The following is a 57,671-nucleotide window of genomic DNA, read 5'->3' as shown; positions in this document are numbered from 1 at the left end:
AATGGTTAACTCCATGTTGGCAGTTGTGCTATGTAAGTCAATGATGAAATCAACGTTGGAGTTTCCTTCTGGTCTCAATATTTTCTCAATAGCTTGAGCAAGATTTTCTTCTAAGGCAGTTGGATTAGGATTACTCAACTTCTCTTTATTGAAACAACGATTCAAATCACAATCTATATATCGTCGTCCGAGTGCAAATGCTTTGGGATTGGCTAACAGAGTCAAGGTTTCAAAGCTCGACCGTTTAATTAAATTTGGGAATTGTTCAAACTTTTTCACCAAATAGGCGCCTGTAAATTCGTTTCCATGCGTACCACCAACGATTGCAACCTGCTGAATTGGGTTTACGGTCATAGAGGATATTTCTCCCTTTACAAAATATTCATTGTTTATTTAGCTGGATAGAAAGTAAATACTTTGCTTTGTTAGTTTAAATATAAATAAGCTATGACTATATGTAAAATACTTATTTCAACGACCAACTATACTTAAAAGGTATAGTTGACTAACCTTGACATGGAACTAAGGCATCTGCGTTATTTTATTGCTGTTGCTGAAGAATTAAACTTTAGCCGCGCCGCTACACGCTTGCATATGGCTCAACCTCCTTTAAGCAAACAGATTCAAGATTTAGAAGAAGAGTTAGGCGTACAAATGTTTGTTGACCGTAGAAGGCGCCCTCTTGAACTAACATCCGCAGGGCAAACATTTTTAGAAGAAGCCCGTTTAGCCATAGCTCAAGCTGAACAAGCCGTAAAATTAGCACAACGGGTTCATCAAGGTAAACTAGGTCGCTTGACTGTTGGGTTTACAAGCTCGATTGCCAATAGTGTGTTACCCGACATCCTACGCTTACAACGTACACACATGAGAGAAGTTCAATTAGTTTGGCGTGAACTTGCAACTTATTTACAAATACAAGCGTTGCGCTCTAATTTACTCGATATTGGCTTTTTTCATCTACCACCCGAAATTGTTGATTATAGTGACTTGAGTTTTACAACAATTTTAGTTGAACCATTAATTCTTGTTCTTCCTGAAACTCACCCACTAGCAGTTTTATCAGAAATACCACTAAAAGCGCTAGCAGAAGAAGAATTTGTTCTGCCAATTCGCCAGCTTGTTCCAAGTTTAGCCGATAAGATGTATTACCTTTGTAGCCAAGCTGGGTTTATCCCAAAAGTTACTCAAGAAGCCATGCTGATGACAACAATTTTAGGGTTAGTAGCAGGTGGCGTTGGAGTTGCATTACTTCCCGCAAATGCCCAAAATCTTCAACGCAAAGGGGTTATTTATAGAAATATTCAAGGAAAAACCGAGACTGTTGAATTGGTTGCTGTTTGGCGCCGTCATAACTCGTCAAATATATTACATCGGTTCCTTGAACTAATTAAAAAATGATATTAACTCACACAGAGGCGCCATGATTGAAAAGTTGATAGTTTAGTTTTGGTCGCCTGTAATGATTTGAATTAATCTAAGGTTGATTGCTTCTAAGCTGTTTAATGCTGCGTTAGTGGTGCGTTTATGCTCTTCATAATTTTCTATATGGCGCTCGAAATTCTGTAAATGACGCTCAAAATTCGCTTGCATAGCTTGGTTAGTATCACGCATTTCTAATAGTACATCATCTAAAATAGCGCTTCTACCAAGTACACGGCTAACATCATTTGTAAGAGATTCTACTTCATATTGAGTAGCGCTTAACTGTTGAGTAGTCGCGTCTATTTGCATTTGTGTACGCTCTATTTGTTCTTGAGTACGTTGTAAATTATTTTCTGTTTGTAATTGTTTTCTAGCTAGTTCGGCAAGAATAGCGTAAACTTCTTGACTGTTACTGTTACCATTGTTAGCGTTAGTCATTGTTAAATACTTTCCTTGATTACAAACATCTCACCGACATTTACTTGAAAATAATCACATATTTTAATTGCTACTTGGCAATCAACACGACTAAAAGTATTTTTAACATAACCGCGTATAGCATTTTCGGTAACTCCTATCTCTCTAGATAACTGAGCTATATTTAACCCTTGCGCGTCCATATATTGTCTTAATTTACAAAACATTACCTTATTCATATCCAATAGGTTTGACATATTAAATAATAGCAGACTACTCGACTATTCGAGTATTAGCATTTATGATTTAATTATACCGCTTACATCAAATACTCTGATAATCGAGTAATAGCATAGTCGAGTAGACATTTACCTATACTCAGTATTGTACTAAAAAGCGACAGGCGCCAGCACCTAAAAACACGGCGCCGCTTACCAAACGTCTAAATCTCAGAAAGTAGTCCGTGAGCGTTATCTCTCAAATCTTGTATATAAGCTCCTAATGCCATCAAGACATTATCCTGTGTACACCTTTCCCCAGAACCAAAAATAGCTTTTAAAGCCTTATCATATTCCCTTGCTGGTAAAACTTTAATTAAAGTTACTTCAAAACCTTCAACGTTTATAATTTTTAAAATTAGTTGTTCCAAGCAAACTAGCTTACCAGCCAATCTCTCTCTAATTGCTACCAAACTGGGTTCAGTACTATTAGCCAAGGCAGTAATACATCGTTTATCACCTGTAGTTAAATAAAATGATTCTTCTTGTTTTGTTGCTGAAATTAGAATCATCTCACGCCTTGTCTAAACCTTCAATTTGTAAATTTCTAAGTTCTTCACTTAGCTGAGGTTGTATATTTTGACATCTTTCTACAATTAAAATTGCGTTTTCACGGACTTCTAACGGATACTTTCTGGATATCCGGCGACTGTTCCGAAATACATACTTAGCATCGGATAAAACTCGTAAGTCTGATTCAACTAAATTTAGGCTGCGTAAAGCCTCTGAGAACAGATTACAAGCAACTAACTTCAGGATAATATCATTATCCAAAAAACAAACTCGCCGCAAACATTACTCCATAATAGCTAACTCTAGGTAATCTTGACTATCCACATCCAGTTTATCTAAATCTAGGTACTGTTGAGCATAAATATTTATATATGAAGGAGCATCAGCATCACCCTCAAGAATTTTGAGAGATTTATTCGCCGTAGCCCAAATAATTCGCTCCTCTTTTGAGGTTGCTACCCGGAAAGCCTTATTCCATGCATTATTTAACACTATGGCCCCAGAGTCAACCCTATCCCTAACAGAAATCCTGCGAGCATAATCAGCCATTTCCTCCCCTGTTAGATAAGCAGGAAAATTATACCCAATATCAGGCTTACCCAATAATAGCTCTACAGCAAATTGATTCGCTTCTACCTCTTCAATATCTGGATTCTCAAGCAAAACCTTTTCGTCTATAAATATAGTGTTACTTGCATGACCTTTGATAATATGCCCTAACTCATGTGCCAATATAAACGCTAACCAAGACCTTGAACATCGATTGAGACTAATTACAATAACTGGACGATGGTCAAAACTTGCCACCATCCCATCAAATTTATCTTGAGACTTAGGATATCTATCGAAATGAACAACAGGAATCCCACAACTCCAACAAAAATGTAGCAATCCTTCCAAATCAACAAATTCTCGGTCTGATAAAATTTTATTACGTACAATAGAAGCTGAATCAGATACTAAGTTAAACTCCGTAGTACAAGCGTAAGCAGCCATTTCAGCAATACGCGCGGCAATGCAGTGTGCAATCAAAAGCTCATTAACTACAACACCTTGCTTTGTTTTGAATCTCGCGATACACGACCGCTTGAAAGTAGGCGCTGCTTGTGGTTCTAATAAAGAATTAATATCAAGATTTAATCGACGTGAAATATAAGCAGCAGCTTCAATTACGGCGCCTTCTGTATCCTCAAATTCCTCATCCCACCAACTAGGAAGCGCTTGTTCTCTAATAAACTTCTCAGGAAGACCAATTGCCTCTAAGCGTTCATACAGTGTTTCCATTTTTATTTGAGTTTGAGAAAGTATCATGGAACACCTCCTTGCTCCCGCTTGCAGGACTTAAAAAGCGCGACTGTAATTGTAACGCCTGCATGGCAATTAACCAATAATAAAGCGTTTATACTATTGTACTATATTTAATCAATTACATTCACGCTCTTTTGCTAAAATCACTTTTTATATAAGGAGTTTAAATAGAATGACTAGCTCAAACAATCAAGACAACAATGATATTTACGCTATATTAACTGAATTGGCACAGAGGCAACTTCAAGCACAAACACAACTCAAGCAAACACAAGCTGAAATACTTGAAACTAATTTAACTGTTCGTGAATTAACTAACGATGTTAACAGGTTTTTAGCTCGTGGCGCCGTGCTTGACAATGTTGTTATGGAATTGCGTGATGCACAAGCAGTAATGCAGATAAATAAAAAGGTGATGCAGCGGAACTTTGAGCAACATCAACGTAATGAAGGAAATGCACTCCTGCACTACTAGTGCTGCCGTTGCTAGTCTAAAAGCTATATTAATTCAATTTATCATGCGGGACGAACAAGGTTAAGTGCAGTTGGGAGTACAAATAGTACAAATGCTAGTGCCAAATTTATTTGTGAGTTAGGATAAGTCCTGAAGTTAATTTATAACAATTTGTAACTCGCCAATCGCGTGCAGTTTATCTGATGATATGGTGTTATCATGTGCTAGCACTTGGTCACACTTGCTGAGAAATACGCTTTTTTGCTACGAGCGTTTAAGATGATTGAGTAGTAGCCAAATTACTATAAATGCCATCTAATAACCCACAAGTGTCAATTCGGTTAACCCCTGATGAATACAGTTATCTTCAGGGGTTAGCAGAGAGGAACTTTGTAACATTGCCTCAGTTTGTCAAGATTTTGGTCAAACGGGCAATTGCAGAGGATAAAAACAAACAAGGTCAGCAAGCATCGTAAAGGAGTACAACTGAAAAATAGGTTTGTATAAATAATGACCGCAGGGCGCAACGAAAGTAGTAGATATGACCCAAGAGAAAATGTTTCTCGACATGCAGTAAGCCATCCTAACTTATGTCGTCAAATGGCATCTAGATATGATTGGACGTTACTACGGGTAGAACCAACAGATACCAGAATACTGGAATTTGATTGTGTTTTTGAGGGTAAAACTGAATTCCCAAGTTATTTTCAGGAGAATGATGACGATGAGTAAGTATATTATCTTTAAAGCCGAAAACGCATCGACTGAACAATGGAAAAAAATGATATTAGCCCATACTGGGGCATGTACTGACATTCTTGCAGAGCATTATGACTCATCAAAACGTCCATTGCCTCAACCAGGTTATCGGTTGAAAGAATATCATCGCATAGAGCAGTTTGTTGACCCCAAATTTCCTGGCGCCAGTACTCACAGCAGGGTAGGGGACTGGGAAGTTAGCAGGGTTGAAGAATACGTTCCAGATTTACCAGTTGCTGAATTTGAAACTATTGTTATTTGTTACTGCCGATACGCCCCTATTACCAGCCCATTAGAACCGCTACCAGAAATTCAGGTTTCTCAACAGTTGCAAGAAGCATAACTAAAACCAAGGTTGGTGTAGCGTTCGTGTTAACGGTGCCGCTACACCCAAAATAGGCAACAATAATTTGGCTTTATTGACCAAATACACCAATACCGTAGTAACAAGCACTCGTATTGCAACTAGCCATATCTACCCGAACTCGATATGTTCCGCTACGGGTAGGATTTATACTTATGGTTGGAATATCATCATTTTGTAAATCAGAAGCAATGAGATTTCCACGGCTATCATAAAGTGCAATATCTAAATCTCGACAATCTCTATCGCATACTCCAACTATGCCGTATGATGTGCCCGCGCGGAGATTTACAGTAATATAATCGGAACGACCGTGAGTGAGTAAATCGATAGAAGGTTCGTGAGTTAAAGTATAACCGCCTAAACCAGAAGCAATTGCTGCTTTTGCTAGCTGTTCACCAACTTCATAAATATATTGGCTATTATCAGCACGAACTGGAGTGGGTGTAAGGAAACAGGTCGCAGAAATAGCAGCCAGTACTCCGAATAGTTTAGTTTTCTGTGTTTTATTTAACATGGGTGTTTGTTGAATTCGATAATTTCATCAAACACTGCTGCTATTTGAGTACAAGCTGGAGATAGGATTGAGTTAATTTAGTTACATTCAGGACTTACGCAAAGAAACCTGGTTTCTACGACAAATCGTCATTTTTATTAGATGCTATCAACGAAGAAACCAGGTTTCTAGGTTTTCATGCGTAAGTCCTGATTGACTTTTGTGGAAGTACGATGACAATGGTAAATTGCGATATCTGGTAGTTCTTGAGCTAATTTTTGTGCAGCTGCCAAATCACGTTGTGCTTTTTTCAGCCAAAATTGCACTAGTGTACGTTTTGCCTTGTCCATAAAGTAATTTACCCTGTTCTATAATTTTTTTGGTTAAAGAAGCTGGGACTGTTTTGAATGTTTCTACATCGCTTCTGGTTTTAACCTTTTTCTGAAGTAAACTATTTTTAGCAGCATTATTGGATACGTATATTGTAGATGCACCCTGATAATGACGGCGCCAACTATCCAAAATTAATGACACAAACCGCTCTAAGAGGATGTTTAAAAAGTCAGATAGGGTATAAATTGTCATTCTGAGTGGAGTTTTACGGAACGTAAACGGAGTTTTCCCGGAGGGTAGAATCTAGGGTTTGAAACTATACACTGGGATGCTTCGTGCCTCAGCATGACATTCACAGACACTTTTCAAACAACCTCTAATTGGCTTTTGTAGAATTACGAAAATATTGACGGTATAACTCACATCTTGGTGTAACTTCATCATTTCGTAATTTAACCAATCCTAGACTATATAATTTAAATCTAACTTCCGTTGTTAAATTTACAGGATTACCATTTGCAACAATCTGTTGCATTGCTTTTCCTAATTCTGGCTGTTGCTGCAAAATATATTCTTGCCGTTGCAGATGCTTACTATAAATACCTGCTGCTGTCGGCGCCGTTTGCAAAAAGTCAGTTAAACTTATCTCTCGGTTAGCGATTTGATACAGAGCTAAACGTACTAAAAAAGGGTGTCCTCCCACCAGTCCTGTCAAATCCAGTACTTCTGCATCACTCCAATTGAGTTGATGACGTTGGGCTAAATCTTTAACTTGCTCGTGGGTAAATTCTGGTAATTCCAATGCTAAACCAACATTAAATGGTGATTGATTAATATCAACTGGTACATAGGCATCGGTGGAATATGCGAGTGCTAATCTTAATTGCTTCCAAATATCGCGACGTTTGGCTTCTTCGTGAACCGCGCGCAATAATCCAAAAAAATCTTTGTAGATTTTGGGATATTCAAATAATCTATCAACTTTTTCTAATCCTAAAACCAACGGTTGGTTGATTTCTGGGAATAAATAGCGCTCAAAGTAGTTTTTACAAGACTTCATATAGCCAAAGCGTTGTCCAGTTTCCCAATGCTTATCAAGTTGTTGGGACAATTTTTCTAGTAATTCTCGATTATCGAGAGCTACGGCTTCAGTGACAGTATCGCAAAACCAGTGCAGAAATGTATTTAAGTCGCAGAATAATTCCTCCTCTGCTAGCTGAAAATCTATGGTAACAACTTTATTCCCTTGGTTTTGGGCTTCTTGGAGAATCCGCGCGAGAAGTGAAGACTTACCCATGTGTTGCGGCGCCTTGATACGAATTAGGGCGCCAGGTTTTTTGATTTCTGCATAACAACGCTGCTCAATGGGCGGACGTTCTACATAAAAAAGAGAATCTAATGGCACTTCCCCTTCTGGATATTCGAGGTCGAAATTTGGAAGTGGAGAGTTAGGAGTAGCAAGGGGGGAAGAATTATTTACTTTTTGTGCTTTGTCCGTATAGGTACTTGCCAGCGCTTCAAAATCAGCAATATCTTGGACTTCAAAACCTAATACCTCACAAAGTTCGTAGAAATTGAGGTATTCAACAGTCCGACCATTGAGAAAAAAATTAATGACAGATTGACTACGACCTATTCTCTCAGCTAAATCGACTTGACGAGCAAAACCTTTTTGTAACATCCTTTGCTTGACAAGGGGAATGCAATCTGTATTTACTCGGATTCCACGTGGCATAGCTGAGTGATAAGTAAACTACAAAACTTAGCTTACAGGATAAGTATTTATTTGGTAAAGTAAATAACAACTCAATACCAACTCAATAAGAACTCAATATTTCAACAATTAAACTCAAGATAGGTATCGATGTAGTTTTTTCTTTATTCAAAACAAAATTATGACGGGAGACTACGAGTATAAAGTTGGTGGCAGTTTAGAAGAAAATGCACCCAGCTATGTGACACGGCAAGCGGATTCTGACCTTTACCACGGATTAAAGGCAGGAGAGCTATGTTATGTTTTTAACTCCCGGCAGATGGGTAAAACGAGTCTGTTAGTACGAACAATGAAACAGTTACAAGCTGATGGTTTCGCTTGTGCTGTAATTGATATTTCTGGATTGGGTAGTCAAGATATTACCATTGAGCAGTGGTACGGAAGTATTGTTGATAGTTTATTAACCGAACTAAATTTTGTTGAAGAAGAAGAATTGGGTATATGGTGGGACAAATCTATCGAAATTTCTCCAGTGCGACGTTTGGGTAAACTCTTTGATGAGTTATTACTGCCAAATATTAATACAAATATAGTAATTTTTCTCGATGAGATTGATAGTATTCTCCGCTTAGACTTTCCTGCTGATGACTTCTTTGCTTTAATTAGAAGCTGCTATCAAAAGCGCGCGTTTAAAGCTGAATATAAGCGGTTAACTTTTGCGTTGTTTGGTGTAGCGGCACCCTCGGATTTAATTAAAGATGAAGAGAGAACACCGTTTAATATTGGGAGTGCGATTCAACTGTATGGGTTTGAACTGGGTGAAGTGGCGCCTTTGGCAAAAGGGTTTGAGGGAAAGGTGGAGAATCCGCAAGCTTTGATGCAAGAGGTTTTAGCTTGGACTGGGGGACAACCTTTATTGACCCAGAAGGTTTGTAATTTGTTAAAGGTGACTTTAAAAAAACCTCTCTCCAAACCTCTCTCCTACGAGGAGAGAGGCTTTGAACTTATCGCTAATACTATACAACAAAGGAATGAAGACATTCATAATTCCCCTCTCCGATGCGGAGAGGGGTTAGGGGAGAGGTTCCAAATTGCACAGTTAGTAGAGCGAGTAGTAAGAAGCGGAATTATTGATAATTGGGAAGCTCAAGATAAAGAAGAACATCTAAAAACTATTCGAGATAGAATATTAGTTAGCGAGCGAATTTCTGTAGCATTATTGGGTTTATATCAGCAAATTTTACAGCATAGCGAAATTACTATTGATGGTACTCCAGAGCAAATGAGATTACGTTTAACTGGTGTCGTGGTAGAAAACCAAGCTAAATTGAGGATTTACAACAAAATTTATGGGAACGTTTTTGATTTAAACTGGGTTGAGAGCGAACTAGGTAAATTACGTCCCTATGCTGACAATTTAAAAGCTTGGATAGACAGTAAATATCAGGACAAGTCATGTTTGCTACAAGGAGAAGATTTACAAAAAGCTCGTCTTTGGTCTTCGGAGAAACGTTTGAGCGATGATGATTATCGATTTTTATCTACAAGTTTGGAAGCAGAGTTAAATCACAAGGCCACAAAAGCGAATCAGCGTTTAACGGATATAGCAGGGAAGACAAAGAAACAGATTCGCATTGGTATTTTTGTTTTAGTAATATCTATAATCGGCGCCTTAGCTGCATTGATGACAGCAAGTAAAGCAACTAGAGAAGCAAGTAAAGCAAATGAAGAACAGCGTCTTGCATACTTACAGCGAGATGAGGCAAAAAAAGACTTACAATCTGTTACTTCCCAAAAGCAGAAAGCTGAGGCTGAATTAACAAAAGCACAAGCTAATGAAAAAACTGCCGACGCAAATCTTAAAAAAGCATCGGAAAATTTAAAGCAGAAACAGCAGGAGTTGCAGCAGAAAGACCAAGAATTAAAAATTGCAATTGCAAAAGAAAAGTCCGCAAACGAAGCAGTAGCTACAGCACAAGGTGACAGACAACAAGCACAGCAACAAGCGCTGTTAGCTCAACAAGAACGCCAAAAAGCTGAAACGGGGCGCCAAATTGCTGAAGAGCGATGGACTGTAGCAAAGCAAAAGCAAGAGGAAGCATTAAAACAGATACAACAAGCGAAGAAAGAGCTTAAATTTGCTATTAAACAAAAAGAAGATGTGCAAAAGCAAAAACAGCATCTTGAAGCAGAAGGTCAAAGAGTTATAGCTGAATTAAAGAAAACTAAAGCTCAACAGAAGCAAACAGAACAACAAGTTGCTAGTGCAAAATCAGAGTTAATAACATCTTTAAAAAAATCTACAGATACATTTATGTTCCTTGGCGATTATGCTAAAGCTTTAGAAGCTTATAACCTGTTATTGAAGCTAGCAAGAGAAAATAATGACAAAAACAATGAAGGTTATATTATTAACAATATTGGCGATGCTTACCTTGCTTTAGGTAAATATAGTGAAGCAATAGATTATTTACAACAAAGCTTAAAAATTGCTCAAATAAATCAAGATATTAAATTAGAAGGATATTCTATTGCTAGCTTGGGTAATGTTTATCTAGCTATTGGAGATAATCAGAAAGCAATAAATTATTTGCAGCAAAGCTTAAAAATTGCTTATGATATTCAAGAGCCTAAAATTCAGAGTAAATCTTTGATAAGTTTAGGTAGCCTTCATATTAATTTAAAAGAATATCTAAAAGCCATTGAGTATTTACAGAGAGGTTTAGTAATAGCACGACAAATCCAAGAGCGTGGTCTAGAAGCAAAGACACTAGGATATATAGGTGTTGCTTACAATTCTCTAGGAGAATACACAAAAGCCAAAAAATATCACGATGACAGCCTCAAAATTTCGCAGATAATAGGAGACCGTCCTGGAGTTGCAAATTCATTAATTAATTTAGGAATAACCTACAATTTTTTGTCAGATCATAACCAAGCAGTTGAATGTTTAGAACAAAGTTTGAGAATTTCACAAGAAATAAATAGCTCTTTAGGAGTAGGTCAAGCCAAAACTATTTTAGGTAAAATGCTTTGGGAAAGTAATAATTTTATAGAAGCAGAAAAAACTTTAAAAGAAGCAATAAGTGTGTGGGAATCTATGCGTAGAGGTTTTTCTGACAACTATGCGAATCAAATGTCAATTATGGAAACTCAAATTAATACATATCATACTTATAGAGATGTTTTAGTTTCCCAAAATAAATTTGATTCAGCTTTAGAAATTATCGAGCAAAGCCGCGCCCGTATATTAGTAGAGCTATTAGCAAGACGATTATCAGATAATCCCTACGCTGCTCCTGCTACTCCTTCGCCGAGTATTCAAAAAATTCAAGAAATTGCCAAACAACAAAATTCTACTTTAGTTACATATTCAATTGCTAAGAGAGATTTTCAAGTAAAAGGCAAAATAACGACTCAGGAATCAGAACTTTTAATTTGGGTAATTCAGCCTACAGGGAAAATCAACTTTAGGCGAGTTGACCTGAAACATTTATCGCAAAAAGAAAATACAGATTTAGCAGACCTGATTGGTGATTATCGTAATTCTATAAATTCTAGGGGTTTAAGGGTTCATCCAGTTAATAACAAACTACCTCAACTTAATAGACTTCATAAATTATTAATTGAACCAATCGCTGATTTATTACCCACTAATCCCAATGCTCATGTTGTCTTTATGCCCGAACAGTCACTGTGGCTAGTTTCTTTCCTGACTCTTAAAGATAATGCAGGTAAATTTTTAGTTGAAAAGCATACAATTCGTATATCTCCCTCTATTCAATCACTCGATTTAACTCGCCGACAAGCAGAAAGAGTGCGGAAATTAGCAAAATTAGCAAAGGATATCCTGGTAGTTGGTAATCCTACAATGCCATTAGTACGACTAAAAATTGGCGATGCTCCCCAACAGTTGGCGCGACTTCCTAGTGCAGAACAAGAAGCTGTGGAAATTGCTTCTTTATTAAACACAAAAGCTATTACGGGCAAAAATGCTACAAAAGTTGCTATTGTAGAAAAAATGCAATCATCGCGAATCATTCATTTAGCAACTCATGGTTTATTTGATTACGAACAAGGGCTAAATGGTTCTATTGTACTTGCATCATCTGGAAAGGATGATGGTTTGCTTACAACTAACGAAATTGCTGATATGAATCTAAAAGCAGAGTTAGTTGTTCTCAGCGCTTGTGATACAGGTCGTGGAAAAATTACAAGTGATGGTGTTGTTGGTTTATCTCGCTCCTTTTTTACTGCAGGAGTTCCTAGCGTTGTCGCGTCTATATGGGCTGTACCAGATGATAGTACTGCTTATTTGATGATAGAGTTTTATAAAAATCTTCGACACACAAATGATAAAGCTCAAGCGTTGCGACAAGCAACTCTTACCACGATGAAAAAGCGTCCTAACCCTAGAAATTGGGGAGCATTTATGCTGATTGGTGAAGCTAACTAAGGGCACAGAGAGTAGCACAACTTCAGAAGCTTCTAACGGCAAGCAAGCACAAATCACACATCAATCTGTATCCTACTTTATAGTATAATAGTTTGCAGTACTTCTTCACTTTAAGCTTAGGAATTTATAAAAATTAAATTCTTCCGGAATGTGGAACAGGCAAGGATGCCTGTTCAAAACCTGGGTGGACGAGGACGCCCACTCCAGAAGAAAAGTTTGGAGTTTTTTATATGTAAGTCCCTTACACAAATTTTTAGGATTGGTAAGCAACTGTGCTGAGGGAGCAGTTGGCGCCTTGATAACGTTACTTCAAGATGAGGATGATTATGTAAAAATACCTACTGTTGATTCACTTTTTGAACTAAATTATCCTGGGTTGCGTCAAGTTTGGATTGATGCTTTAGATTCGGAAAATTGCTATGTGTTAGAAATAGCAACAAAAGCGTTAGTAAATTTAGATATTTTTATTAAATTTATTTCAAATTAACTCAATCAAAATTACAATTTACTCAAATACATACTCAAATGCAGGTGCAGTTTGATAGAAATTATCAACCTAACAAATAGCCCTATGTTTATCAAAATTACAAAATCTATTGCGATTTTTTTACTATGTATTATGCTGTTAAATGCTTTTAGCACAACTTCAGAAGCTTCTAACGGTAAGCAAGCACAAATCACGAATAAATCTGTATCATCTATTTTAAATAGACTACACAAATTGATAATAAATTCAGGTCGGCAAAAAAGACCTGCGATTAGTAGATAAAGGTTGCTCAGACATCTTCTAATCCTTCCCAAACTTGATTAATAGGAATAGCTTGTCCTGTTCGAGCTTCATGCCACGCAGTACGAAAATCCTCTAAAATTACTTCATCAGGAGTATCATCCTCCGAGGCTTCTACTTCTTCTGGGATAAGGACAATTACTTCAACGCGACTGTTCTTGTCTGTTATTATTGGGCTATCTAACCTCAGTTGTCCATGTTCATCAATGCTTGCCATCACTTTGATTGCTTTCATTGGTGCTTAAATTCCTATAGTATAATGGTTTGCAATGCCTCTTCATTTTAAGCCAATAGCTATAATTCGTGCCAAATTTCGGTAAGGTAATAATTACTCATCAAAATTCTTGATTTATGTTTCAAATGTTCATTACGACTTGATTGGTATCTAGAAAGTATCCTTGAATCGGCGCCTCTGACATATTTTATTACATATGATTTTCTCTAAAGATTAACTAATATTATAAAATTATTGATGCTTGGAAAAAATAAAATTTTTGTAGATTTATGTGAAATGGTTCTATCTTGAGCATTGAGGCGCCTACTAATTGGGATAGTAAGAGTAAGTAGGGGGATGCACTCTGTGTTTACTTATGATTCCGCGCGGCATAGCTGAATGATAAACAAACTACAAAATTTAGCTTACAGGATAAGTATTTATCTGGTAAAGTAAATTACAACTCAATAAGAACTCAATATTTCAACAATTAAACTCAAGATAGGTATCGATGTAGTTTTTTCTTTATTCAAAACAAAATTATGACGGGAGACTACGAGTATAAAGTTGGTGGCAGTTTAGAAGAAGATGCACCCAGCTATGTAACACGGCAAGCGGATTCTGACCTTTACCACAGCTTAAAGGCAGGAGAGCTATGTTATGTTTTTAACTCCCGGCAGATGGGTAAAACGAGTCTGTTAGTACGGACAATGAAACAGCTACAAGCTGATGGTTTCGCTTGTGCTGTAATTGATATTTCTGGGTTGGGTAGTCAAGATATTACCCTTGAACAGTGGTATGGAAGTATTGTTGATAGTCTATTAACGGAGTTGAATTTTGTTGAAGAAGAAGAATTGGGTGTATGGTGGGACAAATCTATAGAAATTTCTCCAGTGCGACGTTTGGGCAAGCTTTTTGATGAGTTATTACTGCCAAATATTAAGACAAATATAGTAATTTTTCTCGATGAAATTGACAGTATTCTTCGCTTAGACTTTCCTGCCGATGACTTTTTCGCTTTAATTAGAAGCTGCTATCAAAAACGCTCTTTTAAAGTTGAGTATAAACGCTTGACTTTTGCCTTGTTTGGTGTAGCAACACCTTCAGATTTAATTAAGGATGAAGAGAGAACACCGTTTAATATTGGGAGTGCGATTCAACTTTATGGGTTTAAAATAGATGAAGTGGCGCCTTTAATCAAAGGGTTTGAGGGTAAGGTAGAGAATCCGCAAGCTGTGATGGAAGAGGTTTTAGCTTGGACTGGGGGACAACCTTTATTGACACAGAAGGTTTGTAATTTGTTAAAGCTAAACCTTAAAAAAACTCTCTCCAAACCTCTCCACGTCGGAGATGAGTTAGGGGAGAGGTTCCAAATTACGAATTTAGTAGAGGGGATAGTAAAAAGTGGGATTATTGATAATTGGGAAGCTCAAGATAAAGAAGAACATTTAAAAACTATTCGAGATAGGATATTAGTTAACGAGCGAATTTCCGTAGCATTATTAGGTTTATATCAGCAAATTTTACATCACAGCGAAATTGCTATTGATGGTAGTTTAGAGCAGATGAGGTTACGCTTGACGGGATTGGTGGTAGAACAGCAGATGATATTAAAGGTTTATAACCAGATTTATGGTAATGTCTTTGATATTAATTGGGTTAAGAATGAATTAGGTAAATTACGTCCCTATACCGAGAAATTAAAGGCTTGGCAATATAGTGGATACCAGGATGAGTCCTATTTGTTGCGGGGAGAAGATTTAAAAGTTGCTCGTGTTTGGGCTGGTGGAAAAAGCTTGAGTGATATTGATTATAGATTTTTATCTACGAGTCAAGAAGCAGAGTTAAATTACAAGGTTGCAGAAGCAGAAGAAAGACAAAATCAGGCTTTTGAGAAAGAGAGAAAAGCTAATCAGCGTTTAACGGAAGCAGAAGGAAAAACAGAAAAACAGGTTCGTATTAGCATTGTTGCTTTGGTTTTTTTGGCGCTGTCTATAATTGGCACCTTAGCTGGATTGATAACAGCAGATGAAGCTCTTAAAAAGCAAGGTTTAGCTAATTCAAAACTAAATAATGCAAATAACGAACTGCAATCTGTTACTGACCAAAAACAAAAAGTTGAAGCTGCATTAGTAGAAGTACAAGCCAAAGAAAAAAATGCAACTCTAAAAGCTCAAGAAGAGGAAAATAAATATAAAACGGCGAACAAAAATTTAGAAAAAGCGACTGAGGATGTAAAAAATAAAGAGCAAGATTTGCTGCAAAAAGACCAAAAATTAAACATAGCAAATGAAAAAGAGAAGTCTGCAAAGGAAGCAGCGAAACAAGCACAGGGAGACAGACAACAAGCACAACAGCAAGCGCAGTTAGCTCTACAACAGCGTCAACAAGCAGAAAACGCACGCAAAATTGCTGAAAATGGATTAACTGTAGCAAAGCAACGACAAGAAGAAGCACTAAAACAGATACAACAAGCGAAGAAAGACCTTAATATTGCTTTAAGAGACAAAGAAATCGCTCTCAAACAAAAAGAAGAAGCACAAAAGCAGCAACAAGAAGCACAAAAACTAGCACAAGCTGTCGAAAATCAGCGAAAAAATGCAGAAGAAGAACTCAAAAATGCCCTGACGGCTACGCGATTAGAACAAGTGGGAATTAGAACATTGCGTCAGTTCTATGTAGGAGGGCAAATTAAGAATTTGGTTGAAATAATACGGGCTGGAAGGGAGTTGAAAAGTTTAGTTAAAGCTAAACAATCTTTGGCTGATTACCCGGCTTACAGTCCATTATTTACCTTACAGGAAATCTTGTTAAACATCCGCGAACGCAATCAGTTAGAAGGACATCAAGATAGGGTCAGCAGCGTCGTGTTTAGTCCCGATGGCAAAACTTTAGCTTCTGCTAGTGCGGACAATACCATAAAATTGTGGGATGTGGGGATGGGAAAAGAAATTACCTCCCTAACTGGACATCAAAGTTATATTAGTAGCGTCGTGTTTAGTCCCGACGGCAAAACCTTAGCTTCTGTTAGTGGTGACAAGACTATCAAATTGTGGAATCTTGCCACGGGAAAAGAAATTGCCTCCCTAGCTGGACATCAAGATAGCGTCAACAGCGTCGTATTTAGTCCCGATGGTAAAACCTTAGCTTCTGCCAGTGGTGATAAGATTATCAAATTGTGGAATGTTGCTACGGGAAAAGAAATTTCCTCCCTAGTTGGGCATCAAGATAGCGTCAACAGCGTCGTATTTAGTCCCGATGGCAAAACCTTAGCTTCTGCCAGTGGTGATAAGACTATCAAATTGTGGAATTTCGCCACTCGTAAAGAAATTGCCTCCCTGACTGGGCATCAAGATATGATTATTAGCGTTGTGTTTAGTCCTGACGGCAAAACTTTAGCTTCTTCTAGTTTGGACAAGGTTATTAAGTTGTGGGATCTCGCCACTCGTAAAGAGACTGCCTTTCTAACTGGGCATCAAGATAGTGTCAACAGCGTCGTATTTAGTCCCGACGGCAAAACCTTAGCTTCTGCCAGTAATGATAACACCATCAAATTGTGGAATTTCGCCACTCGTAAAGAAATTGGCTCTCTGACTGGGCATCAATATAGCGTCAACAGCGTCGTATTTAGTCCTGATGGCAAAACCTTAGCTTCTGCTAGTAGTGACAAGACTATCAAATTGTGGAATCTCGTCACAGAAAAAGAAATTGCCTCCCTGACTGGGCATCAAGATATGATTATTAACGTTGTGTTTAGTCCTGACGGTAAAATCTTAGTTTCTGCTAGTGGTGACAAGACCATCAAATTGTGGAATCTCGCCACTGGTAAAGAAATTATCTCCTTAACTGGGCATCAATCTAGTGTCACCAGTGTAGTGTTTAGTCCTGATGGCAAAACTTTAGCTTCTGCTGGTGGTGACAAGACCATCAAATTATGGAATGTGGCTACAGGAAAAGAAATTGCCTCCCTGATTGGGCATCAAGATATGGTTATTAGCGTCGTGTTTAATCCCGACGGTAAAACCTTAGCGTCTGCTGGCGGTGACAAGACCATCAAATTGTGGAATGTGGCTACGGGAAAAGAAATTGCCTCCCTAACTGGGCATCAATCTTGGGTAAACAGTGTTGCGTTTAGTCCCGACGGCAAAACCTTAGCATCCGCAAGTAGGGACAGAACCATTAAATTGTGGAATGTGGCTACGGGAAAAGAAATTGCCTCCCTGGCTAGACATCAAAGTAACGTTAGGAGCGTTGTGTTTAGTCCCGACAGCAAAACCTTAGCTTCTGCGACTTCAGATAATACTATCAAATTATGGAATATCAACACTCGTAAAGAAATGGCTGTCTTGATAGGGCATCAAAATAGTGTCTACAGCGTCGTCTTTAGTCCCGACAGCAGAATCTTAGCTTCTGCTAGTTCGGATAATACTATCAAATTGTGGAATGTTGCTACGGGAAAAGAAATTGCCTCCCTAATTGGGCATCAAGCAGGGGTTAACAGCGTTGTGTTTAGTCCCGACGGCAAAACCTTAGCTTCTGCTAGTTCGGACAATACCATCAAATTATGGAGTTTAGATTTAGATGATTTACTCGCGCGGGGCTGCAACTATTTAAAAGATTATCTTGCTAACCGCGATAAATTGCGTCAAAAGATTTGTCCGAATCAATGAGGGAAGGAAAAAATGGGAAGAGGAAAGGTTAAAGGAGAATGCCAATGCAATTTTTAAAACTTCAACACAATAAAAGTCAATAACTACACAAATATCTCCAAACCAAACTCAAATAGCAGCAGTGTCTAATGAAATCATCGAGTTAAACAAGACAATACTATGCTGCCCCAAACAAATAAACTGCAAGTTTTACTTCTTTCCTCTGCTCTACTCACTACTTTAGTTCCTATTACTCCTGCAAATTCTCAAGTACCAAGAGTACAGCAGTTGCAAATAAACTCCACTCAATCACAAAAAATGTCAGCAGGCAACTTGCTGGCTGAAAACACCAAATCATCTGTGGTTCGAGTTGTTATTGGCTGCAAGGCTAAAGTATACTTGCCCAAAAATGGCAAAATATATGATTTAGATAAAATGCTTGGTCATGGTTCAGGCTTTTTTGTCAACTCCAATGGCTACATTGTTACTAATGCTCATGTTACAAATATCACTACAGAACAATGCAAGCAATACTTAGCAACAGAACTGGGTGTTAAGCTAGAAGGTGATGGTGAAGATTTAGATGCTGTTGAGCAGCAGTTAAAATGGATTGAAGCAAAACCTACTTACTTAGTAAATTTACCAAATGGAGAATCGCTTCCTTTCCAAATTCTAAAGTCAGGCGCCACTTTTGATGAAGGTAAGGATGTTTCGATAATCAAGGTTAATGTTCGTAACGCTCCTGTGCTAAAGCTTGCAGATTCATCGAAAGTGCAGCTTTTGGATAAAGTAACAGCAGTTGGATATCCTGGGTTAGTTGAAACATCAACCGCATTTGATGAAAAATCACTTTTAGAAGCAACCTTTACCAGTGGTGAAGTATCTGCAATTAAAACCCTCAAAGATAATGTGCCTGTTATCCAGATTACCGCACCTGCTGCCCCTGGTAACTCAGGTGGGCCTGTACTCAATGAGCAAGGTGAAGTTATTGGTATAGTTACTTTCGGTTTTAGCAATAATCACGTTTTCCTGTTTACCAGCAATACTGTACAAGAGTTTCTGACTTCGCTGGGTATTACAAATGAAGAAGGATTAATTGACCAAAAGTATCGCGAGGGACTGCAATTGTATAACCAAGGAAAATACACGCAAGCATTGCGGGTATTTCAATTGGTCAAACGTCTGTTCCCTTACCATTCTGAGGTTGATAAATTTATTCAGCAAAGCGAACAAGTAATAGCTGCTAATTACCGGTGATGAATGTCGGCAAATATTGGGTGATAACAATTGGCGCCAATTAGGCACCCTCAAGGTAGGGTGTTTACTTTGTATATAAGGCTTGTAAAAAAGTTCATACAGTTTTTGTGTCACTTGGAGCCAGCGTAAAAGGCTTGTATAATCAGGGTTTTGAGCTTTACGACAAAACACAGTACTGTAATGAGCTATTTATGTCTAAATTATAACATAATCAACACCCTACCCTCAAGGGTGTCTCTATATTTACAAATCCCACGCAGGTGGGCTAGGAATAACAAGAATGATATTCTCTTAAATTTGTATCACTTTTGACATAGTTATTGGCTAGGGAATAAATAGGTTTGAGGCGCCAGTTGTCCAGCAAATAACTTGATTATTTGACTACGTAAACCCTACCGCACGTATGCAGCATAATTGCTCAAAGGCACCGTGTTTTGATATGGAGCAAGCAGTGGTGACATCCGTATTTTTGGTTCTCACTAAAAATGTTAAGTTGTGAGTTACACCGTCAGTACTTCCAAAATTTTTAAAAGTCAATTACTACAAAAATTTCTTCAACCTGAAACTATAATCAAATATTTTGTTGCATCATACCCGCAATCTTGTAGAGACGCGATTTAATCACGTCTCTACATGCATTGTATAAACACGTCATCTACAGCATCTAATAATAAAATATTTCTCTTAAATGTATCTCAACTTAACTCAATTTAAATTACAATTTATTCAAATATATACTCAATTACAGGTGCAGTTTGATAGGAATTATCAACTTAACAAACAGCCCTATGTTTATCAAAATTACAAAATCTATTGCGATTTTATTACTGTGCATTATGCTGTTAAATGCTTATAGCACAACTTCAGAAGCTTCCAACGGCAAGCAGGCACAAATCACGAATAAATCTGTATCATCTACTTTAAATAGGCTGCACAAATTGATAATAAATTCAGGTCGGTAAAGAAGACCTGCGATTAGTAGATAAAAAGTAAGGTGGGCTTTCCTGTCCACCTTATTTTATAAATTTGTTTAAGCATTTGGATAAAACGTGGTCTGCCCTTGTCAAAACCTGCTAAGGTTCCACGTCTATAGCGATATCGTGGCACATTACTTTTGGAAGTAGACAATATACACAAAAACTTGCCAAGCTTGTCAAATATTTAATTTATCAACTAAGATGCCAGTCAAACCTAAGCAATATATAGTCCGGTTTGAAATGCTGCTTACGAAAGAAATTTTGGAGCATTGGCAAGCTCTTGCCGATAAAGTAGGCATTAGCAAAGCCGAGTTAGTCAGACGTTCTATGGCTGGATGCCGCATTAAAACTATTCCGGAGGCTAACTGGCAGTGTTGTTGGGAGTTGTTAAAAATAAGTACAAGCATTAGTCAAATTGCCCAAGCTCAAGAAAGTGCCATTAACCAAGGTTTAACGCCACCACCTATTAACCCCATTCCTTTTCAAGAATTAGCAACAGAGATTTCGAGACTGCGAGCGCAATTAATTTTGGGAACAGACGGCGCCAACAACGAGGCAGAAAATACCGATGATTGGGAAAATTAAGAAAGGTAAAGGCTTTGCAGGGCTTACCAAGTACATTCTAGAAAAAGAAGAAGCACAGCTTGTTTGTACCAACCTCGTGGGAGAAACTCCCCAAGATTTTTATAAACAGCTTGCAGCAACTTGCTGTCTCAACCCTAGAGTACAATCTCCTGTTAGCCATATCAGTATTAGCTTTGCACCGTCTGAAAAACCCGAACCTAAAAAGCTAGAGCAAATTGTAAAAGGTACCATGAAGGGCATGGGCTTTGACAAAAACCTATATTTTGCAGCCAGTCATGATGACCGCGACCACTTTCACCTACATATTGCTGCAAGCCGCATAAATATAGATGGAGAATGTGTATCTGATTGGTGGGATAAGCGGAGACTAGAAAAAGTCCTAAGAAATTTAGAATCCGAATTTGGCTTAACGCCCGTGCCATGTTCTTGGGAGATAGAACGCGCGGCGCCTTCATGTGGTCAAAAAAGACGCATGATGCGTGAGAGGCAAGATTTTGAAGCAGGACTGCGTGATAAGCCAGCAAGTAAAAGCGCAGTTGAGCAAATTCAGGATGTAATCGATGCGACCATTCAGCCAGGGATAACAATGACCAAATTTGTAGAGAAGCTGGCTTCAAGAGGTATACAAACAAAAATCAAAGTTACAACAGAGGGTGAAATACAGGGAATTTCTTACTCAGTAGACTCTGTAGCATTTCAAGGTCGAAAATTGGGTAGGAATAGTGGGGCTTGTACCTTAAAAGGACTTGTAGCGCGCGGTATAGACTTCAACTTAAAGCGTGATGTTCTGGCATTGGCGCCGTGTATTGAAAACGATAACCAAGATAATAATCAAACAGCAATAGCCGCTTTGATTAGCAAAATTAAAAACAATCCTTACAATTTATACTTGAATACGCTAGATAAACAGCAAAAATCAATCCCTCAACCACGAGGAAAAGAGAATCGAGTAGAGCTTGAATAATTTATCTAGTAAATTTTTATGTTTGGACAGCAAATTCTTCTGGATTAATTCCCCAATTTATCCACTCAATTGCTTCGCGCGCAGATTGCATCTCAGGGGGTACGCGCAAAACATGGATGTGTCCTGTACTTGGACAAGTCATTTTTAACAAATAAATAATTTCATCATCAACGTCAACTTCATCCACATCAAAATCAATATCCTCATCATTAACATCAATGTTATTAGTATCAACGCCATTATTTTGCTTAATATTAATTTTTAATAAAGTGTATTCTTTATAGGAATCTAACTCGATAACTTGTAAATCTGACAAAATGCGGGAGTAGCCAATTATTTGAATCAAGAAGCGACGTAGTTCTGCATTTTTCTCTTCTAAAATCCATTGAGATTGCCATTTTAATGAGTGATGTTTTCCATACTTTTGCGGTAACGCTACGCCGTGATGAACATAAATACCACTCTCATCAGCAAATTCTATTGCTGGCTCTCCTTCTGCGTGAAGAAGATTGTCATTATCAAAGCTCAATTTGATGGGGCGGTCGCAAAAGATTACAAAGCGTTCTTCCGGAATGAAATAACCACAATTTTTGACAACCTTTTGAAAGATATGCCATTGCACCATATAATCAGAGATATTTAAATCAAATACAGAAACACAAAAGTCTACAAAATTACAATAGGTAGCGTCATTAGAAATAGAAATTTTAGAATTCCAACTATATAAGTCTTGAGATAAATTTGCAATTATATCTACAATTGAAAGCTTACGCCATAAATTATCGTAAATATAATAACTTGAAAAACAGTCACGAATTTTGTAATGTAATTTGCCTATTAGCTCACTCCATAACCTATAAGGCATGTTATGCATGATTTCATCAACACCAGGATAATGCTTTTCTATCAAACTCAACCAAACTTTATTAGTATTATTATAATTATCAGTAAAAACTATTTCTGGGTTAGATAAACCTAGAAATTTGTAAGCTTGATTAATTGCCTCTATTGCTTTTTGTCTATCAATTCTATCTGTTGAGAATGCAACTTTCCTCCACTTATCGCAATACTGTAGAATCAAAGCTTCTTGCTGTAAAGTTAGTTGATTAATTTTTTCTTGTATCATAGACCTGTAATACTATTTTGATTATACAGATTTTCGCGTCTAATAATTAATTTAGTATACTCACCAAATTTTTACTAGATTTATCGTATAAAATAGCACTTCATAGTAAGAGGGTTTTAATAACATCTAGCAACTTCATTCATAAATCTGACTTTTCACGTTATGTGGAAAACGCCATTTTGAGCGTTTCTTTAACCCTGATTATTACGTTAGATTTTCTCATTAATTCAAAGCTATTGCGAATGAGCCTGTGGAAAAAGTCACGTGTTTTCGTGGTTTGAGGACTTACCGTGAAAAGTCAGATTCATAAATCGCTCACAATACGCAAAATTAGACAGTACATTTGTATTTTATTCAATGACCACACAGTGTGGTGAGAAAGCCCATAGTCATCGAACGGCAAAAATTGCCGTTCGATAATTTCTGCTAATTATCTGCGCGTGCAGCAAGTCAGACATTGCCATTTATGCCAATAGCGATAAACAATTACATGTCTTGTGGACTAGGTGCCAACAAGAATATTTAGAGGAAAATAAGCACAGAACAAGTTGATAGCTTAACCTCATGGCAGAGGCAGTTAATCGCTCATCTATTACTGACCCTAACGATTTAGATTATATTTCCGGTGTTGTAAGCCAAGTATTGGAGGATAAACATGAATTAGGCTCCATTAAAGATGTGCAGTCTGCTTTAAGTGCAGTTAGCTCAGAACAAGGTCGAGAGGTTCAAATAAATTTAGTCTTTGAAGAAAGTCAACTGGCTGGATTTAATTTTTCGTTTAAAAGCGAACCAAATAAAACTACCCCGACTGTACCTTTTAAGCAACAGCAGCTTAATGTAGACACACGAAGCGGTGACATAATACCGCACAAACAAGAGACAACGATTGATGTGGCAACATCCAAGCCAAGCCAGCATCTCTCAATTCCTGCAAAATCGAGTAGTGAAATAGTTGTTGCACCTGCACTACAAGTTGAAGGTCAGCGCATCATTACTCCAGATGCCGAAGTTGAAGAAACTCTCAAATCACCATCCTCAAACTTTAATCAGATAAATCCTGCCTTAAAGGGTGTTGCACATCAATTAGCGTCTCGCCATGAAATTGATGGTTTATTGTTGACAGGTTTAACTCTCAAAGCTGGAGTACAGATTGCATCTACTCTACAGACTGAAGATAAGCCAGATGTTCATACTGCTGGATTGGCTGTAATTAAACGGTTTCAACAAGTATTACCTCACGAGTTTGAAGAACTAAAATCAGGCGCCACTATAAAACCGTTAATTTGGAAAGACCCTGAAGGAGGTAAACAATATCGCTTTGAGTTTGAGCCACCCATACTATCACCATCAGGTGAAATTGTAAAACCTATATCTTTAAAAGGATTTGAGAAAAACAAAAATCTAGAAATGCAACAATTGTTTGCTGCTAGCTTGATTGATGCTAAGTACGACCGTTGGCATGTTGAGCAGTGCGATTTTAGCGCAAACCAAATTCGTTTCCTAAACAAAGTTAGCTTACCCACGCGAAAAGAGCTTTCTCCAGTAACTGCGATTACTGGAGAGGGTTTTTCCTATTCGATGTGACTATCTATGCGTTGCCCCACAAAAATATTACCTGCGGCTTAATCATGCGTGAAAATTATAACCACTTCTACGTCAGAAAAGTTAAACCATATCTGCATACCTTTACGAATTTCCTGTTAATGATTACAGGCGCCTGGGCAAGGAGTGATATAGGAGTAACAGCAGCTTTAGGATTGACAATATTTTACCTAGCAATCAAAGAACCTTTATTAATCACGGTTATTTTACTGCTGGGTTTATTATTCTACTGCCTCCAAAAAGTAGTTGTTTTCACTCCTTTTTTGAACCGCTTGGTTGGTAGAAAAATTCGCTTTTGGCAAGTTGCAGGCGTAATTATGGGGTGTGCTGTCACCCTATCAATATATGAAATGCCCGCACAAGCAATTTTTCTAAGCGGTTTAGAACAATTCCTTACTGACATTGCCCAACAAAGTTCTACAGGTGGTGCAGGTGGCGCCATTGACCCGCAGGCAATAAAACTTGTGTTCAACGCAATTCGTGGTGTATTTCTACTTTTAGTTGGCGTAGCAGCATTATTTGCTTATAACCAAGCCCAACAAGGTAATGACTGGCGCCCAATTGCCACTCAAGCAGGTTTAGCGATTGGCATCATTCTAATTATTGACGTAATTACGTTTCTATTTATCGGCAATGGTACTGGTGGAGGAACTGGAGGAACGGGTGGCGCCGGAACTTAAAGAATTTTGAGATTAGAGAAACCTTATGTCACAAGACCCAGATAAAGAAGTAGTCAAAGTTAATAAAATTTTAGGTAAGCAAGCAGGATTTGGACCAGTGCCAGCAAATCAAATACTGCCTTGGTTTGCGATTATTATAATTTCCTACTTTATCTTTGATGGATTGTTAGGTTGGGGAATTCCTAAAGTTGCAGCTATCAGTTTCTGGTTAATTCTGAGTTGGTGGTTTGTCACAGGTAAAGACCCGGATAAATTCATCAATCGCTTTCGCAAACCAAAAGGACGTAATTGGGCAACTGGTGGCGCTTTATATGTATCTCCACTACTAAACGTAACCAAACGAAAGCAATTAAAAAGGAATAAAAGTAATTATCAATGAAAACCCTAATTCCACCAATTAATGCAGTAGAACCCCACGGGAAAGTGACATATCTTCCTTTTGAGAACGAACTTGACCTTTGCTGTATGGTTCGCATTGAGCGCGATAACCGTAGTATTGGCGCCTTTCTGCTCAATAAAGGAGATATCTCAGATGAAACATTGTTTCAGGTAGTTTTCGCTTTTAACTTAAAAGGGACTCACGACCAGCTTTATCCTGAAGAAGTTATAGCAGTTGCTTCTGGAATTTCTGAAGCAATGAAATCTATCCTCTCAAACGAAAAATGCACTTTCCTTTTAGGTCGTTACTCGAATGACTGTGAACGTCAAGAACATTTGAACCAACTTGCTAATTCTTGCAGTTTAAAATTACCTACAATTTTGATGCGGAACGAACAAGCTAGGGTGCAGCAACTAACCAGCATTGGCGCCAGGTCGATTTGGCGTTCTATGGTATTTTGTACTTGGACTGCGGATGAGTTTGGAGAGCGTAAAACCGACCCATTATCTAAAATTATTTACAACTTGGGAAAAGGAGGGAGATTCTTTTTAGATGGGGTAACAGGTCGAACCTCGCAGCGCGCGGAACAACTTCTTAGTCGTGTGTTGATGAAAGCGTATACTGAGGGTTTTATTCAGTGGGAAATGCTATTCAACACAAAAGCAGGGTTAGAAATTAGCCCAGTAAGTGATGTTGAGCTTTGGTCATGGCTTTGGGGCAGATTCAATAAATCCCCATCTCCAGCTATTCCCCAACTACTAGTTTTAACAGAAGACAAAGATAGCGGTGTAAAAGTCACAGAAATACAAAATTCTCGCAAACACGCCACAACAATTTTAATTACTGGAGAACGTGGGCGAAGTACTTGTCCTGAACACCGTCAATCTGCAAATCGCGTCTACGTTAAAGATAAAGTTTGCGGTGTCCTGACAATGGCGAATACCGTAACAGCTTGGATAAGCATCAGGGAACAAATATTGTGGATGTGGAAAGTTTTGAGCGAAAGTCACATCCGCGACACCGAAGCAATTGTAGAAATATCTAAAGCTAACCGCTATCTCACAGAAGACAACCTGCATCGCCAAGCAAAACAAACTAAAGTTGCTAGAGAACGTGCATTGCTCAAAGGCAGTGGTCGAGATGTCGGCGCCGAAATCAAACAAGAAGAAAGTTTTGATGCACAAAAGAAACTTTATAAAGGCGCCGTTCCTCTTAACTGTGCTGTTGTTTTTCTCGTTTACCGTGAGAATGCAGAAAGTTTAGATTTAGCATGTGATTTACTGTGTAACAGCTTTGGCACTGCTTTAGTTGTACGTGAGAGAAACATTGCTTCCCAAATCTGGTTGGAAACTCTGCCTATTACATGGCGCCGCATATTACATTCAAGTTCAATTTTGAGCGAGAGGCGCCTGGTGTTGGAGAGCGAAACGGTTGCGGGTATATTACCTCTAACGCTTCCCAGAGAACTTGATACCAAAGGAGTTGAATTTCTCACAAACCGAGGTGGTAAACCTGTTTGTGTAGACTTATTTACCCATACCCAACACGCATTAGTCACGGGTAAAACAGGTTCAGGTAAATCAGTTTTACTATGGCGATTTATGCTCGATGCTTTATCGCAGGGTATTCCAGTAGTTGGTATGGATATTCCCGCAGCAGATGGAGAGAGTTCTTTTAAAACAGCCATTGAGTTACTAGGAGATGCGGGTGCTTATTTTGATTTATCGCGCGCTTCTAATAACTTAATGGAACCACCAGACTTAAGGAGGTTTGATAGCGAAGAACGAGCTTCACGGATGAAATCTTGGCGTTCGTTTATACGTAATGCTTTGAGTGTGATAGTTATGGGGCGCCTTAATGCTCCTCACCTAGCACAGAGAGTAGATGCGATTTTGATGCAAGCGCTCGATGTGTTTTTAAGTGACTCAGACATTATCGAGCGTTACAATTTAGCATTTAATCAAGGTTGGAAATCTAGCCAATGGCAAGAAATACCAACATTGAAAGATTTTGCTCGCTTCTGCTCCGGAGCGCGGTTGAATATTCTCAAACCCGAAGCAATTGACCACCAAGCCATCAATCAAATAACCAGCCAAATTGCAGCACTATTAGTAAGTCCCTTGGGAGCAGCAATCGGTAAACCAAGCAGCTTTTCCCCTGAGCCAATGGTCAAATTTTATGCTTTGACAGGATTAAGCAACGACCAAGATTCATACACAATGGCGGTTGCAGCCAAAGCTGCTTGTTTGCGAGTTGCTCTGTCCCACCCTAAAAGCTTATTTATCGGTGACGAGCTTTCAGTACTATTTCGCAAAGATGGTTTTAGTGCAATGGTTGGTGAACTTTGCGCTACGGCTCGTAAAGACGGTTTAAGTATTGTTCTATCAAGTCAAGACCCCGATACTATTTGCCAATCAGCAGCCGCTGCCATGATTATGCAAAACATAACCTATCGCTTAACAGGTTGCATCACCTCAAATGCCGTTGCATCATTCCAACAATATTTATCCTACCCAAGCGAAATTATTGCCCCAAATGCATCTGAATCATTTTTTCCCCGTCGCTCAGACTTATACTCGTGCTGGTTAATTGAAAAAGGTGGACGCTTTTGGTCGTGTAGATTTTATCCTAGCGAAATGACATTAGCAGCAGTTGCGACGAATCAGGAAGAAAGACACGCGCGTCGCACAATTTTAGCCCGTTACCCCAATACTCTTAAAGGTCAACTTCAGGGATTGCAAGCCTTTACAAAAGTTTACGTTACAGCGTTGAAGGAGAACAAACAACTAGTAGATGTCTAAAAAAACTATTCCCTCTTCCCTCTTCCCTCTTCCTTTGTGCCCTTTGTGTTCTTTGTGGTTCGTTTCATAAAGCTACTAATTCATATCATTGATTATTACCACAGAGACGCAGAGAACACAGAGTTAGGAGGGATAAACCACGCTCGTCACGTAATCCGGAGGATTTCCCGCAGGGTAGGACACAAAGGAAGGAGTAGGAAGAGAGAATTTACCAAACTTAATTAGATTGTTACAAAGGCGCCATATCAATGAAGGAATTTATTATGTACACAAAAACAATAAAAAAGAAACGTTTACTTATACGTAGAATTAAAAGCGTTTCTGTAATTGGCATAGCTATTTTCAGTTTGAGCTTTACACTTATCAACTCAGCCACCGCAGCAACTGTAGATACAACGGAGAACCGTAACATTACACAAACTGAAGAAGCATCGTTCGACAAAAACTCATCAAACCAAATTCAAGGATTTATCAATGATGTACATTCTTTTCTTCGAGGTGATTTTTTCGGTGGTATCACACAACTCGTCAAAAATGCAATTGGTTCAGTCCAAGTGCCTGATTTGGGTCAAGTCGTTGGAGAAATAATGACAGGCGCCTTGCCCGAAGATGGACAAAATAACAATAAACTTGAAAATAATCTACCCAACTCATACGCAATACGTGAAGATTTAGCCAAGCAGAGCGAAAGAATAGGAGCAATTGACGTTGCACAATTTAAGACTCTTTCTAAAACTGCTCAAAATAAATCAAAAGAAACACTTGAGCAAAGTGCTAACTCTGAACTTGAATCTGGTCAAATGTCAGATGACTCCCAAAATACAGATACCTCACAACACATTCTACAAAATATCTCTCGACAGCTAAAAAACAACGCTACTATTGCCAACTTGCAGTTACAGGAAGCATCGCAAGCGCGACAAGACCGAGCGCTTGGGCTAACTTTAAATGCTCAAACAGCACAAGAACTTAACGCTGCAAATACTAGAGAACGCCAAAGTGTGATTGCAAGTGGTAACTGCGCCATATCCCAAGGAGCGTTGTTAGTAATGCCAGGAGGCACCGTGCTTGGCAATTCATCTAATTAAAACATTCTCTCTGCGTACTCTGCGTCTCTGTGGTAAAACTCTTAATCTCCCATGCTATTTCCCACCTTAATTGCTCAATCTACACCTGATAATTCTGCCGATGCAGCAGTAGGTATTACTTTGGTAACAAGTAGTATCGAACTAAGCAAGCAAACAGTTGAATCGTGGAATAAGGCATGGGGAGATGCAATTAACCCATCTGGCGCCTTATGGGCAGGATTATGTAATCTTGGCACTACCCTTGCGGCTTTAAGTATCATTCTCCTTGCCGTTAAAATGGCTTCTGATTATCAAGAAAAGCGGTTTTTGTGGTCAGAATTAGCAGCATCACTTATTTATCCTCTAGTTATTGCTTTATTCTTGGGCAATAATGGCTATTTACTTTCTCAATCTGTTCTCCTAATACGGAATATTGGTCATCAGCAAGTTGTTGGCGTTCTTAACATTCAATTAGCTGATACAACTTTCAAAAGTGCAATATCCAACGTTACCCTGACTCAAAGCGTCAAAACTCAAATATCTACTGTTTATGCTGAGTGTCAGGGTAAAACAGGTAAACCTCTTACAGATTGTCTCCAAGAAAAAAGACCAGTAGTCGAGCAAATTCTTGCGTCGGCAGAAAAACAAAATAACGGGCCATTAGAAGAAGCGCGCAAAGCCGTTGCGGAGTTAACCAATTTTGTACAAAATCCAGGCGCCGTTTTTAGTGCTTCAATTTCTCTAATTTTAATTACCTTTCTCTATGCACTTCAGTGGGCTTTTGTCAACATTTTAGAAGCTGCATTAATTATGACTGCAACTTTTGCGCCTATCGCTTTGGGACTAAGTTTATTGCCACTTGGCTCAAAACCAATATGGGCTTGGGCTAGTGGTTTTATTGCTCTGTTCGGCGTACAACTTGGTTACAACATTGTAGTCGGTTTGGCTGCAACGGTAATTGTCGCTGCTGGCGCCCAAAGTGCTTCTGACTTAGCGTTTTTAACGTTTATAAGTATCTTTGCTCCAGCTTTGGCATTACTAATTGCAGGCGGTGGAGGAGTTGCGCTTTATACAGGTATTAACAGTAGAGTCCCTGCTTTAGTCAATGCAGCTTTTGATGGTGTAGTTGCTGTCACAACAGGATTAGTTGGAAAAATTTAGTTAGTATTGTGTTTTTTATGTTGAAATCTTTACAACGAGTTAAGCGACCATCAATATTACTTGATTCTAAAGATATCTTACCCCTATGTTTTATTGGGCTGACTGTTTTTAGTTTATTAAGCTTTTTCTTTGTGTTATTTCTGAGTTTCAGGGTCAATCAACTAGCTGCACGAAAAACTACTTTCGTCCAGTTAGTAAATGGTCATGCTTTGGTAATGTCTGAGCAAGATTATTTATACCGTCAACCGGAAGTTATCAAAAATACTGTTAGACAATGGGCTGAGTTAACTTTTAACTGGGACGGTATTATCCCTGGAACTAAAGAACTAGATAAAGGACGAGATGTTGGTAAGGGTAAGCGTATTACTACTAACGCTTACTTTGGTTCGTTTTTAATTCAAGCGGGAAAAGATGGGTTTCGTCAAGCTGCGTTACAAGCTTTGGCTGATATTACACCAACGCGCGTATTTGCTGGTCAAGTCCGCTCTAAGATTATTATTTCCTACCTTTCGGCGCCGAGACAAATTAAAACTGGTGAGTGGGAAGTTGATATGGTCGCAACGCGCGTCATCGTAAATCTTTCCGGCGGTGCAGATGAAGAAATTCCAATTAACCGCACTTTTACCCTGCAAGCAGTAGACATTCCCTCCCCACTTGCTGCCAATGCTTCAACTCTTGAACAACAACTGTATGCAATTAGAAGCGCAGGTTTAGAAATTACCAAAATTACTGAATTTACACCCAATAAATAAAAATATTTTATGAATCATCAAGAAAGCTTACAAGAAAATTCTGACAACCAATTGTTAGAAGAAGAATTAACAGCAGAGGAAGAATTAGAAATATCTGGATATAACCCTGAACAAGTTGCTTTAATTGACACTGAGTATTTAATCCAACGTGATGGAGAACTAGCAGAAGCCCTAGATAGCAGCGAAAACCCGCTTGTGAGAGGCGCCATAGTAGCTTTGTTGGTAGGTGGTGTAATGGGTTTTGGTTGGATGGCATGGTCAATATTTTTCGCACCCAAACAAATTGCAAAACATATAGTCACTCCAAAACCTACACCATCTGTTTTTGCAGAAGGTTCTAGTGATGAAGCCGCGCGTTTGAAAGCAGAACTAGCATTGCTCAATCAAGCTAGCCGTGTAGAAAAGGCGCCGCAGCAAAAACCAATTACTCCTAAATCCTCTACTTCCACAACTGTTAGAAGACCATCACCAGTTTTACGAGCTAGTACTATCAACCCTCCACCACCTAGAATTATTAGAGAACGAGTATCAGTACCAACGCCCTTACCACAGCCAAAAACAATACAACCCAAAATTATTGCTACTTCAACACAAACAAAACCAAAACCAATCGACCCATTCGAGCGATGGAAAGAACTTGCGACTTTAGGACAACAAACCGTAGCAAATGGAACGATAGAAGCAAGTCAACCTGCTGAGTCAGCACAAGCTTTACCCCAAAATCCTATTGCCACCAACGTTAGTCAAGTAAATACCACTAAAGAAATTGTGTCAGATGCAACTACTAAACAAGCAACAATTCCTGTTGTTTATGTTAGTGACTCAAAAGAGCCTACTACCAACACTCAGCAAACAACTCAAACACCAGGAGAATGGGGAATTGTAAATCGCACTCCTCTTACGGGCAATCAAAACTTGACTTTAACTGCTAATGAATCTATTACACAACCTATGCAAGTTCAAATTGGTACAACAGCACAAGGCTCTGTGTTAGTTCCAATGATTTGGGCGCCTGAAAATAAAAATCAAGGTCGGTTTGCAGTGCGATTACAGCAAGATGTTTTATCAACTGATAACCGTGTCGCAATTCCAAGAGGAGCAATTTTAATTACAGAAGTGGATTCAGTATCTAAGGCTAACAAGCTGGTTCAACAAAGCGTTATTGCAATTGTTTATACTGATAGTTACGGTCAAGTTAAACAACAAGCTATTCCCAAGGATGCGATTTTAATCCGAGGCGAAGACAATAAACCTCTGATTGCACAATCAATCGAGGATAGAGGCGCCTCATATGCACAACAAGATATTTTGATTGGCTTACTCGGTGCTGCGAGTCGTGCAGGTGAAGTTTTTAACCAAAACCAAACTCAATCTTCTACCACTGTTAATAATGGTGGGTTTAGCAGTCAAACTATAATAACTGGCGCCCGTAAACCGGATGTTTTGGCAGCAGCGGTAGAAGGATTTTTCAAACCAATGCAGGAACGCTTGAGCAAGCGCGCGGATAAAACTTCTAACGAACTAGAGAATCGTCCTAACGTCGCGATTGTACCTGCGGGAACAAAAGTTTCGATATTTTTCAATAGTTTCTTTGAAATTTCACGTTGAGACATAAAGCAATGAAGACAGGAATTTTTTGCGTTATTACATTTAGCTTAATTACAGTTTCTTTTTCTGTAGATGCACAACAACCAGGCGCCTCAACAATTAGTCCGAGTCAAAGCGTTACCGAAAAAGCAATAAATCTTCAAGTTTGGACAGGTAGAGCAACTGCGATCGATTTCTCTAGTGTTAATGAACAGATTACCCAAATTTTTCTGGCAGACCCCAGCCGCTTTACTTATGCCACAGACACACCATTAGAAACTGGTCGAGCAACAACTATATTTTTACGCCGCATCAAGCCATTACAATTTCCTAACTTAACGACAGCAAGCGTTACTAACTTATTCGTCAAAACAAAAACAGCCAATGGTAACGCGCGGTTATATACCTTCAACCTTCAAGCTGGAGAAAATTTACCTAAGTACAGCACTATAGATATAGCAGCAGTATCTGGAGTTGAGCAGCAAAGGCAAACCTTGGAAGTTGGTTCATTTCGTCGAGCCACACTTAGCGACATCGAACGTGGTTTGGTTGCTGCGGTACGACTTGGCTATGCTCCGACGCGCGACCCAATAGTATTTAAAGTCAGAGAATTTTTAGCAATAGCTCGAAATACATCTTCCCAAACTTTGGTTGAAATTGCACAAAAAGTCAATCTTCCTTTACCAGTCCTCACAGAAATAGGATTATTGGGAATCGAAGACAACATCAAAAACCCGGCGCCGAAACCTAATTCATATCCCATGCCAACAAGTGAGTAAATGTTATCCCGTAGTAATTTACCCTTCTTTAATACTTAAATTTATAGTCAAAAATAATACATACAACGTTAAAAGTTCTCACTCAATACTAAATTTATCGCAAACAATACCCTTAACTTCAAAATCTCCCTCATCTATATATATTCAAGTATTGTTTTTACTGGTTGGTTTTCTCATCCCTTTATCTTTCAGGCTTTTATCTCCGCTATGGTTAGTTGCACTTGTTTGGTTGTCAATTAGTTTAGGTGTGATTTGTGTTATGTCTCCTAATTACCCCAAACCAGCAGTAGTAAAGAACATTTCTCACTGCCAACCAACTACCGTAATAAACAAAAAACGAAACGAAATTGAACTTAGTCAGTTGCTCTCAGGTAAAGTTTTACAACCAACTGGTCAGAGTGATGCGACTGCGGGTGTTTCCGAACAATCGTTTTATCAGGTTATTAACCGTATATTCCCTTCGGTAATTCAAGGTGTAGCATTCCAAAATCCAGAATTTTCTTATCCTTATTCTGCGGATTTTGTGTTGTTGCATAGCAGCGGTTTAAGCATAGATATTGAAATTGATGAACCCTATGTTGGAAATACTTTGGCGCCTCATCACTGTACCGACCAAGGAAAAGACGATACCAGAAATGCATTTTTCACCAATGGGAACTGGATAGTAATTCGTTTCAGTGAGAAGCAAGCTGTTAAATATCCGCTTCGATGCTGCAAGGTAATAGCTTCTGTTTTGGCACAAGTAGCAGGTGACTGCACTTATCTTACAAAGTTGCAAAAAATACCCGATTTACCAACTGACCCAATGTGGACTACCAAACAAGCGAAAAAATGGGCGTGCGCTGATTATCGCAAAACTTATTTACCTAATTATTGGAAATAGTCATGAAATTCAAAGATTTACCACTGCTATTTGACCAGGGGCAAACAGCTATTGCTATAGAAGCACCACTCACCGAACGGATGAAAGTGCTGGAGTTTCTCTATGAAATCGCTCAGAGTCGCAATTTACCTTTATATTTTTGGAATCAAGGATATACTCGTTTGCAGCAAGTAGTGGAATTAACGCGACTTATACCTACTAATGCCGAATGTACATCAGGTTTAGTTTGGCTACTAGAACATGATGACGCGCCTGGAGTATTTGCTTTTGAAGGTGTAATTTCACAGGTAGATGCTACGGGTAAATCTTCACAACAAACAACAGCGGTGTTAAGTAACTTAATTTACAGCCTGAGAGCGAATAATAATCAGCAATTTATAGTTTGTATGGAAAGTTATGCTGAATTTTCTCCATATATGGCGCCGCTACTTCCAACAATCAGTTACACACTCCCAAGTATTACAGAACTTCGGCAAGCAATCAAAAAGCTTATAGAAACACGATTCGAGTTAGATGCAAAGTTTGAAGCTTTAATTCGTACCTGTTTAGGGATACCAATGGGGGAGCTAGAAGTGCTGCTAGCTCGGTCTTTAGGGTTTGCTCATACCCTCGAAGAACTAACAAATGCAGTATTAGTTTACAAAAAAGGTAAGCTCAAAGGTCAAGGTATAGAATTTATTAACGAACCAGACGTGCCAGAAGCTGGTGGTTTAGATTTATTAGAAGAAATTTTAGAGCGTGCGACTGCCCTTCTCCAACCCGAAGCAAAGCATTATAATCTTCGATTTCCCAAGGGAATGATTCTTTGGGGACCACCAGGAACAGGAAAATCTCTAAGTGCAAAACTGGCAGCTTCTAAAATGGGTGTACCGATGGTCGCGGCTGACTGGGCAGGTTTGCGTGGTGCAACAGCTTATGAGTCGAGAAAGAATTTACGTGAATTTTTACAATTCTGTGATGCCAGCGGTGAGTATGGTTTAGTTCTCTACTTCGATGACTTTGACAAAGGATTTGCTGGGTTTGACTCAGATAGCGATGGTGGTGTATCCCGTCAGTTAGCAGGAAAGCTTTTAACTTGGATGCAAGAGCGAAGTTCTCAAGTACTGGTAATGGCAACAGTTAACAGATTAGAATTTCTACCTCCTGAGTTAATACGCCGTTTTGATGAGATTATTTTCGTAGACCTTCCCCACACTGGCGCCAGGTATGAAATTTTTAAATTGCACTTGGCTAAATATTTTCCTGGGTTGGATTTTAATGATAAAGATTGGTGGCGCCTGTTAAACGAAACTAAACTTCTGACTCCGGCTGAAATTGCTTTGCTTGTAAGGAAGACAGCAGAAGAAGCATTTTATCGACATTCAAAACAATTTCTTAATGGAGAACTGGAGAAACAACCTCTCAAGGTAACTATACAAGATTTTCTGGAGCAGCGGTACAATTTTACTCCCAGTATGATTCGCGAAGAAGACAAAATTATTGAGATTCGTAACAAAGCTGCTTACGCGCGTCCAGCAGCATCACCCGATACGAGTCGTTGGGCTAAACAACCAGAAATTTTGTTTGGGAGTTAAATTCCAATAAACATTTATGCTAAAAATGGCGCCGTTATGATTTACTTATTTTTATCCTCGCCTTCCATTAAACTAGAAACTATCGATAAATTAAAATCTCTGCCTTTATTTTTTAGTTTATAGCTTGTAATAAATCTTTTGATATTAGAGAAATACTTTTCTTTTCTCTCTATTAATTCATTTACTATTTCTTTCATCTCTCTTTGGCTTTCTATTCCAGCGTAGCCAATAGTCTGTGAAACGGCATCATTTATCATTTCTTTCCGTTGCTCCGGTGTCATTAATGATGCGTTCCAAGCTAGCATTCCTATAACGAGTAGTTTCTCATATTCTTGAGGACTACGCAATTTCACTGTGTATGGTTCTAGAAATTTCACCATTATATCGGACATTTTTTCATATCCTTCTGGTTCTATCAGTACTAATGTCTTATCGTCCTCTGATTCTATTTCTTTCTTCATCTTTTGCATCATTCTTTGTTTATCCTGTGATGCTTTTTCTTGCATTAGTAATTCTTTAAACCCTTTTGATTTACCTGCCATATAATTTCCTTTTTTTTGTTAAATTTAATATTCGTGCTTATTGATAAACGCACTGTAACTTGGAATTTATTTCTTTTAAATCAAACTTCTCAGGGTCAAACTCACCTTCTAACCATTCCATTCTTTCTTCATATTCTGCATTTTCTGGGTCATTAAGTGTAGATAATAATTCCGCATATCCCCAGGCGCCACCACAGTCTTCAGGAGGGCAAGCTCGTTTACCGGTCACACATACCGGATAGCGAGTATCAGGCGCCGATGGTAATATTTTTTCAACTAAAATTTCATGTTCCCAAGAGTCGCCAAAGTCATAAGTGTAATAAAACTTAATTTTTTCACTACTGCCAATCAACTTACTGAGTTTTACATTTTTCTCGTCGCCCATATCCGAATCATAATCTTCATGTGGTATACCATATTCCATACCACCTATGTTCCAAGAGTGTAAGTGGTAATCATCCCAACCCATTGCCTCCTGAACAGTACGGTGTAATTGCCCAAGTGTTGTATTATTTTTTACTAAAACTCTTCTCCAAATTGGAGGTTTTGTGTATTTGAGTGTAATTTTTAACTGATATATCGTTTGGGTAGAGGTAGATTTTTTAGGCGCCATACTTACACCAATGCACGGATTTATGTATCATATTACATGTAATTAGTAATTTGTTCCAATTACTAATAAAATTTTTTAGTTCCGGGTCAATTAGTACAAAGTAGCTGGATGATTGAGCAATGCTACAGTTACCCAGAATTAGTAATGTACAGAGAAGTTGTAAATATTTTTACTTAAAATGGTATTTTTATTAACCTTGCACAACTCGTTTTCCTGCGTATCTTGAGGAATATATTGTGGATGGAATCTCAATATAATCAATTCTCTACTTCCGGCTCACCAACTGTTTTCTGTGCCCCATGACGAATATATAGAATTCTTACTGTGGTTCGGGGGCTGGTCTTCAATAACTGTAAAAAGGATGCGGTAGGCTTGCTTCCCTTTCCCGTAAAGAAGTTGGCGAATTTCTTGGCGTGAAAGTTGGTATCCTCACGAGCAATTGGACAGCACCGAGGCATTTCTTTCAAAGAGGCGATTGCTTTAATTAGCCCTTGATACCAGACTTGGGCGCGCTCGGCTGTGGTAAATTGAGATATAGTTAAGAATGCAGCATCCGCATCGGAAGCGCGCAATGCTGGAAACATCAATGTGGTACGTCATGCTTCAAGGGACAATCCATATTTTTGGTTTTGTTCGGCAATGAAGTCCTCTAAACTCGAAAATTGTCCTTGCTCAAAATCATCAAGCCCACGTTGTATTCCCTTCAATGCCTCAAAAAAATCTTGTGAATCCTTTCCTTTGTCCCAAAGTTAGAACGAAGAGCATCATTTGCGAAATGTCTTGTCCGGTACAGGAAGCACGCTGTCGCAGCAGCATCTCAATTTTCGGTGGAAGTGCGAGCGTAATAGACATTATTGGTTTTACCTCAGTAATACTGGTTTTATTATAGAGCTATAGTTGAAGTATATAGCTCACAAACCTTGACTACACAAGCTTTCACGCACATGGATGTTTCTGCACCCCCAGGCAATTACAGCTTTAAGTATTGAAGAGTGGATTTGTTTTGTGCAATCCATCCTAGTTAGATAGTATTGCAGCAGAGCAATCGAAAAGGGGATTAAGAGTAAGCTGTTTATAGGCGCCTTATACTTAAGTCCCCTCTAACGAGCAGTTGTCTAAGTAGGTTTTACTGTTGAGTATTATTTCTAACAATCTCTACATCAAGCTTCAACTGTTCAGCAATCTGCTCAACGGTTAATCCCAAACCTGATAAGATAGGAATCATCTCTAACTTGGTTTGCATTACACCTTCTATTACACCTTCTGTTACACCTTCAAGTTTCGCTTCCTGGTAAACTCTACTATTTTTTATAGACTCCAAATTTAACATAGCTTCAAGTTCCTCCCGTGTTAAGTTAGCTAGTTTATCAATTACCACTACTTTAATAAATTCTAAAACCTTTTCCTTCAAAGTGGTATTGGTTAGCTCTCGTTGTGCTTGAACCATTAACTGACGAGCTTGTTCTCCTGTCTTCTCTTCGCTTTTGCTCTCCACAATTAAACGCATTATTCCCACAGATAGCGATTGATTTGCATTTTTGGCAAGTTCATCCAGATAAAAGCAACGTAAATGTGGTTGGAAAAAACTTAAATAGCCAGGAAAATGACCTTCATTGCTTTTTGTATTATATATGACAACAGCATACCATACGTTATTAGGCGGTTGATATTGTGTCAGATAAAGAATGGCTTTTGCGGCAAACTGATTGTAGAAGTTATCGTCTTTATAAGATTGGGCTTCGATAAAGTAAATTGGTTCATTTACGTTATCTTTGGGAATTGAAAGCAACCCATCTAAACGAAAACCTCTCTGTTTAATTTCAGGAGCGCTAAATTCGTAAATGCTTGGGTCTTTCCCTGGTTGACCAATTAATTCAAAGAATAATTCGGGTATTTCTTTGAAAATCTCGTAAAAAAGAGGGTCGGCAGTCATGCACTTTCTGCTGTTAGATGAAGTTTTAATAATTATACACTATTTAAAATTCCACTTGTTTTCATTTTGATTAAATTTACAAAATTATAAATAATAGTTTAATTTAAGTTAGCTTTTTTGAATTCCTGAGTATATTAAAGTATTAAATTTTATCAAATTTACACTGTTAGCTATTAAATAATTTAAATGAGGCATCCAATCACAGCAAAATACAAAATATCACTATTGTGATAGATGAGTTTACCTCTATGGAGCAGTAATGGTGAGTAGCAAGTAAACGACAATTAAGCGTGAAATCACTCTCAAGATTGATTTATGAAAATTGGTCGATTTTTAGCCGTTACATGTTTATCTCTTTGTGTAGTTATATTTAGTTGGTTTAGTTTCTACTTGGCACCGCCATCGATAGCGCAGAATCAACCAAACCTACCCACTCGCTTAACTGCTAGTAGCACAGGCGCCCAGTTATCACTACCCGACTGGCAAAGAATATCCTTCGCGACAATGCCTCCAATTCAAAAAGGAGCTTCAATTAATATTGATGGTAAAGAGCGAAAGTGGGAAGCTGGGGATACACCAGATAAATATCTAAGCTTGAGCGATATTGAAGATGCGTTACAACCAAGCCTACTAAGTTTAGATAGCATTACAAAAACTGTTAGTAATCTAAACTTAAAGACAGTTCCTTTAATAAGCTTCCCACTTTTAGGACAACAAACTCTCCAAAACTTGGCAGATATTGTACCAAATTTGGGGCAAGCTAATGCTGCACAAATAAAACCAATTGCCGCATTACTAAAAACTCAGGCGCCTCAAACTAATATAGACACCCCACTCTCCAACCTTTTGGCTCAAAATCAAACGTTGGCAGAACTTAAGCTTAACCAAACTGATTTATCGTCTTACACCGTAGAAGATATTCCCAATGTTGATGCAGTACAGCTATCGAATTTTTCAGGTTGGCAAAACACTCTAATTTATAAAGTACCTGGACTCGGCGCCTTGCCCTTAACTGAGTTTCCTATCCCCTTATCCGAGTTAGGTAACACCTTTGCCAGGATAGATTTTATCTGGGGCAAAGCAGAAAAACGCCGCCAGAGAACAATATCCGGTTCGGATGTAGCAGGTTTTTCAGTTCCTTGTTCTGACCAAGAGTGTCCATACATTGAACTTGACGACTTGGAAAATTTAGGACGCAGAAAAGGGCGCGAATTTGAAGGACGTTCGTGGATAAGTGGTAAGTATCAGCAAGTTGAAGGAGGTTGGGGTTGTTTAGAAGGAGTCAATGGAGGAAAAGAGCCGACAGGAAGATTACCTTTTGGCAGTGCTTTTAAGGTAGTAGTAATGGAACCAGACGAAAAAACCGATACAGTTGACACTGCTTTATTCTTTCGCTTCAAAAATATTTGTGGCGCCACTCCCTATTTTATGGGCCCAGTTCCATTCCTAACATATAAGCTCAACGCTCCAATCTTTATTGGTACTCTTGGCTCGGAACTCTCTCAAAATACTTACACTCCTAAACCAAACAGTAGTGAAGTATCAACTAATGCCAGCAAAACTAATACAGTACCTGTAAACAATAGCACTCAACCTAATTGTGAGTTAAATCAAGGTTCCCAAACAGCAAACTTAATGGCGCTTGCTAAATCGATTGCTGATACTGAAAACAACGGTAATTATAATGATGTTGGCGCCTATGCTTGTACTGATGATGAAAGCAATTGCGGCGTGTCTTTGGGTAAATATAAGTTTCTCAGCTACGATAAGTACACTCAAGAACAAATTCAGAAAGCTAATGGTGGTCAAGATTTCTTAGCCAAGCTTTCTCAAGGATATCGACCAAATGATGCTGAGGTATTTCAGTTCTTCCCTCCTCTAGCACAAGAAGATGCTTTTCAAAATAGTATTGCCGATAAAATTAATAGCACATCTCAAGAAATTGACCCAGTAACCAAAAAGCCTTTTTCCGGCGCCCGTTTAGTTGAGCGAGTGGCTCAAAAGTATTTTGGTGGAGATTCTTCGATAGTCGATAGTGATGCCAAAGATGTTTTTGGTCGGCTTTCTATTAAAAATTATGGTGAAGATGTTTTGAGTAAGTACAACCAAAATTATCAAGGATGTTAATTATTGTGGATTTACCTATGCCTGATGATAAAATTGTCCGGTTAGTGCGCTACTTTCATTTGAGTTTAGGGCTTTTTCTGCTTATCAGCGTTTTATTTCTGAATGGATGTAGTAATACTAACGCGAATGGAGTTAAAATTCGCTGGAGTAATACCGAGAAAGTACCTGCTTCCTTAATGCGGTTAGCAATAGCTGATAACACATCATTATCTTCGACTGCAAGGACTTCAATTCAAGTTAGCGAAGTTGGGCTAAAAGATCAAGATAACCGTTTGTATCTTTTTAACTATAATGATTCTCGTTTGTGTGGAAGATTAGGATGTTTGTATACAGGTTATATAAATAAAGGTAAAAATAAGTTTACTCGTGTGATAAATCTTTATCTGCAACCTAAGAAAGCGCCTGGAGAAAACTTAATCAGCATCAAACCAAATAATTTCGGCAGTACTTCAAATATACCTTGTTTAGATATACAGCAACTTAATGATAATCGCACCTTACAAAAAATTACTTATTGTGATGAAGGCGGTTATTATCAAGCTGTTGAGAATTCTTTCCTTAAGTTACCTACCTCCACAAATACAAAGTGATGCAAACTCCAAAAACCGTAATTGAACAGCCTGCTAAAAATGGCTATCACTCTGGTATTGATTTTGTTGAGTTATTTAAAACCTTTGCGAACCCAGAAGGGTTGACAATGCTCGGAACTTTAATCTTCTTGATTTTACTAACCCAAGTCGCTGGTAGTAAAAAGGGTAAGATTTCCACGGGACGAGTGGTAGGAACTGCTGAAAAACTAGCGGCAACAAGTCTCGCGCTTAAACAAATTCGAGCGCGCAAACACAATAAAGTCTGCTTTTGGTGTGGTTCCCCCCGCTATTGGTTCAAAGGAAAATTTAGAGATGCAGGCGCCGTATTTCAAACATTTCTTGGCGCCTCACCCACGGTTTGGATCCCTCATGCTGAACGTTCCACTCTTGTATTAGGCGCCCCAGGTTCTGGTAAAACTTTTGGTACAATCGACCGTATGGTAGAAAGCTCTATGGTGCAAGGATTTCCACTAATTGTTTATGACAAAAAGGGCGACCAAATGAAACTACTGGCGCCGTTAGCTGCATGTTACGGTTATGATGTGCGGATATTCGCACCTGGGGAACCATACAGTGAAGTAATCAACCCACTTGATTTCATGGAGAATCAAGAAGATGCAGTAACAGCAGCACAAATTGCCCAAGTAATTAATGCAAATGCAGGTGGTAGTGGTAAAGGTGACGAATTTTTCTCCAAGGCTGCTGACTTATTGGCAAAGGCACTTATTCAACTTGCAAAAGGTAGTGACTGTCCTGATTTAGCTACCGTTTACTGTATCCAGTCAATTGATGATTTTATCAACAAGCTACATGCATCGGTACAAGCAGGTAAAGTTTCGCGCTGGGTTGCAGCTTCGTTCCAACAGTACCTCAAAGCTAGAGACAGTGAGAAAACTATAGCGAGTATTGACACAACAACAGTAGGAATATTTTCAAGCTTTATTCAACGCTCTTTACTCCCCTCCTTTATTGGTAAAAGTACAATTCCCACCAAACTATCAGGGCGCCAGATACTAATTTTCAAATTAGACGACCCCAGACGAGATGTAGTTGGACCATTGTTAGCCGCAGCGCTACACATGACAATTGTCAGTAATTTATCCACTCCCCGCTTTGACCCAATTGGAATTTTCATTGATGAGTTACCCTCTTTGTACTTGAAAGCTTTGCCTCAATGGATTAACGAGTATAGAAGTAACGGCGCCTGTTTTGTTTTAGGTGTTCAGTCTCTTGAACAACTCGCTTCTGCTTACGGAGAAAACGGTTCTGCGGCTATTACCAGCGCTTGCAGCACCAAAATTTTGTATAACCCAGCCAACTACTCAACTGCCGAGAAGTTTTCTCAGTCCTTTGGCAACAAGGAATTTATCGTTAAAAACAAATCAATAAGTAACTCCAAAGATGGTCACACCACAACTTGGTCGGACAGCCTGCAAACAATGCCCATTATTACAGCAGATGAGATTATGCGCTTCCCTCAAGGTAAATGCGTAATTACAAATCCTGGTTACACATCTTCTGGGGAAGGTTCTATTCCTTACCCGCTTACTATCCCCATTCCCCAATTAGATGTTTATCGAATATCGAATAGCGAAAAACTTTGGGATGAACAACTTTACCCGCGACTAACCGCGCGCTCGACTCTGATAGAACAGCAGCATTTGGACGAAGCTATCGATTTGAGAAAACAAATTGCTCAAGAGTTGTTAAATGTCGAATCGTTAGGAGATAAACCCAACACATCAGAATCTGAGGAAATAGAGTTAACTTCTCCAACTTTTGATAAATCTCCCTGGTAAGCAGCTAGCAAATAACCCAATCAATTTTAATACTTAACAAATCTAAATATATAAGCAGCAAGTATCATTATATTAGCTTGGTAGTAAATACAAAAATTTACTTATCACTTACATCAGTAATTTACTATGAATTCTGTATAATTACTGAACAACTATTGACTTATAAATCACTTTTTTTCCAATTTTAATAAATCTTTACATTATCATCAACATTAAAATAAGACTTTTTTATAAGTTTTCTATGTTTTCGTCATACCTCAAATAATATTGATAGCATCTAGCTCTCAGGGCATAGCAGTCTATAACTTGCCAGACTGCAACCATTTTATTGTCTGTAAAAATTAGCTATTTGCACCCGTTTTAAAAATTATGTAAATTGCAGAGATTGTATAAACATGAACATTGGACTTTTTTGGCCATAGCATTCGCTCTTCTTGTGCTATCTGCCAAAAGTGCTGCCATATTAGACTTTTGATAAGTAGAATCAGAATAAAATAACTGCGATACTGTGTTAAAACTAAACAAAGCAGTCAAGGGTGTACCGAAAAAATACTCGTGCTTTTTAAGTTAGGTTTTGTATTGAATTGACTGCAAATCTAACTTTGAAACCCGATGTGCGTATCAAACAGCTTGAATCAAGCTACATGACTGCTAAAACCTCGACCAAAATGCAATCTACCAGCAACTACATTTGTATAACTTACTTGGTGCAACTATCTGTTCTTGATTGTTCTTGATTACAGTCGGGACGCGAAATTCCATTTGTAGTTAATTGAAATCTGATTCAATAGTAATCGAAAATGACTACCAACACAAATCAACCAACAAATAATCAAACTCAAAAATCCACTACATTAATTGTCACTGAACGATTTAAACTTCAGTCTAAGTCTTTTCGAGTTACCGCTTACAAGCTTCCGGATGGGAAGACTACGGTTACAGTTCGTCAAATGGCAATCACTGTCAGGAAGCAACCCAAGACAGCTAAAGATTTTTTAAAAAGGTTAGGGATAAGTCCAATAACAGCTAGAATGCCAAACTGCTGTGTCGCTGACATGGTTTACCTGCCAACTGTTATTGATTACTTCCGAGACCTGAATGAATCTGGTAGAGGCAATATTAGAACTCTCTTGGGTCAAGAATTTCTAACTAAGCATTTATTGGAGGAAGAAGCAAAAAATAACCGTTGAAGAATTTGTGCATCAATTACCACTACACCAATTGATTAGAGCAAAATTTACTGGAGTATTCCCATGACTCAGGCTAAAAAGAACAAAACACCTCTGTTTTACCCGCTAACACATACAGAGTGGATAGATAAAGATTTTACTGGTGCCTTACTAAAAGTTTCGTCAGATCCATATTCGTCTAAACCCAGAAACTGTTTACTGTCATGCGTTGCAGTTAACACTCATAGAAACTTGGCATAGCAACACAGGTGCAGTCGCAGTCTTATTTTGGTAACTCCATAGGAGCTATCAAAAATTCCGAATCGGAAAGTTGGGTACAAAGTTTTAAATAAATTTCTTTGTACCCACTTGGTTAATTCTAGTTATTACAACAGCGAATATGAATTTAGCTTTCAGACCCGATAAAAGCAATTTTCACGTGGGTTCGCGCGTTCAAATTCAGCCACAGTCTCTTGATAATCACCCGAAGTACCTTGCCTATGCCTACGGTGAAATCAAAGAAATTAACGGCGCCGAAGTATCCGTTTTGCTTGATGAACCAAACAACCAAGCTTATAAATCTCACATAACTCAGGTTCCGGTTAGTTGCTTAACTTTGGTAGGTGCCGAGTCTAAGTTGCAAGAGTTAGAGCAAGTACCTAATGGTACTAGTGAATTACATGACTCTCAGCCAATTCTCAATATTGACCCTGAGTTTCAAAATCTAATTCCTCCTTTATCTGATGAGGAGAAATTTTTATTAGAGGCGCAATTAAAAGAATCTGGATGCCTTAGCCCTTTGATGGTATGGAAAGGTAAGGGAATTTTGCTTGATGGTCACAATCGCTATCAATTATGTCAAAAATTGCAAATTCCTTACAATATAGCTGAAGTTGAGCTTGCCTCAAGAGACGCTGCTATTTGTTGGATTGCAAATAATCAGCTAGGGCGCCGTAACATGACACCTGAGACTGCTTCTTATCTCAGAGGTAAACGTTACCTAAGTTTAAAAGGAAATCGTGAGGATAATTTAAAGCAGAATCTACCGAACGGCAACTCTTGCCGTTCGGCAGAAGAAGACTCCTCTCAAGACTTGCCTGACGGCGATAATCCAATAGCAATAGACACTGCCAAGGCACTTGCCGAAAAATACAAAGTTGGCGAACGCACTATTCGCAACGATGCAAAATACACGCAAGCTGTTGATACTCTAGCTTTGACGTTTGGAGAGCCTGTTAAACACTCAATTCTCACTCGCGCCGATAAATTTCCCAAGAAAGATGTTCTTGAACTTGCCTCTGCTGCATCTACTCAGGAAAAGGAACATGTACAAAAAATGCTCGATAACAAACTCAACAAATCAGACATCGTTGACCAAATTAAAAACAAACAGCGCGTACCAAATCCACATCACAAGGGCGAAGTATGTCAAATCATCTCTAAAGGCGACCCTGAATTAAAAGCATTTGGAGGCGCCTGGTGCATTATTGTTCAAGTCAACCCTCACAGTTGTGGTATCAAAACCTGGAAAGAGGAGTTTCCAACAGTCAAACCCGAAAATTTAGAAACAATTTACGGAGTTTGCGAACAAAAAGCTGCCGAGAACTGCGACCGCATTCTAAAATTATTTCAAAAAGTTCATGAAGATTATGAACCTACCTACATGGCAATACTCGAAGCTCTCTCAAAAGTACGTGACCCATCGAAATTTACACCAAGACAGGAGTATCTACTAACTATTTTGGAACAAGAATACAAATTATTGCCTTGTGCTTCGAGCTAAAACATTCACGAACGATAGTCAAATTAGGTGGTGTCACTAAGAGAGTGAAGGAGTAAGGAAGCGCGCGTTTCTCAAATCAACATCCTGAAGCCCTATTTGTTTCGCTCTTTCTCCCACTCTCTCACCTAATGGCGCCGCAAAAGAGAATGAGTATTGCCAACAAAGCAACATACATCAAGAAAACTTAACTTTGAGGAGTTTCTTCAAAAATGAAAAAATCACCAGATGTAAAATCACAGCACTATGCATTTGTAAACAAGCAAACCGCGAGCGAGTTAACTGGTCTCTCCGCCGAAACTCTCAAAAAATATCGACTTGCAGGAAAACTTGAAAAAGGCATTCATTGGGTTGAAATTAATTGTAGAGTTGTCAGATATAACATTTCTCTAGTATTAGATTGGATACAAAATCACGATGAAAATCCTCAAGGACATATAAAAGCAATAGAAAACTACCTAGCATCGCTTCCATCTAGCCAGAAACAAACACGATGTAATCGTTGAGTTACATAGTAAAAATGTATTTATATTGATTTTCATTTCTTTACTGAGCTTATACAATAACTTTCAATACTGCGTAGGTTTTAGATTTTTTTAAAAAATAAAACGGCGTAGCGAAGCCTTTCTTAATATATATAGAATTCCTCGCCAAGAACTAAAACCACCCTAAAACCCATCACATAGTCATGAAATTCGGGGTCGGGGTCACTATATCCACGGCTAGCACAACGACAAAATTCTGCTTTGTCAAACCAAGAACCACCACGCAGCACCCGGTTCTTATCATCTCCACCGCTTAACCAGGCACTTCCATCTGTTGGGGCGCCTTGATAATCAATATGCCAAACATCTTCACACCATTCCCATACATTCCCATGCATATCGTATAGTCCGAATCCATTTGCAGGAAAACTGCCTACAGGTGTTGTCTGTTGGCGATATTCCCCTTTTAGTGCAGATGCTCTCGTCTCTTCTCCTCTGTAATTCGCCTTTGCAGTTATAATTGTTTCTCCGAAATAGAAAGGTGTAGTCGCAAGGGCGCGACAAGCATATTCCCATTCCGCTTCACTTGGCAAACGGTAAGCCAACCCAGATTTTTGACTCAATTGCTCACAGAATTCCACCGCAGAATACCAAGATACTTGCTCAACGGGGTGGTTTGCATCTCTAAAATATGAAGGATTAATTCCCATAATCGCTTCATATTGAGCTTGTGTAACTTGATATTTACCCATATAAAAGGAAGGTACAGTCACTTGATGAATAGGACTTTCCCAACTAGTTCTACCTGCTTCATTTGGTGGTGACCCCATAGTGAAAGTATCACCTGGTATTTCTACCAACCGTAACCCCACACTATTTCCGTGGAGTTGAGTAAAAAATCTTGAACCGCATTGAAAACATGCTTCTCCCCAACCGTGCGTTTCTGAGGAGACCCCACTCAACTCGTAGAGCAACCTTGTTCCATAGCCACAGTTGTCGCAAGTGAAGCTTTGTTCATATTGTCCTGCTAACATTGGTAAAGCCTAAACCGATACTACGTATACTACATATACTATATAGCATTGAAGAATGCAAGCTTGATTCTCATGTAGTATATAAGTAATACAAGTTTTTACAGGAGTTTTTAACTTGAGTCGCGAAAATTTAATTCCTCTAGATGCGATTGAAGAAGTGATTAAATACTCGATTAACGGGGAAAAAGAATCAGCACATTACTACCTTGATGGCGAAAAAATTGCCTATCGTGCTTGGCATGAAAATCAAGTATGTATGGAATATAGTATAAAAAATGGAAAAATGCACGGTTTATTTCGGACTTGGCATGAAAATGGTAATTTGTGTGAATTAGGGTTTTATATTGATGGCAAAGAGCATGGAATCATTAAACAATATGATTATGATGGTAATTTAATTGGTAGCTACGAGATGCTTCATGGTACGGGAACTGATTTATGGTATTCAGCAAAAAATGTTATTTCAGAAGAAAGGCATTTAAAAGATGGAAAGCGTCACGGTTATGAGAGATGGTGGAATGGCGATAATAAGACTGTTGGGAGAGAGCAGCATTTTAAAGATGGTATAGAACATGGGATTTATCGAGAATGGAATCAAAAAAATGTTCTACGTCGTGGATTTCCTCAATATTTTCTAAATGGTCAAAAAGTTAATAAAAAACAGTATTTAAATGCTTGCACTCAAGATAATTATCTACCCAAATTCCGAGAGGTAGATAATCATAACTATAGAGAATTACCATCTAATCACTTAAAAACTTGATGCTTTGAGAATTTAAGCAGAACGTCTCAGTCATTTGTTCTAAAGTTTCTACATCCCATAACTGGTGCCAAAATTTTAGCTGAAGAAGGAACAAGAAGCAGCCTTACTGGGATTATTGTACTTAAAGGCAGATGCTTTAATTAATGCTGAAGCGTTTTACAGCAAGCAGGGTTTTGAAGTCATTGAATATGGAACACCGAGGCTTGCATCTGGGCAAGAAATGGCTTGTGTTAAGATGCAAAAAACTTTAAGAATATGAGGTATTGGTAGTAGTTTACGATAAGTTAAAATCCCAGGCATCATCATCCCACCAGGATTGAGAAATAATATTTACGATTTCGTAAGTATTATTTTTATCTGGAGAATCTTGATAAAGTGTTAGACCAAGGGCATCTGCAAACATAATATTATATTCATAAAATATACTTTTGATATGGGTATGAATATTATGGGGATAAATAGAAAAACAAACTAATTCTTGCGCTTCCGAAATAGCAATAAGTTGACGTGCAATAATTGTACCTTTTTGATTTCGAGCGTAGAGTACCTGTTTATTGATATTGAGAAGAACAGCAACTGCGGAATAGGAACATATTCCACCGAGTCCCAAACAACTACCCACAAAAGTACCCATTTTTAAGACTTCTAGTGGTTGTGTCTCTAATTTAATTTCAATGGTGCCGAATTCTTCAACTAAGTAACTGCAAGCGATTCCCTGCATCCAAATATCTATTTTAGTTGCGATTGCGGGATGTTCTTTCAACCAAGATTGACTGAGAGGGTGGTTGAGTAGATAATTTGAGTCGTTATTTTCCCAGTAAGCCTTTAAGAATTTACGAAAAGGACGAAAATTATCATCAATTGAACCTAGCATAGCCAGAGCATGTTTGATATCCTCTTGTTGTGGATTGACATCAAATTCCCGTTTTAATGCCTGGAGAATAGTATTTTCTAAGATATCCAGTTGGGTCAGTTGGATATTTTTCTTGATTAATCCCCATGCTCGATTTATTTGCCCTTCTTTCAAGGAAATTTTCCCCCGAAGATAATCGCGGATTTTACGGGGGATGGGATTGCTAAATTGGTCATTACATTGACTGTCAATAAAATCACAAGCTTCTTGTAGTGGTAAGAGAGCAATATTTTTAGTCATGATGGGATGCTGACTGAATATTTTTACCACACTCAAAGCAACTGGTTTGCTAAAACTTCCCAATAATTTCCCTAGCTTGAATAATTTATTGGGAAAATCAATAAAACATTGGATAGTAAAAGTACTCAACTGTTTACTAATGGCTGCAATTCCTTTAGGGATTAACCGAGCATCATTTTCTAAACGACAAGCTTGTTCTAAGCTTAAAAAGCTTGCATCGGGTGCATTGATAAAGGTTTGACATTCTTGAGGCTTTAAATAATTAACAATATGGGCAATTATCCAAGCTACGTCACCATTAGTATCTGTTGCAAAAGGTGATTGAGCCAAGCGTTTAATAATTAAGTGTGCGAAGGGAATATATAAATTTAGTTCCTCAATTTTATCCCAATACCAATAATATTGTCTCAAATCTTCAATAACTTTCGTTTGATACTCTGGCGCCGTTCCTCGTAATAAAGTTTCAATTAAATTGATTTGTCGTTGAATAAATTTCCATTTATTTTTTTGTTCGCAAATCTCTGCCTCGGTTTTGTCACAAAAATCAATTATATATAAATAAAAATTTAAATATTTTGCGGCAACATCTTTTTCGTAGTCCTGCCAATTAATATCCAGAATAATATTAATTAAACCATCTAACTCTCCAAATTTTCCCCAAATACTGTAGAATTCCCAGTTAGAAAAACCTATATAATTGCCAATTTGGATTAATTTATCAACAACTATATCGGAAAAATAGCAATCTCCATCAATATATACAAATTGTTCATAATCGTATGGGTACAAGGCAGACAACTTAAAACCTGCTAAAATATAATCGATAGAAATTCCATTTTTTACGGCTAAAAAGAAACAATAAAGCTTGTAGGCATAATCAGTTTCACCAACAATTTGATGAAATCGCTCTATTCCAGAAATTAATAAATCCGTGAGATTGAGAGAATAAATTTGAGTTTCAATAACAACAGTAGTAAAAATCAGACGAAGAGATTCAGGTTGCTGGACAATAATTTGACACCATTCCCATGTATAGTGATTATTCTGAAGACTTAGCAATCGACTAAATGCGAATAAAAATTGCTGTTTATGCTCAAAGTTTTCATCTAATTCAAATTGCCAATAAACTGATAAATAATCTGTTACAACTGCCCAAAGTAAGCCTTTTAAAGAAAACCATAAATATCGTTGAAAAATAATTGGTAAAGCCGGATACTCTCCGGGAATGTAAAGATTGTGGTTAAATCCATAGTATGGGTCAAAATTTCTTGTTCCCGTCGTTATAGATGAAATTTTTGATGACAGAGAACTAACGTTATAACCAGCTTTCTCAAGCTGCACCAAAGCATCCATCCAATATTTACCTAATCTTAAGAGTAGCTGGTTTTGGTACTTGCGCTCACACAAATATAATCTCAAATCCAATTGGGAGATAACCTTGGGTTTTGGTGGTTTATATTTAGTTCCCTTATAGGCTCTAGGGTTTGCTGCTGTTGGTTTGATTACTTGCTTGGTAATATTTTCTGGTGATAAATTAGGCAACGTAAATTCCGATTCTAAAGGTTCCCATATTGTGTTAATTACAACTACCAAAATATGAAAAAGGGTGTCTGCGTTTAACTCATCAACACAGCTAAGATAATTCCACGAAGCAATTAATGCATCTTTTTGAGGAAACAAAGATGAAGTTAATAATTCCAAGGGAGATTCAATAATCTCATATAAGCCCAAATTTGAATCTATACCCAGCGTTGCGCGAGCGTCATTTACTGGATCGAGATGGCGTAAAACTCGACTAACCAGAGCCACCAATCCATTAGTTTTTCTAATTATACTTATCAGGCAATCCATAAAAATATAATATTTGACTTCACGGAACTCTGCACTTATCCTTGCGGCACAAATATAAAATTCTCAATAGTGACCCCATGATCCGAGGTGTCTAAAAAGTATCCTTTAATCGGTGCCTCTGACATATTTTGTTACACCTCTTCCAAATGTTCATTACTATCACCCTTAAGTATAGTACCAAAAGGTAATGTATTAAAACCTATATTCTCTAGAGATATAATTGCGTTTTCAATATCTACGCTAGAAGCAAACTAGAAAAATTCCAAGTTTCTTCATTCCCTAACTCTTTTAGTTCTTGAGTGCTAGTAAGACCCTATGTTAGTATAAGTATATATTATTTCTCAAGCGTTTACGCACGCTACCATTTATTTTTAATATTATATTCCCCCATCTTCCACTGCACCTAACACTTTAAGGGTGGCAATTTCGGCATCTGTTAAGCCTTTAATGCCAGTAATATTCAAGTTTTCATAAGGACGATCACATAGAGTTTTAAAGCATTCTCCTGTTGCGACATCCCAAAGTTGGATTGTATTATCAGTACTACCACTAGCAATAACTTTGTCATCACAACTAAAAGCAATGGCACCCAATTGCTCTATGTCGTTACGATACTGTACTAAAATAAACTGGTCAATTTGACACTTACTTCGACAAGTTTTTGTATCCCGAAACTCTAAAAGAAACCTCTTGAAGCCTGGTTCCGGATTATTAAAATCAACATTTAGCGGTACAAGGGCACGCGCACACGAAGTTGAATCATTCGTATTATTAAATTTTGTTCTAATGAGTAAATTAAAACGCCTTATATAAATTGTTAGAAGTGATAAAGCTTTCTCTTTATCTTTCGGATTAGAAAAATTTAATTGACGGTCATTGAACAATTGCGGAATCACTTGTAAAATAGCTTTTAACTCACTTCCCTTAAATTTATTACTCCACAATGCAAAGGCATCTCCTATGGTATTGATGGCATCTAGATTCAAGACAAAATAAAAAGATATGATATTTACAAGATAACTACGTATGATTTCCATCTGTACATAGTTGGATATGTAAATTTTTTTGTCAGTAAGCTGAAACTCTAAGTACTGCTGATATACTTGTGTAGAAAGTAACAGTGAACGCATTACAGAGGTATCTAGAAAATATCCTTGAATCGGCGCCTCTGACATATTTTGTTACACCTCCTCCGAATCTTCGTAACTATCATCGTCAAGTATAGTACCAAAAGGTAATGTATTAAAACCTATATTTTCTAAAGATATAATTGTGTTTTCAACATCCGCATTAGTGATTGTATTTTTATTAACTAGTGCTGAAAATAGCTTGTAAGCACCTTCATACTGATTACTAGTGTAATTAATCCAACGATTTTGATGAGCAAGTGCATCATGTAGTGCCATTACAGCTTCTGTGTAAGGGTCATACATATGTGCATCATGTAGAGAACGCATTTTTCGCAGTAAGCTGTCAGCGAACACAACAGCTACTGGTTCTTCGGCGCACTTTGATAGTTGCTCTAAATCTGGCAACATTGATTTGGTAATTTCAGCTGCGCTTGCTGCTAAAGTTGTCTGTTCAGTGCCCATATATTCTTTCTCAGTAAGTGTGTAGTGTAGTAGTTATATATTATTTTCGAGACAAATTTATCAAGAAAAACTAATGACACGTTTCCCTGAAGTTGATTGATTTTATTAGCAGGCACCGATGAATGAAAAATGTTCTTGCGTCATTTTACTTATTTCACAGTAAATAATGCTACCATGAGTAAATTATTTAACTTTCTTTAAAGAACTAAACATATTATAAAGAATTGCTCTCACAATTGAAGGAACGCACATTTGAAATACAAAAATGAAATATGATAAGACATCTTAGTAGTTCTGTTTTCACTACTTTTTATTCAAGGTAACCGAATTATGTATTTATTTCAAATCAACACATTTCTCTCGCTTGTTAGTTAAATTGTACTATACAAGGATATTATATTAGCTATTTATCATTTTTTAGAGTAGTTACGCGCGCTGTCTTTAATAACCTTTAGGTAAAATCAATAGTACTAATCAACTAGACTTGCGTGGACATTAAAAGTAAAGATTTTTAGTAATCACGCAAAAGAAGCCTCATTTAAGCATAGACTAAAAAATAAAATTTTAGGGTGCTATGTCGATTCTACCTATATCAGAAGCAATAATCCGCCATAACTCCAACGCTTCATCATATAGCCGTGGTGAAGAATACTCTAGACACCGAGCAGTTATTGACCTGAAAAAACGAGGCAACCAAATTCAAGCGGCAGTCGAAGGTAGCGAAATTAAACCATATCAGGTCAGTATAAATTTTGACGCAGGTGGAATTACTTCTGTTTGCTGTAGCTGTGCTTATGATTACGATGGTTGGTGCAAACATATCGTTGCAACATTATTAACCTGTGTACGTTCAGAAGCAGAAATTGAAGAACGTCCTACATTACAACAGTTGTTAAATAATCTCGACCACTTACAAACTCAAAGTTTGGTTCAAAAATTAGTAGAGAAAAACCCAGAAGCTATAGATGATGTGGAGCTATTTGTTAGCTCAATCAATTTACCACCTGACCCTACAAAATCTCCATCACCCAAACGTCGTACTAAAATTGATGTGGCACCTATTCGTAGTCAGGTAAAAAGGATTTTACGGGATGGATTGCGAGAATTAGAGTACGGCAGTGAAGATGACCCTTTTACCGAAGAATTATTAGCGGTAGTCGAAGAAGCACGGGAATTTGCAGAAAATGGCGATGGAAATAATGCTATTACTATCCTCGAAGCCATTACATCAACTTACGCTCAGGAGTGGGATGAGTTAACCAATTATGGTGGTGATTGCTATTCGATTGCAGAACCTCTTAATCGCGCGTGGACAGAAGCAATTTTGTGTGCAGAGATACCTGTATCAGAAGTGGCTGATTTGCAAATAATGCTCGAATCATGGCAGGATGAAATTGATATAGATTTTTCCATGAGTTTAGAAGCATTACGTCAAGGCTGGAATTACGAGCCACTGCAACAAGTAATGAAAGGTGATACTTCTACACAACTTTGGGCAGATACTCGACCAGATTTTGCGAACGATTTAGCTTTAATACGTTTAGAATATCTCGAACGTCAAAATCGATATACAGAATATTTAAACTTAGCATTATCTGAAGGAATGACTCAGCAATACTTAACGCAGCTAGCGGCTTTGGGAAGAATTGATGAAGTTATGTCTGCTGCTCAAACCCATATGGACACAGTAGAAACAGCCTTTGCCCTTGCCAAAATATTGCGAGAAGAAGGATATTTATCTGAAACATTAGAAATAGCTCAAGCAGGATTAAACCTACCTGGGAAAAATATTTATGACTTTGCTGCTTGGACGAGCGATTTAGCACAAGAGTTAAATCATACATCAATTGCATTAAACGCTGGTATTATTGCATTTGAAGAAAGACCATCGTTTCGAGATTACACAAAAGTAGAAAACTTGGCAGGAGAGATTTGGGAAGAAGTAAAACAAGATTTACTCGAAATACTTCGAGAATCTGAAAATTGGTTAGCTAAAGAAGCAAAAGTTGATATTTTTCTCCATGAAGGTTTAATAGATGATGCGATTAAAACAGTAAAAAAAGACACTTACTATCGTTCAGAATCAGTACACCGAGTTATGCAGGCAGCACTTCCCCATCGTCCTGACTGGGTAATTAATAATGCTGTCATACGGGCAGAAGAAATTATGAATCGGGGCAAAGCAGACCGCTATGAGGACGCAGTTAAATGGTTGAAGAAAGTTAAAGCTGGTTATTTACAACTGGGACAACAAGCTGAGTGGTCTAATTATCGTGCTTCTCTAGAATACACTCACGGGCGTAAACGTAAATTGATGGACTTATTTAATGAACTAAATAAACCATAAAGAAATTTTAACTTGATGGCGCCATAGTTAAATAAACGCGCAATACATCAGTTATTCGGTTTTCACTACTATTTATTCAGGAAAACCGAATAAAGGCAGATTTTGTGCGCCATTGGCACACAAATTTCAATTTGGTGCCAACCTAATTTTGATAAATAACTCTTTCAATTCCTCGGCAATTTCTTTAGGGGGGTTTCCACATAAAGCTGTTGTAATTAAACACTCTGCGGCTTTTAATTCTCCACAATCTATTGCCAGGGTGGCGGCGCAGGAGATGTAAAACCGAGCGAGTTGGTTCTGCATCTAATTGATGAGCAATTAATGCGGCAGCTTCTTGCTCTAAGTCGAAAGCTTGCTTTGTAAGTAACGAAGCTTGTCCCAAATCACCTCGAAGTTTAGCAATAAAGGCGCCACCATCCTGAAAAACTTTAAATTCGTTGGGTTCTCCCATCGCAGTTTTTTTAATCTTGACCTTGGGTTGATATTCTCTCAAATACCCAACGGGAAATTTTGGGGTTTTTCTAGAGATTAACAAAGATTATAAAATTATTAGTGCTTGAGAAAATAAAAGTTTTGTGGAGTTAGATTACATGAATCTATCCTGACCTTTGAGGCGCCGACTAATTGGGATAGAAAGAGGAACTATGGTGCAATTTGAAAGACGAGGCAAAATTTATAGTTTGATACTGTCAGTACAAAAAATACAATGGTATTTATATTTACTTGAACTTTGGCTAGGAATTTTGAGTTCAATAATAAGGGTTGGCGTGGCTAAGACACAATCTTTTGCTGGCAGGAAATAGAGCTTTTGATAGCCTTTTATTTGGCGCCAAAATAAATGGTGTAAAAATGGTGTAAACGTGTTTTAGTAGTCTGAAAGCCTTGTGAATAAAGGAATCTTTTCGGACTGAAAATCCTCGTGTCACGAGTTCAAGTCTCGTTCCTGGCATAACTCTCAGAACCCCTGCAAACACTCGTTTGTGGGGGTTTTGTTTTTCTCAAAAACTCCATTTCAGCCATTTCAAGTGGTGTAAAGATGGATAAATTTACCCGACGTTGGATATTGTTGGCCATAGTTGGCCATTTTTCTGGGGTAAATTTGGGGTAAAGGGGGGCGCCTACCATTAAGCAGTAAAAATAGGAGTTGTGAAATGAAAGCAAAAGTGGCTCAGGGTAAGGCTTGTAAGGGAACTGTCCAAATTAAAAATTCAAACGGTTGCTTGCAACTTGTTTTTAGTTACGCGGGCAAACGTCACTATATATCGACTGGTTTTACCGATATACCAACAAACCGTAAAGTCGTAGAAATGAGAGCTAGGCAAATCGAACTTGATATTCTCTCAGGTCATTTTGACCCAACCTTAGCAAAATATAAGCCAGAATCCTTACACAGCACCGTTACCCCAATTTTTACCCCAATAAATAAACCTAAGATTGAAACTAGTCCATCTTTAGTTGAGTTATGGGAAAAATACACCGACTTCAAGCGTCCTAGTTTGTCGCCAAGTACGATAGCAAAGGATTTTACAAATGTTTCTCGCTGTATCGACAG

General features: G+C 38.1%; 51 protein-coding genes (1 of these 51 running past the window's edge). 31 read left to right on the top strand and 20 right to left on the bottom strand.

The genetic code is table 11. From position 1 onward, the window contains the following. Window positions 1-354, bottom strand: the 5' portion of a protein-coding gene (locus DSM106972_RS24210; RefSeq protein WP_127083108.1) for an aspartoacylase. 543 nt of this gene lie to the left of the window's left edge; only the first 354 of its 897 coding nucleotides appear in the window; its start codon is at window positions 352-354; its stop codon lies beyond the left edge, outside the window. A gap of 147 nt (window positions 355-501) precedes the next feature. Between DSM106972_RS24210 and DSM106972_RS24205 the strand changes: the two genes are divergently transcribed. Then, window positions 502-1,401 carry a LysR substrate-binding domain-containing protein gene (locus DSM106972_RS24205; protein WP_233787910.1) on the top strand — a complete coding sequence of 300 codons (900 nt, stop codon included), beginning with the start codon at window positions 502-504 and terminating at the stop codon, window positions 1,399-1,401. Window positions 1,402-1,443: 42 nt separating this feature from the next. Here DSM106972_RS24205 and DSM106972_RS24200 read toward each other — a convergent pair whose 3' ends face one another. The 5 genes from DSM106972_RS24200 to DSM106972_RS24185 all read right to left on the bottom strand — a co-directional run bounded on the left by DSM106972_RS24200 (window position 1,444) and on the right by DSM106972_RS24185 (window position 3,944). Next, window positions 1,444-1,863 (bottom strand): hypothetical protein, encoded by a 420-nt coding sequence (locus DSM106972_RS24200; protein WP_127083107.1) that lies wholly within the window; start codon window positions 1,861-1,863, stop codon window positions 1,444-1,446. 2 nt (window positions 1,864-1,865) lie between these two features. After that, window positions 1,866-2,099: a helix-turn-helix domain-containing protein gene (locus DSM106972_RS24195; protein ID WP_233787517.1), complete on the bottom strand. Its 234-nt coding sequence runs from the start codon at window positions 2,097-2,099 to the stop codon at window positions 1,866-1,868. A gap of 185 nt (window positions 2,100-2,284) precedes the next feature. Continuing rightward, window positions 2,285-2,632: a hypothetical protein gene (locus tag DSM106972_RS53770; RefSeq protein ID WP_233787519.1), complete on the bottom strand. Its 348-nt coding sequence runs from the start codon at window positions 2,630-2,632 to the stop codon at window positions 2,285-2,287. A 1-nt stretch (window position 2,633) separates the two neighbouring features. Next, entirely contained in the window at window positions 2,634-2,894 is a 261-nt protein-coding gene (locus DSM106972_RS53765) for a hypothetical protein (protein WP_233787521.1), read from the bottom strand. Window positions 2,895-2,915: 21 nt separating this feature from the next. Next, window positions 2,916-3,944 carry an ImmA/IrrE family metallo-endopeptidase gene (locus DSM106972_RS24185; protein WP_127083106.1) on the bottom strand — a complete coding sequence of 343 codons (1,029 nt, stop codon included), beginning with the start codon at window positions 3,942-3,944 and terminating at the stop codon, window positions 2,916-2,918. Window positions 3,945-4,113: 169 nt separating this feature from the next. Between DSM106972_RS24185 and DSM106972_RS24180 the strand changes: the two genes are divergently transcribed. From DSM106972_RS24180 to DSM106972_RS24170, 4 genes are all read left to right on the top strand, one after another. Next, window positions 4,114-4,416 (top strand): hypothetical protein, encoded by a 303-nt coding sequence (locus tag DSM106972_RS24180; protein ID WP_127083105.1) that lies wholly within the window; start codon window positions 4,114-4,116, stop codon window positions 4,414-4,416. 287 nt (window positions 4,417-4,703) lie between these two features. Next, on the top strand, window positions 4,704-4,871 hold the full coding sequence (locus DSM106972_RS52240; RefSeq protein ID WP_170213597.1) for a hypothetical protein: 168 nt from the start codon (window positions 4,704-4,706) through the stop codon (window positions 4,869-4,871). Window positions 4,872-4,905: 34 nt separating this feature from the next. Continuing rightward, complete coding sequence (locus DSM106972_RS24175) at window positions 4,906-5,127, top strand: hypothetical protein (RefSeq protein WP_127083104.1); 222 nt, start codon at window positions 4,906-4,908, stop codon at window positions 5,125-5,127. Then, window positions 5,120-5,497, top strand: a complete 378-nt coding sequence (locus DSM106972_RS24170) for a hypothetical protein (RefSeq protein ID WP_127083103.1) — start codon at window positions 5,120-5,122, stop codon at window positions 5,495-5,497. Before DSM106972_RS24175 ends, DSM106972_RS24170 begins: the two co-directional genes overlap by 8 nt. A 73-nt stretch (window positions 5,498-5,570) precedes the next feature. Here DSM106972_RS24170 and DSM106972_RS24165 read toward each other — a convergent pair whose 3' ends face one another. From DSM106972_RS24165 to DSM106972_RS24155, 3 genes are all read right to left on the bottom strand, one after another. Beyond that, window positions 5,571-6,035: a PPC domain-containing protein gene (locus DSM106972_RS24165; RefSeq protein WP_127083102.1), complete on the bottom strand. Its 465-nt coding sequence runs from the start codon at window positions 6,033-6,035 to the stop codon at window positions 5,571-5,573. Between the two features lie 273 nt (window positions 6,036-6,308). Continuing rightward, the gene (locus DSM106972_RS53760; RefSeq protein WP_233787909.1) at window positions 6,309-6,599 is read right to left on the bottom strand and encodes a hypothetical protein; all 291 of its coding nucleotides are present in this window, start codon (window positions 6,597-6,599) and stop codon (window positions 6,309-6,311) included. 124 nt (window positions 6,600-6,723) lie between these two features. Further along, window positions 6,724-8,082, bottom strand: coding sequence for an AAA-like domain-containing protein (locus DSM106972_RS24155; protein ID WP_127083101.1), 1,359 nt, complete (start codon window positions 8,080-8,082; stop codon window positions 6,724-6,726). Between the two features lie 160 nt (window positions 8,083-8,242). On the opposite strand from DSM106972_RS24155, the gene DSM106972_RS24150 reads away from it, so the two are divergent. Then, entirely contained in the window at window positions 8,243-12,517 is a 4,275-nt protein-coding gene (locus tag DSM106972_RS24150; protein WP_127083100.1) for a CHAT domain-containing protein, read from the top strand. 259 nt (window positions 12,518-12,776) lie between these two features. Beyond that, the gene (locus tag DSM106972_RS24145) at window positions 12,777-13,004 is read left to right on the top strand and encodes a HEAT repeat domain-containing protein (protein WP_127083099.1); all 228 of its coding nucleotides are present in this window, start codon (window positions 12,777-12,779) and stop codon (window positions 13,002-13,004) included. A gap of 289 nt (window positions 13,005-13,293) precedes the next feature. On the opposite strand, the gene DSM106972_RS24140 is transcribed toward DSM106972_RS24145, so the two are convergent. Then, on the bottom strand, window positions 13,294-13,539 hold the full coding sequence (locus DSM106972_RS24140; RefSeq protein WP_127083098.1) for a type II toxin-antitoxin system RelN family antitoxin: 246 nt from the start codon (window positions 13,537-13,539) through the stop codon (window positions 13,294-13,296). A gap of 521 nt (window positions 13,540-14,060) precedes the next feature. On the opposite strand from DSM106972_RS24140, the gene DSM106972_RS24135 reads away from it, so the two are divergent. The 4 genes from DSM106972_RS24135 (at window position 14,061) to DSM106972_RS24120 (ending at window position 21,950) form a co-directional block, all read left to right on the top strand. Next, the gene (locus DSM106972_RS24135) at window positions 14,061-18,188 is read left to right on the top strand and encodes a WD40 domain-containing protein (protein ID WP_127083097.1); all 4,128 of its coding nucleotides are present in this window, start codon (window positions 14,061-14,063) and stop codon (window positions 18,186-18,188) included. Window positions 18,189-18,347: 159 nt separating this feature from the next. Continuing rightward, window positions 18,348-19,424, top strand: coding sequence for a S1C family serine protease (locus DSM106972_RS24130; RefSeq protein ID WP_127083096.1), 1,077 nt, complete (start codon window positions 18,348-18,350; stop codon window positions 19,422-19,424). Window positions 19,425-20,602: 1,178 nt separating this feature from the next. Next, window positions 20,603-20,986, top strand: a complete 384-nt coding sequence (locus DSM106972_RS24125) for a hypothetical protein (RefSeq protein ID WP_127083095.1) — start codon at window positions 20,603-20,605, stop codon at window positions 20,984-20,986. Beyond that, window positions 20,970-21,950 carry a relaxase/mobilization nuclease domain-containing protein gene (locus DSM106972_RS24120; RefSeq protein ID WP_127083094.1) on the top strand — a complete coding sequence of 327 codons (981 nt, stop codon included), beginning with the start codon at window positions 20,970-20,972 and terminating at the stop codon, window positions 21,948-21,950. Before DSM106972_RS24125 ends, DSM106972_RS24120 begins: the two co-directional genes overlap by 17 nt. A 16-nt stretch (window positions 21,951-21,966) precedes the next feature. On the opposite strand, the gene DSM106972_RS53755 is transcribed toward DSM106972_RS24120, so the two are convergent. Further along, a complete protein-coding gene (locus DSM106972_RS53755; protein ID WP_127083093.1) occupies window positions 21,967-23,076 on the bottom strand; it encodes a DUF6745 domain-containing protein in 1,110 nt (369 codons plus the stop codon). 564 nt (window positions 23,077-23,640) lie between these two features. Between DSM106972_RS53755 and DSM106972_RS24110 the strand changes: the two genes are divergently transcribed. The 11 genes from DSM106972_RS24110 (at window position 23,641) to DSM106972_RS24060 (ending at window position 36,341) form a co-directional block, all read left to right on the top strand. Beyond that, complete coding sequence (locus DSM106972_RS24110; RefSeq protein WP_127083092.1) at window positions 23,641-24,660, top strand: hypothetical protein; 1,020 nt, start codon at window positions 23,641-23,643, stop codon at window positions 24,658-24,660. Window positions 24,661-24,704: 44 nt separating this feature from the next. Further along, a complete protein-coding gene (locus DSM106972_RS24105; protein ID WP_127083091.1) occupies window positions 24,705-25,358 on the top strand; it encodes a hypothetical protein in 654 nt (217 codons plus the stop codon). Between the two features lie 25 nt (window positions 25,359-25,383). Beyond that, window positions 25,384-25,737 carry a hypothetical protein gene (locus DSM106972_RS24100; RefSeq protein ID WP_127083090.1) on the top strand — a complete coding sequence of 118 codons (354 nt, stop codon included), beginning with the start codon at window positions 25,384-25,386 and terminating at the stop codon, window positions 25,735-25,737. Further along, a complete protein-coding gene (locus DSM106972_RS24095) occupies window positions 25,734-28,538 on the top strand; it encodes a putative type IV secretion/conjugal transfer ATPase (protein WP_127083089.1) in 2,805 nt (934 codons plus the stop codon). Before DSM106972_RS24100 ends, DSM106972_RS24095 begins: the two co-directional genes overlap by 4 nt. A gap of 263 nt (window positions 28,539-28,801) precedes the next feature. Then, entirely contained in the window at window positions 28,802-29,626 is an 825-nt protein-coding gene (locus DSM106972_RS24090; RefSeq protein WP_127083088.1) for a hypothetical protein, read from the top strand. A 51-nt stretch (window positions 29,627-29,677) separates the two neighbouring features. Then, the gene (locus DSM106972_RS24085; RefSeq protein ID WP_127083087.1) at window positions 29,678-30,766 is read left to right on the top strand and encodes a hypothetical protein; all 1,089 of its coding nucleotides are present in this window, start codon (window positions 29,678-29,680) and stop codon (window positions 30,764-30,766) included. A gap of 17 nt (window positions 30,767-30,783) precedes the next feature. After that, window positions 30,784-31,518 (top strand): hypothetical protein, encoded by a 735-nt coding sequence (locus DSM106972_RS24080; protein ID WP_127083086.1) that lies wholly within the window; start codon window positions 30,784-30,786, stop codon window positions 31,516-31,518. Between the two features lie 9 nt (window positions 31,519-31,527). Further along, on the top strand, window positions 31,528-33,126 hold the full coding sequence (locus DSM106972_RS24075) for a TrbI/VirB10 family protein (RefSeq protein WP_127083085.1): 1,599 nt from the start codon (window positions 31,528-31,530) through the stop codon (window positions 33,124-33,126). 11 nt (window positions 33,127-33,137) lie between these two features. Further along, a complete protein-coding gene (locus tag DSM106972_RS24070; protein WP_127083084.1) occupies window positions 33,138-33,884 on the top strand; it encodes a hypothetical protein in 747 nt (248 codons plus the stop codon). Window positions 33,885-34,143: 259 nt separating this feature from the next. Continuing rightward, complete coding sequence (locus DSM106972_RS24065; RefSeq protein WP_233787524.1) at window positions 34,144-34,767, top strand: putative endonuclease domain-containing protein; 624 nt, start codon at window positions 34,144-34,146, stop codon at window positions 34,765-34,767. A gap of 2 nt (window positions 34,768-34,769) precedes the next feature. Next, window positions 34,770-36,341 (top strand): ATP-binding protein, encoded by a 1,572-nt coding sequence (locus tag DSM106972_RS24060; protein WP_127083082.1) that lies wholly within the window; start codon window positions 34,770-34,772, stop codon window positions 36,339-36,341. A 41-nt stretch (window positions 36,342-36,382) separates the two neighbouring features. Here DSM106972_RS24060 and DSM106972_RS24055 read toward each other — a convergent pair whose 3' ends face one another. The 4 genes from DSM106972_RS24055 to DSM106972_RS24035 all read right to left on the bottom strand — a co-directional run bounded on the left by DSM106972_RS24055 (window position 36,383) and on the right by DSM106972_RS24035 (window position 39,429). Further along, the gene (locus DSM106972_RS24055) at window positions 36,383-36,883 is read right to left on the bottom strand and encodes a hypothetical protein (protein WP_127083081.1); all 501 of its coding nucleotides are present in this window, start codon (window positions 36,881-36,883) and stop codon (window positions 36,383-36,385) included. Between the two features lie 37 nt (window positions 36,884-36,920). Further along, entirely contained in the window at window positions 36,921-37,496 is a 576-nt protein-coding gene (locus DSM106972_RS24050) for a plasmid pRiA4b ORF-3 family protein (RefSeq protein ID WP_127083080.1), read from the bottom strand. A 257-nt stretch (window positions 37,497-37,753) separates the two neighbouring features. Beyond that, complete coding sequence (locus DSM106972_RS24045) at window positions 37,754-38,080, bottom strand: type II toxin-antitoxin system RelE/ParE family toxin (RefSeq protein ID WP_233787526.1); 327 nt, start codon at window positions 38,078-38,080, stop codon at window positions 37,754-37,756. Window positions 38,081-38,622: 542 nt separating this feature from the next. Beyond that, entirely contained in the window at window positions 38,623-39,429 is an 807-nt protein-coding gene (locus DSM106972_RS24035) for an Rpn family recombination-promoting nuclease/putative transposase (protein ID WP_127083079.1), read from the bottom strand. A 315-nt stretch (window positions 39,430-39,744) separates the two neighbouring features. On the opposite strand from DSM106972_RS24035, the gene DSM106972_RS24030 reads away from it, so the two are divergent. From DSM106972_RS24030 to DSM106972_RS24005, 6 genes are all read left to right on the top strand, one after another. Continuing rightward, window positions 39,745-41,556: a M23 family peptidase gene (locus DSM106972_RS24030; RefSeq protein ID WP_127083078.1), complete on the top strand. Its 1,812-nt coding sequence runs from the start codon at window positions 39,745-39,747 to the stop codon at window positions 41,554-41,556. A 17-nt stretch (window positions 41,557-41,573) separates the two neighbouring features. Beyond that, window positions 41,574-42,146, top strand: a complete 573-nt coding sequence (locus DSM106972_RS24025; RefSeq protein WP_127083077.1) for a hypothetical protein — start codon at window positions 41,574-41,576, stop codon at window positions 42,144-42,146. Next, window positions 42,146-43,945, top strand: a complete 1,800-nt coding sequence (locus DSM106972_RS24020; RefSeq protein WP_127083076.1) for a type IV secretory system conjugative DNA transfer family protein — start codon at window positions 42,146-42,148, stop codon at window positions 43,943-43,945. Before DSM106972_RS24025 ends, DSM106972_RS24020 begins: the two co-directional genes overlap by 1 nt. Window positions 43,946-44,745: 800 nt before the next feature. Next, window positions 44,746-45,135, top strand: a complete 390-nt coding sequence (locus tag DSM106972_RS24015) for a hypothetical protein (RefSeq protein WP_127083075.1) — start codon at window positions 44,746-44,748, stop codon at window positions 45,133-45,135. A 379-nt stretch (window positions 45,136-45,514) separates the two neighbouring features. After that, a complete protein-coding gene (locus tag DSM106972_RS24010; RefSeq protein ID WP_127083074.1) occupies window positions 45,515-46,897 on the top strand; it encodes a ParB N-terminal domain-containing protein in 1,383 nt (460 codons plus the stop codon). 209 nt (window positions 46,898-47,106) lie between these two features. After that, window positions 47,107-47,400 carry a helix-turn-helix transcriptional regulator gene (locus tag DSM106972_RS24005; protein ID WP_127083073.1) on the top strand — a complete coding sequence of 98 codons (294 nt, stop codon included), beginning with the start codon at window positions 47,107-47,109 and terminating at the stop codon, window positions 47,398-47,400. Window positions 47,401-47,522: 122 nt separating this feature from the next. Here the strand turns inward: DSM106972_RS24005 and DSM106972_RS24000 are convergent, their stop codons facing one another. Next, window positions 47,523-48,413 (bottom strand): formylglycine-generating enzyme family protein, encoded by an 891-nt coding sequence (locus DSM106972_RS24000; RefSeq protein WP_127083072.1) that lies wholly within the window; start codon window positions 48,411-48,413, stop codon window positions 47,523-47,525. A gap of 115 nt (window positions 48,414-48,528) precedes the next feature. Here DSM106972_RS24000 and DSM106972_RS23995 point away from each other — a divergent pair, with 115 nt between their 5' ends. Then, window positions 48,529-49,176 carry a toxin-antitoxin system YwqK family antitoxin gene (locus DSM106972_RS23995; RefSeq protein WP_127083071.1) on the top strand — a complete coding sequence of 216 codons (648 nt, stop codon included), beginning with the start codon at window positions 48,529-48,531 and terminating at the stop codon, window positions 49,174-49,176. Between the two features lie 274 nt (window positions 49,177-49,450). Here the strand turns inward: DSM106972_RS23995 and DSM106972_RS23990 are convergent, their stop codons facing one another. The 3 genes from DSM106972_RS23990 to DSM106972_RS23980 form a co-directional block, all read right to left on the bottom strand. Next, window positions 49,451-52,180, bottom strand: a complete 2,730-nt coding sequence (locus tag DSM106972_RS23990; protein ID WP_127083070.1) for a hypothetical protein — start codon at window positions 52,178-52,180, stop codon at window positions 49,451-49,453. A 377-nt stretch (window positions 52,181-52,557) separates the two neighbouring features. Continuing rightward, window positions 52,558-53,355, bottom strand: a complete 798-nt coding sequence (locus tag DSM106972_RS23985) for a WD40 repeat domain-containing protein (RefSeq protein ID WP_233787527.1) — start codon at window positions 53,353-53,355, stop codon at window positions 52,558-52,560. Between the two features lie 6 nt (window positions 53,356-53,361). Then, a complete protein-coding gene (locus DSM106972_RS23980) occupies window positions 53,362-53,772 on the bottom strand; it encodes a hypothetical protein (protein ID WP_127083069.1) in 411 nt (136 codons plus the stop codon). Window positions 53,773-54,346: 574 nt separating this feature from the next. On the opposite strand from DSM106972_RS23980, the gene DSM106972_RS23975 reads away from it, so the two are divergent. Beyond that, window positions 54,347-56,119 (top strand): SWIM zinc finger family protein, encoded by a 1,773-nt coding sequence (locus DSM106972_RS23975; protein ID WP_127083068.1) that lies wholly within the window; start codon window positions 54,347-54,349, stop codon window positions 56,117-56,119. 184 nt (window positions 56,120-56,303) lie between these two features. On the opposite strand, the gene DSM106972_RS23970 is transcribed toward DSM106972_RS23975, so the two are convergent. After that, window positions 56,304-56,654 carry a hypothetical protein gene (locus tag DSM106972_RS23970; protein WP_233787529.1) on the bottom strand — a complete coding sequence of 117 codons (351 nt, stop codon included), beginning with the start codon at window positions 56,652-56,654 and terminating at the stop codon, window positions 56,304-56,306. Between the two features lie 616 nt (window positions 56,655-57,270). On the opposite strand from DSM106972_RS23970, the gene DSM106972_RS23965 reads away from it, so the two are divergent. Next, window positions 57,271-57,671, top strand: a 401-nt coding sequence (locus tag DSM106972_RS23965) for an Arm DNA-binding domain-containing protein (RefSeq protein ID WP_127083067.1), incomplete at its 3' end; no start/stop codon positions are given.

The organism is Dulcicalothrix desertica PCC 7102 (assembly GCF_003991905.1).
GTDB lineage: Bacteria > Cyanobacteriota > Cyanobacteriia > Cyanobacteriales > Nostocaceae > Dulcicalothrix > Dulcicalothrix desertica.
This window is presented reverse-complemented; position numbering and strand designations above follow the sequence as displayed.

What these genes read in the sequence shown, in the direction of transcription:
- DSM106972_RS24200 (WP_127083107.1), bottom strand. Translation starts at nt 1,863, where the DNA reads ATGACTAACGCTAACAATGGTAACAGTAACAGTCAAGAAGTTTACGCT.
- DSM106972_RS24195 (WP_233787517.1), bottom strand. Translation starts at nt 2,099, where the DNA reads ATGTCAAACCTATTGGATATGAATAAGGTAATGTTTTGTAAATTAAGA.
- DSM106972_RS53770 (WP_233787519.1), bottom strand. Translation starts at nt 2,632, where the DNA reads ATGATTCTAATTTCAGCAACAAAACAAGAAGAATCATTTTATTTAACT.
- DSM106972_RS24185 (WP_127083106.1), bottom strand. Translation starts at nt 3,944, where the DNA reads ATGATACTTTCTCAAACTCAAATAAAAATGGAAACACTGTATGAACGC.
- DSM106972_RS24180 (WP_127083105.1), top strand. Translation starts at nt 4,114, where the DNA reads ATGACTAGCTCAAACAATCAAGACAACAATGATATTTACGCTATATTA.
- DSM106972_RS52240 (WP_170213597.1), top strand. Translation starts at nt 4,704, where the DNA reads ATGCCATCTAATAACCCACAAGTGTCAATTCGGTTAACCCCTGATGAA.
- DSM106972_RS24175 (WP_127083104.1), top strand. Translation starts at nt 4,906, where the DNA reads ATGACCGCAGGGCGCAACGAAAGTAGTAGATATGACCCAAGAGAAAAT.
- DSM106972_RS24170 (WP_127083103.1), top strand. Translation starts at nt 5,120, where the DNA reads ATGAGTAAGTATATTATCTTTAAAGCCGAAAACGCATCGACTGAACAA.
- DSM106972_RS24165 (WP_127083102.1), bottom strand. Translation starts at nt 6,035, where the DNA reads ATGTTAAATAAAACACAGAAAACTAAACTATTCGGAGTACTGGCTGCT.
- DSM106972_RS53760 (WP_233787909.1), bottom strand. Translation starts at nt 6,599, where the DNA reads ATGACAATTTATACCCTATCTGACTTTTTAAACATCCTCTTAGAGCGG.
- DSM106972_RS24155 (WP_127083101.1), bottom strand. Translation starts at nt 8,082, where the DNA reads ATGCCACGTGGAATCCGAGTAAATACAGATTGCATTCCCCTTGTCAAG.
- DSM106972_RS24150 (WP_127083100.1), top strand. Translation starts at nt 8,243, where the DNA reads ATGACGGGAGACTACGAGTATAAAGTTGGTGGCAGTTTAGAAGAAAAT.
- DSM106972_RS24140 (WP_127083098.1), bottom strand. Translation starts at nt 13,539, where the DNA reads ATGAAAGCAATCAAAGTGATGGCAAGCATTGATGAACATGGACAACTG.
- DSM106972_RS24135 (WP_127083097.1), top strand. Translation starts at nt 14,061, where the DNA reads ATGACGGGAGACTACGAGTATAAAGTTGGTGGCAGTTTAGAAGAAGAT.
- DSM106972_RS24130 (WP_127083096.1), top strand. Translation starts at nt 18,348, where the DNA reads ATGCTGCCCCAAACAAATAAACTGCAAGTTTTACTTCTTTCCTCTGCT.
- DSM106972_RS24125 (WP_127083095.1), top strand. Translation starts at nt 20,603, where the DNA reads ATGCCAGTCAAACCTAAGCAATATATAGTCCGGTTTGAAATGCTGCTT.
- DSM106972_RS24120 (WP_127083094.1), top strand. Translation starts at nt 20,970, where the DNA reads ATGATTGGGAAAATTAAGAAAGGTAAAGGCTTTGCAGGGCTTACCAAG.
- DSM106972_RS53755 (WP_127083093.1), bottom strand. Translation starts at nt 23,076, where the DNA reads ATGATACAAGAAAAAATTAATCAACTAACTTTACAGCAAGAAGCTTTG.
- DSM106972_RS24110 (WP_127083092.1), top strand. Translation starts at nt 23,641, where the DNA reads ATGGCAGAGGCAGTTAATCGCTCATCTATTACTGACCCTAACGATTTA.
- DSM106972_RS24105 (WP_127083091.1), top strand. Translation starts at nt 24,705, where the DNA reads ATGCGTGAAAATTATAACCACTTCTACGTCAGAAAAGTTAAACCATAT.
- DSM106972_RS24100 (WP_127083090.1), top strand. Translation starts at nt 25,384, where the DNA reads ATGTCACAAGACCCAGATAAAGAAGTAGTCAAAGTTAATAAAATTTTA.
- DSM106972_RS24095 (WP_127083089.1), top strand. Translation starts at nt 25,734, where the DNA reads ATGAAAACCCTAATTCCACCAATTAATGCAGTAGAACCCCACGGGAAA.
- DSM106972_RS24090 (WP_127083088.1), top strand. Translation starts at nt 28,802, where the DNA reads ATGTACACAAAAACAATAAAAAAGAAACGTTTACTTATACGTAGAATT.
- DSM106972_RS24085 (WP_127083087.1), top strand. Translation starts at nt 29,678, where the DNA reads ATGCTATTTCCCACCTTAATTGCTCAATCTACACCTGATAATTCTGCC.
- DSM106972_RS24080 (WP_127083086.1), top strand. Translation starts at nt 30,784, where the DNA reads ATGTTGAAATCTTTACAACGAGTTAAGCGACCATCAATATTACTTGAT.
- DSM106972_RS24075 (WP_127083085.1), top strand. Translation starts at nt 31,528, where the DNA reads ATGAATCATCAAGAAAGCTTACAAGAAAATTCTGACAACCAATTGTTA.
- DSM106972_RS24070 (WP_127083084.1), top strand. Translation starts at nt 33,138, where the DNA reads ATGAAGACAGGAATTTTTTGCGTTATTACATTTAGCTTAATTACAGTT.
- DSM106972_RS24065 (WP_233787524.1), top strand. Translation starts at nt 34,144, where the DNA reads ATGTCTCCTAATTACCCCAAACCAGCAGTAGTAAAGAACATTTCTCAC.
- DSM106972_RS24060 (WP_127083082.1), top strand. Translation starts at nt 34,770, where the DNA reads ATGAAATTCAAAGATTTACCACTGCTATTTGACCAGGGGCAAACAGCT.
- DSM106972_RS24055 (WP_127083081.1), bottom strand. Translation starts at nt 36,883, where the DNA reads ATGGCAGGTAAATCAAAAGGGTTTAAAGAATTACTAATGCAAGAAAAA.
- DSM106972_RS24050 (WP_127083080.1), bottom strand. Translation starts at nt 37,496, where the DNA reads ATGGCGCCTAAAAAATCTACCTCTACCCAAACGATATATCAGTTAAAA.
- DSM106972_RS24045 (WP_233787526.1), bottom strand. Translation starts at nt 38,080, where the DNA reads ATGTTTCCAGCATTGCGCGCTTCCGATGCGGATGCTGCATTCTTAACT.
- DSM106972_RS24035 (WP_127083079.1), bottom strand. Translation starts at nt 39,429, where the DNA reads ATGACTGCCGACCCTCTTTTTTACGAGATTTTCAAAGAAATACCCGAA.
- DSM106972_RS24030 (WP_127083078.1), top strand. Translation starts at nt 39,745, where the DNA reads ATGAAAATTGGTCGATTTTTAGCCGTTACATGTTTATCTCTTTGTGTA.
- DSM106972_RS24025 (WP_127083077.1), top strand. Translation starts at nt 41,574, where the DNA reads ATGCCTGATGATAAAATTGTCCGGTTAGTGCGCTACTTTCATTTGAGT.
- DSM106972_RS24020 (WP_127083076.1), top strand. Translation starts at nt 42,146, where the DNA reads ATGCAAACTCCAAAAACCGTAATTGAACAGCCTGCTAAAAATGGCTAT.
- DSM106972_RS24015 (WP_127083075.1), top strand. Translation starts at nt 44,746, where the DNA reads ATGACTACCAACACAAATCAACCAACAAATAATCAAACTCAAAAATCC.
- DSM106972_RS24010 (WP_127083074.1), top strand. Translation starts at nt 45,515, where the DNA reads ATGAATTTAGCTTTCAGACCCGATAAAAGCAATTTTCACGTGGGTTCG.
- DSM106972_RS24005 (WP_127083073.1), top strand. Translation starts at nt 47,107, where the DNA reads ATGAAAAAATCACCAGATGTAAAATCACAGCACTATGCATTTGTAAAC.
- DSM106972_RS24000 (WP_127083072.1), bottom strand. Translation starts at nt 48,413, where the DNA reads ATGTTAGCAGGACAATATGAACAAAGCTTCACTTGCGACAACTGTGGC.
- DSM106972_RS23990 (WP_127083070.1), bottom strand. Translation starts at nt 52,180, where the DNA reads ATGGATTGCCTGATAAGTATAATTAGAAAAACTAATGGATTGGTGGCT.
- DSM106972_RS23985 (WP_233787527.1), bottom strand. Translation starts at nt 53,355, where the DNA reads ATGTCAGAGGCGCCGATTCAAGGATATTTTCTAGATACCTCTGTAATG.
- DSM106972_RS23980 (WP_127083069.1), bottom strand. Translation starts at nt 53,772, where the DNA reads ATGGGCACTGAACAGACAACTTTAGCAGCAAGCGCAGCTGAAATTACC.
- DSM106972_RS23975 (WP_127083068.1), top strand. Translation starts at nt 54,347, where the DNA reads ATGTCGATTCTACCTATATCAGAAGCAATAATCCGCCATAACTCCAAC.